Below are 56833 nucleotides of genomic sequence, written 5' to 3' on the forward strand. Positions count from 1 at the left end.
ATCTCGATGGTGACGTCCAACTCCATGGTGTTTCTCCTCGTGCTGGGAAGGCCTGTAAGGGCCGGGAAGGGCTGACAGCGGCCGAGCACGGCCGCACCACCCGGTGGGGTGGGGCAGATCCGACACCCACGATAGCGGCGGCCCCGCGGGCGGCGGTAACCGTCCGGGCCGGGGCCGCGCCGGTCCGGGACCCGCGCAGGAGCCTCCGCGGGGCGGCGGCGCGGGCCACAATGGGGGCATGAGCAGACCCCGACGCCACGGTCCCCCCGCCGGGCAGCGGCGGCCGCGGGCCCGCGGCGGCCGTGGTCACCGCGCCCTGACGGCGCTGCTCGCCACCGGCTGCCTGGGCGTGGCGGGCTGGCTGCACCCCCACTGGGCCCCCGCGCTGGGCCTCGGCGGCGACGACCTCCCGGCCGCCCGCGTCCTCCCGGCGCAGGCACCCGTCCCGGACGGGGCCGTTCCGCCCGACCCGGACGCCCCCGTCCCCGGTGCCGGGGAAGTGGCCGCGGCGGTGGACCCCGCGCTCGCCGGCGCTCCCGCGGGGCGGCGATCCGTCCTCGTGGCCGACGCCCTCACCGGGGCCGCGCTGCTCGAGCGGGAACCGGACGTGCCGCTGGTCCCCGCCTCCAACCAGAAGCTCGTCACCGCGCTGTCCCTGTTCACCCACGCCGATCCCCGTCAGCGGCTGCGCACCGCGGTGGTCCAGGGGCAGGAGCCGGGAACGGTCGTGCTGGTGGCCGGCGGGGACACCCTGCTGAGCCCGGGCCGGTCCGACCCGGACGCCGTGCTGGGCCGCGCCGGGGTCCGGACCCTGGCGGAGGCGACGGCCCGGGCCCTCGCCGGGCGCGGGTCCGCCGGGCCCACCACCGTGCGGTGGGACACGAGCCTGTTCACCGGACCGGCCGTCAACGAGACCTGGGCCGCGGGCGACGTCGCGGCGGGGCAGATCGGGCCGGTCTCGCCCATGGCGTTCTGGTCCCACCGCGTGCCCGCGGGCGAGGGGCCGTCGGCCGAGCGGCCCGAGGACGCGGCACGGGACGTCGCCGAGGTCTTCGCGACCGAGCTCGCGGCACGGCTCGCCGCGCACGGGGTGCCCGGGCCCGTTCCCGAGGTCGCGCCCGGCCGGGCGCCGCAGGGGGCGGCCGAGCTGGCCGCCGTCGAGTCCGCGACCCTCGCGGAGCAGGCCGAGCTCATGCTGGAGGACTCCGACAACCACCTCGCCGAGGTCCTCTCGCGGCTCGCGGCCCGGGCGGCGGACCGGCCCGCGAGCATCGCCGGCGGCCGCGCCGCCGCGGCCGAGGCACTCGAGGCGCAGGACGTCGGCGCGGCCGGCGTGGAGCTCGCCGACGCGTCCGGGATGTCCCTGGCCAACCGGCTCCCGGCCCGCGCGCTCGAGGGCGTCGTGCGGGCCATGGTCACCGACCCCACGGGAGCGCTGACCCCGGGCGCCCGGGCCCTGCCGGTGGCCGGCGGCAGCGGGACCCTCGCCTGCCGGTTCGACGACGACGCCGAGCGCCCCGGGCGCGGCCTGGCGCGGGCGAAGACGGGCACGCTGAACTCCGTGGTCTCCCTCAGCGGCCACGTCACCACGGGCGGGGGGCGGCTGCTGACGTTCTCCGTGGTGCTCAACGAGGTCACCGACCCGGCCGCGGCCCGGGACGCCGTGGACCGGGCGGTGGCTGCCCTGGCCCGACTGTGACGGGCGGCACCGTGTGCTCCCAGGCGCGTGTGGTTGCATGAGGCCATGAGCGCAGCACAACGACCGCCGGAGACGGAGGCGCCCGGGATCGTCCGGTGGGACCTCGCGGCCTCCGCCGCCGCCCGGCTCACCCCGCCGGGGCCGAGGATGTCCGCCCGGGCCATGCAGGCGGCCGTGGCCTCCATGCGCCGCCACGCCGAGGCGTCGGTGGACCACGTCCACCGCATCACCGGTCTGGAGGCCGCGCGGGACCTGCGGGACTCCACCGTGCTGGTCGTGGACCGGGCCGGGTGGTCGAAGGCCAACGCCCAGGCCTTCCAGGTGCTCATGGAGCCGGCGGTGGAGGCCCTGCGCCGGCGCCGCCCGGAGCAGTTCGGCGCGGCCGCCACCGCGCTCGGCGGCACGGCCACCGCCATGGAGATGGCGGCGGTGCTCGGGTTCCTCTCGGCCAAGGTCCTCGGCCAGTACGACCCGTACGCCGGGCTGGTCTCCGCCGTGGCCGCGCAGCGGCACCCCGGCGGGCGGCTGATGCTCGTCGCGCCCAACATCCTCACGATCGAGCGGGAGCTCAACGTCGAGCCGGAGGACTTCCGGCTGTGGGTCTGCCTGCACGAGCAGACGCACCGCGTCCAGTTCGCGGCGGCCCCGTGGCTGCGGGAGCACATGATCGAGCAGATCAACGAGCTCGCGGACTCCCTCATGGGCCACGCCGAGACCCTCGGGGCGCGGCTCACGGAAGCGGTCCGGTCCCTGCCCGGGCGCGGCTCGGGGACCGAGGAGCCCAAGGCCTCACTCGGCGTGGTGGGCCTGCTCATGGGGAAGCGGGAGCGGGAGGTGCTCTCCCACCTCACCGCGGTGATGAGCCTGCTCGAGGGGCACGCGAACTTCGTGATGGACGGGGTGGACGCCTCCGTGGTGCCCTCCGTGAGGACGATCCGGCGGCGCTTCGAGCGCCGCTCCGAGCTGCAGGGCAGCCTCGACCGCTTCGTCCGGCGCCTGCTCGGGATGGACGCGAAGATGCGCCAGTACAGCGACGGCCAGCGGTTCGTCTCGACCGTGGTGGAGACCGTGGGGCTGGAGCGGTTCAACCGCATCTGGGAGGCCCCGGGGCACCTGCCCACGGAGGCCGAGATCCACGCCCCCGAGCGCTGGATCGAGCGCGTGCTGGGGCCGGCCGCCCCGCTCCGCCCGGCCGTCCGTGCGCCGGAACCGCCGAAAATGTGGTAGAGAACACGCACCCCCGTTTGACATGCAGATTCATAGACATGACGACCGGGGGATCCGGTCGATGAGTTCTCGGTCACAGCGCGACACGCGGTAGGTCGGATCACCATTGTGTGACAAGATTTTTACGTGAGCACAGAGAATATCGAACAGCAGGTCAAGCTGTACGGCCAGCCCCTGTCGGAGCGCTTCGGCACGGTCGTGCAGGCCTACGGCATCACGCAGCGGCGGTTGGCCGAGGTCCTCGGCCTCTCCGCTCCCATGCTGTCGCAGCTCAACAGCGGCCGCCGGATCAAGATCGGCAACCCGGCGGTCTACGAACGCCTGGTCATGCTGGAGCAGCGCATCGGCGCCCCGGAGATCGAGGAGACCCTCGCGGCGGTCGAGGCGTCCCAGCCGGTGCTGTCCACCACGCAGATCCAGGCGGGCATCCACAGCGAGACCAACGCCGTGGCGGCCCTGGCGCACGTGGTCCCGCGGCACGAGCTGGAGGCCGCCCTGGACCTGCTCGGCGAGACCGCCCCGACCCTCGCCAAGGTCGTGCGCCTGGCCGTGCGGGAGTCGCAGAACCAGCAGGCCGCGAGCGACCGCGAGGACGCCCGCCGGTGACCCAGTTCGCCCGCCGCGGCCGACTGTCCCCGGACGTCGCCGCGGGGCGGCGCCGTGTGCTCGACTCCGTCCGGCAGCACGTCCCCCGGGCGCCCGGGGATCTCCCGCTCGTGCTGGTCGCGTGCAGCGGCGGCCCCGACTCCCTCGCGCTGGCCGCCGTGGCGGCCCACTTCGCCCGGCGCGGCACGCTGCGCGTGGGCGCGGTGGTGGTCGACCACGGCCTGCAGGAGGACTCCGCGGCGGTCGCGGCCCGCACCGCCCGCACGCTCGAGCAGACCGGGCTGGCCCCCGTCGTCGTCACCGCCGTGACCGTGCGCCGGGACGCGGGCGGACCCGAGATGGCGGCCCGCACCGCCCGCTACGCGGGCATCGCGGAGGTCGTGGGCCGCACGGGCGCCGCCGCCGTGCTGCTCGGGCACACCCTGGACGACCAGGCGGAGTCCGTCCTGCTGGGCCTCGCCCGCGGCTCCGGCACCCGCTCGCTGGCCGGGATGCCGCCCGTGCGCGAGCTCGACGGCGTCACCTACCTGCGCCCGTTCCTCGACCTCTCCCGCGCCCGGACCCTGCAGATCTGCGCGGCCGAGCAGCTCGAGCCGTGGCACGACCCCACGAACCGGGACACCACCCTGATGCGCTCCCGGGTCCGCCACCGCGTGCTGCCGCTGCTGGAGGAGGAGCTCGGCCCCGGCCTGGCCCGCGCCCTGGCCCGGTCCGCGGCGATCCTCGGCCCGGACGCGGACTACCTCGAGAGCGCGGCGGGCGAGCTGCTCGAGCGCGCCCGCGCCGCGGCCCCGGAGGTGCCCGGCTCCCTGGTCCTCGACCTCGCGACGCTGCGGGCGTCGCACCCCGCGCTGCGCCGCCGCGCCCTGTCGGCCGCCGTGGTCGCCGCCGGCGGGCAGACCCCGGCCTACGAGCGGCTCGGCGCGCTGGACGAGTTCGCCGCCGGGCACGGCGCCGCGGGGCCCGTGCAGATGGCGGGTAAGGTGTCCGTGTGGCGCCGCCGCCCGACGGCGGGCACCCGTGGTCCGGGACACCTGGAGCTCGTCCGCCCGCGGCCCGCGGTCCCCGCGAGCGCCACCCGACCCGCATCCGCATCGTACGAGGAGCGCCGTGAAGGCTGAGGACGTCCAGGGGGATCTCACCGAGGTCCTGTACACCAAGGAAGAGATCGACACGAGGATCGCCGAGCTGGCGGCGGCCGTGGACGCCGACTACCGGGGCCGCGACGTCCTGCTCGTGGGCGTGCTCAAGGGTGCCGTGATGGTCATGGCCGACCTGTGCCGGGCGCTCCAGGGGCAGTACCCCATGGACTGGATGGCCGTGTCCTCCTACGGCTCCGGGACCAAGTCCTCGGGCGTGGTCCGCATCCTGAAGGACCTCGACACGGACCTCACCGGACGGGACGTGCTCATCGTCGAGGACATCATCGACTCCGGCCTGACGCTGTCCTGGCTGCGCGCCAACCTGGAGTCCCGCGGCACCGCCTCGGTGGAGATCTGCGCGCTGCTGCGCAAGCCCGAGGCGGCGAAGACCTCGATCGACGTCAAGTACGTGGGCTGGGACATCCCCAACGAGTTCGTCGTGGGCTACGGCCTCGACTACGCCGAGAAGTACCGCAACCTCGACTGCATCGCGACCCTGGCCCCCCACGTCTACGAGTGAGCCGGGGCTCCGGCGGTCGCGCCCCGGGCAGTTCCCGGACGGCTGTCCGCTGACAGGGAACTCCCGGCCCGTCCGGGGCGGGACCCGGAGTCCGGGCTGTACATTGTAGGTCTGCGTCCCCTGGACCCCCGGCCCTGGGCGGGCCCCGGCTCGAGGGGGCCGGACAACCATCCACGGGAGGATCAGCGGCTTGGCCACGGCGAAAAAACCCAACAACTTCTTCAGAGGACCCTGGTTCTGGGTCCTCCTGGCCGCTCTGATCCTGTTCCCCCTGGTGGGCACGCTCACCACGGGCTCCTCCGGGCGCGTCGACACCAATGTCGGGCTGCAGCTGCTCCGGGACGGCCAGGTCTCCGAGGCCAAGATCTACGACGGCCAGCAGAAGGTCGAGCTCCAGCTCGAGGAGGACCTCTCCCTCGACGGCCGGGACCTCGGGCGCAGCGTGGAGTTCTACTACGTCACCCCCCGCGGGGAAGAGGTCGTCGACGCGATGAACGCGGCGGACCTCGAGGGGTTCACGGACCAGCCCGTCGAGTCGAACTGGTTCACGAGCCTCCTCGGCTTCATGCTCCCGTTCCTGATCATCCTGGCCATCTTCTGGTTCGTGTTCTCCCGGATGCAGGGCGGCGGGTCCCAGGTCATGCGCTTCGGCCGCTCGAAGGCCAAGATGTTCGACAAGGACAACCCCACGGTGACCTTCGCGGACGTCGCCGGTGCCGACGAGGCCGTGCAGGAGCTCGACGAGATCAAGCAGTTCCTGGTGGAGCGCGAGCGCTTCACCGCCCTCGGCGCGAAGGTGCCCAAGGGCGTGCTGCTCTACGGCCCGCCCGGCACCGGCAAGACCCTGCTCGCGCGGGCGGTGGCCGGTGAGGCCGGCGTCCCGTTCTTCTCGATCTCCGGCTCCGACTTCGTGGAGATGTTCGTGGGCGTGGGCGCCTCGCGGGTGCGCGACCTGTTCCAGCAGGCCAAGGAGAACGCGCCCGCCATCATCTTCGTGGACGAGATCGACGCCGTGGGCCGCCAGCGCGGCGCGGGCATGGGCGGGGGCAACGACGAGCGCGAGCAGACCCTCAACCAGCTGCTCGTCGAGATGGACGGCTTCGACGCCACGACCAACGTCATCCTGATCGCCGCGACCAACCGCCCGGACGTGCTCGACCCGGCCCTGCTGCGCCCGGGGCGCTTCGACCGGCAGATCGGCGTGGACGCCCCGGACATGAAGGGCCGGCTGCAGATCCTCCGGGTGCACTCCCAGGGCAAGCCGCTCGCGGACAACGTGGACCTCGCCGCCGTGGCCAAGCGCACGCCCGGCTTCACGGGCGCGGAGCTCGCCAACGTGATGAACGAGGCGGCGCTGCTGACCGCCCGCTCCCACGCCCAGCTCATCGACGACCGCGCCGTGGACGAGGCCATCGACCGCGTGATCGCCGGCCCGCAGAAGCGCAGCCGGATCATGAAGGAGCTCGAGCGCAAGGTCACCGCCTACCACGAGGGCGGGCACGCGCTCGTGGCCGCGGCGCTGCGCAACACGGACCCGGTCACGAAGATCACGATCCTGCCCCGCGGCCGGGCCCTGGGCTACACCATGGTCATGCCCATGGACGACAAGTACTCGACCACCCGCAACGAGCTGCTCGACCAGATGGCCTACGCCATGGGCGGGCGCGCGGCGGAGGAGATCGTGTTCCGGGACCCCTCCACCGGCGCGTCCAACGACATCCAGAAGGCCACCGACACGGCCCGCAAGATGGTCACCCAGTACGGCATGAGCGCCCGCGTGGGCTCGATCAAGCTCGGCGGGGACAGCTCCGAGCCGTTCCTCGGCCGGGACGCCGCCGGCTCCGGCCGGGAGTACTCCGAGCGCACCGCCGGGATCGTGGACGAGGAGGTGCGGGCCCTGCTGGAGCAGGCCCACGACGAGGCGCACGCGATCCTGATGGACAACCGTCCCGTCCTCGACCGGCTCGCCCTCGAGCTGCTCGAGAAGGAGACGCTCAACGAGGCGCAGATCGCCGACATCTTCCACGACATCCGCAAGCGGGACCTGCGGCCCGTGTGGCTGTCCAAGGACACCCGCCCGCTCTCCGAGGACCCGCCCGTGGTCACGCAGGCCGAGCGGGAGGAGGCCCGCCGGATCCACGCCCAGGACCCCGCCACGCTGGCCCCGCAGGACCAGGCGGCCGCCGCCAACCCGGAGCACCCCCTCGAGGTCCCCGAGCGCGGGCACTCGGTGCCGCCGGAGGAGGGCGCGGGCTCCTCGAGCACCGCAGGAAACACCGCCAGGAACACCGCCGGGAACACCGCCGGGAACACCGCGGGGACCGACCCGGGGAGCACCCCGGGGTCCGGCACGGACTGAGCCGGGCCTAGGATGGAGCGACAGCCGGTCGCGTCCGCCGACTCCCGTTCCGCCCGGCAGACCCGGCCGATCCCGAAGGAGGGCGCGTTGCCCCACGAGGCCCGCACGAAGCAGACGACCGCGCACGACCCCCGCGCGGAGGCGTTCGAGCCGCCGTACCCCGACCCGGCCCCCGCGCTGGAGGCCGGTGCCGGGGCGGTGGACCAGCCGCGTGTCGCGGCGGCCGTGCGGGAGCTGCTGCTGGCCATCGGCGAGGACCCCGACCGGGACGGCCTCCAGGGCACCCCGGGGCGCGTGGCGCGGGCCTACGCGGAGATGTTCGCGGGGCTGCACCAGGACCCCGCCGAGGTGCTCGGGACCACCTTCGACATCGGCCACTCCGAGATGGTCCTCGTGAAGGACATCGCCTTCTACTCGACCTGCGAGCACCACCTCGTCCCGTTCCACGGGCACGCGCACGTGGGCTACATCCCCGGCCACGACGGGATGGTCACCGGTCTGAGCAAGCTGGCCCGCCTCGTGGACCTCTACGCGCGCCGGCCCCAGGTCCAGGAGCGGCTGACCACCCAGATCGTCGAGGCGATCGTGGAGCACCTCCAGCCGGCCGGCGTGATCGTGGTGATCGAGTGCGAGCACCTGTGCATGTCGATGCGCGGGGTGCGGAAGCCGGGCGCGAAGACCGTCACCTCGGCCGTGCGCGGTCAGCTCCGCGAGACCGCCACCCGCGCCGAGGCCATGAGCCTCATCCTGGGGCGCTGAGCGCGTGACCGGCCCCCACCGCACCGACTCCGCGCACCGGCCCTCCGGCTGGGGCGCCTTCGAGGGCCTGCCCACCGGACGCACCCTGGTCATGGGCATCCTCAACGTCACCCCCGACTCCTTCAGCGACGGCGGGGAGCACGCCGGGCACGAGGCCGCGATCGCCCACGGGCTGCGCATGATGGCCGAGGGCGCCGACATCGTGGACGTCGGGGGCGAGTCCACCCGGCCCGGCTCCGAACGGATCGCCCCCGCCGAGGAGAGGCGCCGGATCCTGCCCGTGGTCGAGGCCCTCGCCGCCGCGGGGGCGGTGCTCAGCGTCGACACGCTCCACGCCGGGACCGCCGAGGCCGTCCTGGACGCCGGGGCGCACATCGTCAACGACGTCTCGGGGCTGGCCGTCACCCAGGACATGATCGACCTGGTCGCCGAGCGGCAGGCGCCCTACGTCCTCATGCACGCCCGGGGCCTGCCCGACGTGCAGGACTCCCGGGCCGTCTACGACGACGTCGCCGGGGAGGTGCTCGGGGAGCTCGAGGCGCTGGCGGGGCGCTGCCTGGCCGCCGGCCTGGCCCCCGGGAAGCTGATCCTGGACCCCGGGCTGGGCTTCGACAAGCGGGGGCCGCAGAACTGGGAGCTGCTCCGGGCGCTGCCGCGCTTCGCGGCCACCGGCCACAAGGTGCTCGTGGCCGCGTCCCGCAAGCGCTTCCTCGGAGCCATGCTCGAGCAGGACGGGGTCCCGCGCCCGGCCGCCGGGCGGGACGCGGCGACGGCCGCGATCAGCGCGCTGTCCGCCCACGCCGGCGCGTGGTGCGTGCGCGTCCACGACGTGCGCCCGAGCGCCGACGCCGTGGCCGCCGCGCACGCCTGGCGCGGCGTGGAGCCGGCCCTGCTGCGTCCCGGCGCGGACGCCGCCGTGCTGCCGGCGGGATCCCCCGGAGCGGACCGGTGAACCGGGTGCCGCACGAGGGCGCGGACGCCGCCCGCATGCGCGCCGGGGAACGGGCGGGCCGCCAGCACGTCCCGGCGTCCTCCACACGGTCCCCCGACCGCCGCGACCGGATCAACCTCCTGGGCGTCGGCGCGGTGGGCTACCACGGGGTCTTCGACCAGGAGAAGCGCAGCGGGCAGCCCTTCTTCGTGGACCTGGTCATGTACCTGGACCTGGCCGCGGCGGGGGCCTCCGACGACGTCACCCTGACCGCCCACTACGGCGAGGTCGCCGAGGAGGTGCGGGACATCGTCATCGGCCCCAGCGTCAACCTGCTCGAGACCCTCGCCGACCGCATCGCCCGGCGGCTGCTCCACCGCTTCCCGCTCGAGGCGATCGAGGTCACCGTGCACAAGCCCAAGGCGCCCATCGAGGTGACGTTCTCCGACGTGTCCGTCACGATCTACCGGGAGCGCTGACGTGGGCACCCTGGCCGTCCTCGCCCTCGGCGCCAATCTCGGCGACCGGGAGGCCACCCTGCGCCGGGCCGCCCACGACCTGGCCGCGCACCCGCGGATCACGCTGACCCGCGCCTCGCCCATAGTGCGCTCCAAGCCGGTCGGCGGCCCGGCCGGACAGGGGGACTACCTCAACGCCGTCGTCGAGGTGGACACCGACCTGAGCCCATTCGGGCTGCTCCGGGCGTGCCAGGAGGTGGAGGAGCGCCACCACCGGACCCGCACCCAGCGGTGGGGGCCGCGCACCCTCGACGTCGACATCGTCGTCTACGGTGACCTCCACCTGGACGAGCCGGAGCTCACCGTGCCCCACCTGCGCGCCGCCACCCGCGCGTTCGTGCTCGTGCCCTGGGCCCTCATGGACCCCGGCGCGACGCTCGAGGGGCGCAGCGTCGCCGAGCTGGCCCGCCGGGCGGGCGACCTCGGCGGCCTCGGGCCCGACACGACCCCCCTGCTCGGCGAGGTCCCCGCCCCCGGCGGGGACGGGGACTGAGGAGGAGCCGCCGTGCACGTGCTCACGGTCCCGGCGCTGCTGATGTGCGCCGCCGCCGCCGGCGCCGTCGGCTGGACCGCCAACCGGCTGTCCACGGGGGCGGGCGGCCCGCTGCTGATCCTCCCGTGGGCCTCGCTCGCGGCCCTCGCCGCCGTGGCCGCCGCGCTGCTGGTGCTCGGCGTGCGGGTCAAGCGCCACCAGGAGGGTGCGCATCCCGAGCGCTTCGACCCGCTGATCGCGGCCCGCACCGCGGCCGGCGCGCAGGCGGTGGCCTGGGCGGGGGCGATGCTGACGGGCTGGCACGCCGCCGTCGCCGTCGAGCAGCTCGCCCTCGTGTCCGTGCGCTCCGAGCAGGGTCCGCTGTGGGCCAGCCTGGTCCACGCCGGGGCCGGGCTCGTGCTCGTCGTGGTGGGCTGGATCGTGGAGGGCTTCTGCAAACTGCCGCCGGATGATCCCGACGCGGAGGAGGGCGCCGAGTACCGTAGGGGACGGCAGAAGGAGCTCCCCGAGGGAGAAGGTGGTTATGCCCGAGAGATCCGCCCACGGGCCCGTCGGCGGCCCCGGGGCCGGGACGCCCGGTGACCGGGTGCCCCTGAGCAACCCCGCGATCGACCCCGAGGGCCTCGCCTGGACCAGGGTCTCGCCCCGGCACCTCACCGTGGTGGTCCTCTCCACCCTCCTCTCGACCCTGTTCTGGCTCGCGGCCCTGGGCTGGCCGGCGGTGCTGGCGGCCACGGGCGTCTGGGCCGGCGCCCCCCTGGGTCTGCTGCTGCTCCCGCCCGCGGCCGCCCTGGCGGCGGGCCTGCTCTCCGTGCTCCTGGCCCCGCGGCGGGTCCGGGCGATCGGCTACGCCGAGCGCGGCGAGGACCTGCTCGTGCGGCGGGGCCTGCTCTACCAGCGGGTCACGGTCATCCCCTACGGGCGGATGCAGTACGTGGACGTGTCGGTCTCCCCGCTGCAGCGCAGCTTCGGTCTGGCCACCGTGAAGCTGCACACCGCGGCCGTGGGCAGCCACGCCGAGATCCCCGGCGTGGAGCACGCCGAGGCGTCCCGGCTGCGCGAGCGGCTCACCGCGCGCGGCGAGGCCCTCCTGGCGGGCCTGTGAGCGCTCTGCCCGCCCCCGCGGCGGCTCCGCAGTGGCACCGTGTCCACCCGCTGACGCCGGTGGTCAAGGGGTGGCTCGCGATGCTGGTGATCGCCGGGGCCGTCGTCAACATCCTCCTCGACGACTTCCTCAACGCCTTCCTCGGGCGCGGGGACGCCGTGCCGCCCCAGGACTTCGACCCCGCCCGGATGGGTGCCATCTTCTGGTGGGCGCTGGCCGGGATCGTGGTGGTCGTGCTCCTCGTGTTCGCGGCGGCCGTGCTGGTCTCGTGGTGGTTCACCCGCTACCAGGTGACCCCTGAGCACGTGCGGATCCGCTCCGGGGTGCTCTTCCGGCAGGAGCGCCAGGCCCGGCTGGACCGGGTGCAGGCCATCGACATCCACCGCCCGTTCCTGCCCCGGCTGCTGGGGCTGGCCGAGCTGAAGTTCGAGGTGGCGGACGCCGGGCAGTCCGCGGTGTCCCTGTCCTACCTCACCCACCCCCAGGCCCGCGCGCTGCGCGGGGAGCTGCTGGGCCGGCTCGGCCTGGCCGGCCCGGGGCCGGGCCCCTCCGCCCCGCCGCCCGGTGCACCCGTGCGCCGGCCGGCGCCCTGGGCGGTGACCGGGGACCAGGAGCGTCCGGTGCTCGCGGTGCCGGTGCCGCGGCTGATCGGGTCCGTGCTCGCCTCGGGTTCCGCCGTCGCCCTGGCCGTGCTGCTGGCCGCCGCGCCGGTCGCCCTCCTGGTCGACCCCCGCACCGGGCCGGCGATGCTGGCGGCCTGGCTGCCCGGTCTGGTCAGCTTCGGGGCCATCTCCTACCGCCGGGTGGAGCAGGGCCACCACTTCCGGCTGCTGCGCGTCCCCGAGGGCATGCGCGTGCGCTACGGCCTGTTCGACGTCCGGTCCCAGACCGTCCCCGCGGGGCGGATCCAGGCGGTGGGCGTGGACCAGCCGCTGCTCTGGCGGCCCTTCGGCTGGTACCGGGTGCGGGTCAACGTGGCCGGCTACGGGCCTGCGGCGGGGGAGAGCGACGCGATGCGCTCCACCCTGCTGCCCGTCGGCACCCTGCCCCAGGTGCACCAGGTCCTCCACCTGGCGCTGCCCGGCGCCCGGGACGGGGACCTCGCGGCGCTGCTGCGGGAGGGACTGCACGGGCTGGGCGGGCAGGGCCGGTTCACCACCTCCCCGCGCCGGGCCCGGTGGCTCGACCCCCTCGTGCACCGCCGGACCGGCTTCGCCGCGACCGGCGACGTCCTCGCGGTGCGGTCCGGGCGGCTGAGCCGGCGCACCGCGGTGCTGCCCCACGAGAAGACCCAGTCGGTGGCCGTGAGCCAGGGGCCGCTCGAGCGGGCCCTGCGGCTGGCCGACGTCCACCTGCACTCCACGCCGGGCCCCGTGACCGTGGCGGTCCCGCACCTCGACGCCGGGGACGCCCGGGCGCTCGCCGCCGCCCAGGCGGTGCACGCGGCCGGGGCCCGTAGACTGGCCGACGGCCCGAGCCACGCCCAGACCCCCCGGCAGGAGACAGCATGACCCACCCGTCCGACCGCCCCGGACGCCTCGGGGTCGGGGTCGTCAGCGCCGGGAAGGTGGGCGCGGTCCTCGGCGCCGCGCTGCGCGCCGCCGGCCACGCCGTCGTCGGCGTCAACGCCGTCTCCGAGGCCAGCCGGGACCGGGCCGAGGCCCTCCTGCCCGGCGTGCCCGTCCTCGACGTCCCGTCCGTGCTCGAGCGCGCCGAGCTCGTGCTGCTCGCCGTGCCCGACGACGAGCTGCCCGGGCTCGTGCAGGGCCTCGCCGACGCCGGGCTGTGGCAGGCCGGCCAGCTCGTGGTGCACACCGCGGGCCGCTGGGGGACAGGTGTCCTGGAACCGGCCCGCCGGCTCGGGGCGATCCCGCTGGCCATCCACCCGGCGATGACCTTCACGGGCATGAGCCTGGACCTGGCCCGGTTGAGCGACTGTTCGTTCGGGATCACGGCCCCGGGCCCGGTGCTGCCCATCGCCCAGGCCCTGGTGGTCGAGATGGGCGCCGAGCCCGTGGTGGTCGCGGAGGCGGACCGCCCGCTGTACCACGCGGCCCTCGCCCACGGCGCCAACCACCTGATGACCGTCGCCGGGCAGTCCATGCAGGTGCTCCGGGACATCGGGGTGGAGCGCGCCGACCGCATGGTCGGGCCCCTGCTGCGGGCGACCCTGGACAACGCCCTGGCCGCGGGGGAGTCGGCGCTGACCGGACCGGTGGCCCGCGGTGACGCGGGGACCGTGGCCGCCCACCGGGACGCCCTCGACGAGTACGCGCACGGCCACGGCGGCGACGACGTCCTGCTGGCCTACCTGGACCTCGCCCGCGTCACCGCCCGCCGCGCCCTGGACCGGGGACTGCTGGACCGCCCGCGCTACGACGCCGTGCTCGCCGCCCTCGAGCTCACCCACGGAGCCGACGGAACCGACGGAGAGGACACCGCGTGAGCGCCCCCACCACCGCCCCCCGCGTCTGCCGCGGCATCGACGAGTTCCGGGCGGCCCTCGCCGAGCGGCTCGGCGCCGCCCAGGAGCAGTCGACCCAGGAGCAGTCGGCACCCGAGCAGGCGGCGCAGGGACCGACCTCCCAGGAGCAGGCCTCGCTGGGCCTCGTGCCCACCATGGGGGCCCTGCACGAGGGGCACGGCCACCTGGTGCGCCTCGCCCGGCAGGAGAACTCCGTGGTCGCGGTCTCGGTCTTCGTCAACCCCCTGCAGTTCGGCCCGGACGAGGACTTCGAGCGCTATCCGCGCACCCTCGAGGCCGACGTCGAGCTGCTCGCCCGCTTCGGGGCCGACCTCGTGTTCGCCCCGTCCGTGGCGGAGATGTACCCGGACGGTGAGCCCCTCGTGCGCGTCACCTCCGGCCGGCTCGGCTCCGTGCTGGACGGCGCGAGCCGCCCCGGCCACTTCGACGGCGCCCTCACGGTGGTCAACAAGCTCCTCAACATCACCGCCCCGCCCGTGCCGGCAGCGTTCCGTGCGTACTTCGGGGAGAAGGACGCCCAGCAGCTGCTCCTCGTGCGCCGGATGGTCGCCGACTTCGACCTGCCCGTGACCGTCCGGGCCGTGCCCATCGCACGCGACGACGACGGGCTGGCCCTGTCCTCCCGCAACCGCTACCTCGACGCCGCGCAGCGCCGGTCCGCGCTCGTGCTCCCGCGCACCCTGCGGGCGCTCGCCGCCGGGGAGCTGGACCTCGACGCCGCCCGGCGTCGGATCGACACGGAGCGCATCGACACGGAGCACCTCGACACCGAGCGCCTCGACACCGGGCGCACCGACACCGAGGGCACCGGCACCGGGGACCTGGACGCCGAGGACCGCGTCCGGCTCGACTACCTCGTCGTCGTCGACCCCCGCACCCTGGAGCCGGTCGAGCCGGCGCCCGGCGCCCTCGCCCTCGCGGCGGCCCACGTGGGCAGCACCCGGCTGATCGACAACCTCATGCTCTGAGCGCCCCGGCCGGGATTTGACCCCTCCCGTTATCCTGGACAACTGTGACCAACGCGCAGAACACCTCCCCGACCGCCCAGGACGAGGCCGAGCAGGCCGAGCTCTCGGACCAGATGCAGTTCCGGCTCGCCAAGCGCGCCCGGCTCCTCGACTCGGGCCGGGAGGCCTACCCGGTGGGCGTGGAGCGCACGCACACCCTCGCCGAGGTGCGGGCGGCCCACGGCCACCTGGAGCCCGGCGAGGAGACCGGTCGGTTCGTCGGCGTGGCCGGGCGCGTGGTCTTCGTGCGCAACACCGGCAAGCTGTGCTTCGCCACCCTCCAGGAGGGGGACGGCACCCGGCTGCAGGTCATGCTCTCCCTGGCGAAGGTGGGGGAGGAGTCCCTGGGCGAGTGGAAGTCCCTCGTGGACCTCGGCGACTTCGTGGCCGTGCACGGCGAGGTGATCGCCTCCCGCCGCGGCGAGCTCTCCGTCATGGCCGACGCCTGGTCCATGGCGTCGAAGGCGATCCGGCCCCTGCCCACGCTGCACAACGAGCTCAGCGAGGAGACCCGGGTGCGCCGGCGCTACCTCGACCTCATCGTCCGGCCCGAGGCCCGCGACGTCGTCGTGCAGCGGGCGCGGATCATCCAGACGGTGCGCAACGTCCTGGTGGACCGGGGCTACGTGGAGATCGAGACACCGATCCTGCAGCTCGTGCACGGCGGGGCCACCGCCCGGCCGTTCGAGACCCACCTCAACGCGTTCGACCAGGACATGACCCTGCGCATCGCCACGGAGCTCTACCTCAAGCGCGCCGTGGTCGGCGGGATCGAGCGGGTCTTCGAGATCGGCCGGGTCTTCCGCAACGAGGGCGTCGACTCCTCGCACAGCCCCGAGTTCACCACCCTGGAGGCCTACGAGGCCTACGCCGACCAGTTCACGATGGCCGAGCGGATCAAGGAGATCATCCTCGCGTGCGCCGACGCCCTGGGCGTCGACACCATCGAGACGGAGAAGGGCACGATCGACCTGCGCGGGGAGTGGCGCTGGCTGTCCGTCTACCCCGCCCTGTCCGAGGCCGTGGGACGGACGATCACCCCGGAGACCCCCGTGGAGACCCTGCACCGGATCGCCGAGGAGCACGAGGTGCCCGTCGGCCCGATGTGGGACGCGGAGAAGTACGTGCTGGAGCTGTTCGGCGAGATCGTGGAGCCCACCCTGGTCCAGCCGACCTTCGTGTGCGACTACCCGCCCTCGGCGCAGCCCCTCGCCCGCCAGCACCGCTCCGAGCACGGCCTGATCGAGGCGTGGGACCTGATCATCGGCGGGATGGAGCGCGGCACGGCGTTCTCCGAGCTCATCGACCCCGTGGTCCAGCGCGAGCGGCTCACCGAGCAGTCCCACCGGGCCGCGGCCGGCGACGACGAGGCCATGCGGCTCGACGAGGACTTCCTGCGCGCCCTCGAGCACGGCGCCCCGCCCATGGGCGGCCTGGGCCTCGGCCTGGACCGGCTCATCATGCTCTTCACCGACCTGGGGATCCGGGAGACCATCCTGTTCCCCCTCATGAAGCCGGAGCAGGACTGAGCCCGGGCCGCGGCCGTGCCGCGGCCCTCCGCCGTCCTCAGCCACCGCCCAGATCTCCCCGGGAGAATCGCCCCATGGAATACATCGCTGTCCTGCTGCCCTCGATCAGCATCGGCATCATCTTCTGGTTCGTCCTCCGCTGGATCTTCCGCGGCGACCGCACCGAGCGCGCCGTCGAGTCCCGCTCGCAGGAGGACGCGCAGCGCTGGTACGAGGAGCTCAAGCGGCGCGACGGCGAGGACCTGCCGTTCGGCCGCGCCCCGCGCCGGGGTCGCAACGAGGAACGCTGAGCACCCGTCCCGGCGTTCCCCGGGTCTTTCCGATGAATTCGAATTTGCGCCCGGTTTGTCCGCCTTTTCGTGCTGTTGAATTCCGTGCCGGAATTGTAGGATAAACTCGACGACGTCGGGAGATTCGCCTTCCGGAGGTCGCCGGAATTCACGATCCGGATCAACCGGTCCGACACGGGGGAATCAGCACCGCCTCAGGACGCGCCGTCCCTCTGCGCGTCCGGGGAAAGACGAGCGCCGAGAGGCGGAGGAGAGTTTCAGTTATGGCACAGACCGTGAAGATCATTCTCGAGGACGACCTCGACGGCGGGCCCGCCGAGGAGACCGTGCGCTTCGGACTCGACGGCGCGCAGTACGAGATCGATCTCTCCGAGGAGAACGCGGCCAAGCTGCGCGACGCCGTGCGGCCCTTCATCACCAAGGCGCGGCGCGCCCAGAGCAAGCAGACGCCGAAGCAGGCCCGCCCCACCGGGAAGTCGAATCCGGACACCGCGGCCATCCGGCAGTGGGCCCGGGAGAACGGCCACCAGGTCTCCGACCGCGGCCGCATTCACCAGGACGTCCAGAAGGCGTACTACGACGCGCACCAATAGGAGCGCGCGCTCGGCGCTCCAGAAGAATAGGAGGGACCGGTCCGCCGGTCCCTCCTTTCCTCTTTCCGGGGCGGGAGATGCGCCTATTGGGGGCACGCGGCTCCCGGGAGCAATTCTCTCCCCATTCTTTTGGTGACCTGCGATTTTGTCGGTGCGGAAGCGAACGGCAGCAATTGTCGTGGCCCGTTCCGGTGCCGTCCGGGCCCCGGCCCACCGGTCTTCTCGCCGGTGGCGAACAGCCACCCGTTCGCCCGCACGGGTGCGTAGCATCGGGTGCAGACATCGACTGAGGAGTATCCATGTTCGAACGCTTCACCGACCGCGCCCGCCGGGTCGTGGTGCTGGCCCAGGAAGAGGCCAGGATGCTCAACCACAACTACATCGGCACCGAGCACCTGCTGCTGGGGCTGATCCACGAGGGCGAGGGAGTGGCCGCGAAGGCGCTCGACTCGATGGGCATCACCCTCACCGGCGCCCGCGAGCAGGTCCAGGACATCATCGGACCGGGCCAGCAGGCCCCGTCCGGGCACATCCCCTTCACCCCCCGGGCCAAGAAGGTCCTCGAGCTGTCGCTGCGCGAGGCACTCCAGCTCGGGCACAACTACATCGGCACCGAGCACATCCTCCTGGGCATCATCCGCGCGGGCGAGGGCGTGGCGGCGCAGGTGCTGACCAAGCTCGGCGCGGAGCCCCAGAAGGTGCGCTCCACCGTGCTGGAGCTGATCTCCGGCTACCAGGGCGGGGGCACCCCCGAGAAGGAGGGCGCCGGCGTGCGCTCGGCCGGCCAGTCCGAGGGCACGCCCGCGGGCTCGGCCGTGCTGGACCAGTTCGGCCGCAACCTCACCGCGGCGGCCCGCGAGGGCAAGCTGGACCCCGTCATCGGGCGGTTCAAGGAGATGGAGCGGGTCATGCAGATCCTCTCCCGGCGCACCAAGAACAACCCGGTACTGATCGGTGAGCCCGGCGTCGGCAAGACCGCGGTGGTCGAGGGCCTGGCGCAGCAGATCGTGCGCGGGGACGTCCCGGAGACCCTCAAGGACAAGCACCTCTACACCCTGGACCTCGGGTCCCTCGTGGCGGGCTCCCGCTACCGCGGCGACTTCGAGGAGCGGCTCAAGAAGGTGCTCAAGGAGATCCGCACCCGCGGGGACATCATCCTGTTCATCGACGAGATCCACACCCTCGTGGGCGCCGGCGCGGCCGAGGGCGCGATCGACGCCGCCTCCATCCTGAAGCCCATGCTGGCCCGCGGCGAGCTGCAGACCATCGGCGCCACGACCCTCGACGAGTACCGCAAGCACATCGAGAAGGACGCCGCGCTGGAGCGACGCTTCCAGCCGATCCAGGTGGACGAGCCCTCCGAGGCGCACGCCGTGGAGATCCTCAAGGGCCTGCGCGACAAGTACGAGGCGCACCACCGCGTCACCATCTCGGACGAGGCACTCGAGGCGGCCGTGCACATGTCGGCCCGCTACGTCTCGGACCGCTTCCTGCCGGACAAGGCGATCGACCTGATCGACGAGGCCGGGGCGCGCCTGCGGATCAAGCGGATGACCGCCCCGCCGGAGATCAAGGAGCTCGACGACCGCATCACCGAGGTGAAGCGGCTCAAGGAGGCCGCGATCGACGGCCAGGACTACGAGAAGGCCGCCTCGCTGCGCGACACGGAGCAGAAGCTCATCGCCGAGCGCGAGGAGAAGGACCGCGCCTGGCGCGACGGCGGCGACGAGCTCGCCGAGGTGACCCCCGAGGTCATCTCCGACGTCCTCTCCGCCTCCACGGGTGTGCCCGTCTACAAGCTCACCGAGGAGGAGACGGGCCGTCTCCTGCACATGGAGGACGAGCTGCACAAGCGCATCATCGGCCAGGACGACGCGATCAAGGCGCTCTCCCGGTCCATGCGGCGCACGCGTGCGGGTCTGAAGGATCCCAAGCGCCCGGGCGGGTCGTTCATCTTCGCCGGGCCCACGGGCGTGGGCAAGACCGAGCTCGCGAAGGCGCTGGCGGAGTTCCTGTTCGGTGACGAGGACGCCCTCATCACCCTGGACATGTCCGAGTACCAGGAGAAGCACACCGTCTCCCGGCTCTTCGGTGCCCCTCCGGGGTACGTGGGCTACGAGGAGGGCGGCCAGCTCACCGAGAAGGTGCGCCGCAAGCCGTTCTCGGTGGTGCTCTTCGACGAGGTCGAGAAGGCGCACCAGGACCTGTTCAACTCGCTGCTGCAGATCCTCGAGGACGGTCGCCTGACCGACTCGCAGGGCCGCGTGGTGGACTTCAAGAACACCGTGATCATCATGACCACGAACCTGGGCACCAAGGACATCTCCCGTGCCGTCCCCGTCGGGTTCCAGACCGGCGTGGACCCCGCCTCCAACTACGAGCGGATGCAGGCGAAGGTGCAGGACGAGCTCAAGGAGCACTTCCGGCCCGAGTTCCTCAACCGCGTGGACGAGATCATCGTGTTCCCGCAGCTCACCGAGAACGAGATCGTGCAGATCGTGGACCTGTTCGTGGCCCGGCTGCAGGAGCGGCTGCGCGACCAGGGGATGTCGATCGAGCTCTCCGACTCCGCGAAGCGGTGGGTCAGCCGCAAGGGCTACGACCCGTCCATGGGCGCCCGTCCGCTGCGCCGCACCATGCAGCGGGAGATCGAGGACCAGCTCTCCGAGAAGATCCTCTTCGGGGAGATCAGCACCGGGGAGAAGATCTTCGTGAACACCGAGGGGGAGGGGGACGAGCAGAAGCTGGTCTTCTCCTCCACCCCGATGTCCGACCTCACGGGCGACGGCATGGTCGACCCGATGACCGGCCTGGAGGACGTCGACGTCTCCCGCGGTGACGGCGAGAACCGCCCCGAGGGCTGAGTCCGGCCGATGCTCCACCAGGGCCCGCCGCGCACCCGCGCGGCGGGCCCTCGGCGTCCCCCCATGTGGGGACGGTCGCGGGGGGTCATGTCCCCAGGGCGTCGGCGTTCGCAAGCGTACACTTGCGGCGTGACCGACCTGCGCCTGCGACCAGCCCGCACCTCCGACGTCCCCGCCATCAAGGACCTCGTGGCCCCGCTGGCGCGCGCCGGGGTGCTGATCAACAAGGACACGGTCGCCTACTACGAGGGCATCCAGGAGTTCCTGGTGGTGGAGGCGGTCGGCGACGAGCAGGCCGGTCTCATCGGCTGCGGCGCGCTGCACGTGATGTGGGAGGACCTGGGCGAGGTCCGCACGCTGGCCACCTCCGACGAGTGGCGGGGCCGCGGGGTGGGCCGCACGCTGCTGGCCGGGCTGATCGAGCGGGCCCGCGCCGTGGGGGTCTCGCGCGTGTTCTGCCTGACCTTCGAGGTCGACTTCTTCAGCCGGCACGGCTTCGAGGTCATGCCCAACCAGAACCAGGTCCACCCCGACGTCTTCGCCGAGCTGCTGCGCTCGCACGACGAGGGCGTGGCCGAGTACCTCGACCTGGCCCGCGTGAAGCCCAACACCCTCGGCAACACCCGGATGCTGCTCGAGCTCAGCCCGGAAGGCTGACCCCGGCGGGTCCGGCGACGGCCAGCCCGTCCCGCACCAGCCCGTCCAGGGCGCGCAGGCGCTGCTCCTCCGGGGCGCCGAGCCCGTGCAGGGCGTCGAGGGCCCGCAGGGCCTCCGGCGGCAGGCCCGCGCCCGTCGCGGCGTCCACGGGACCCGTGAGGTGGCGCGCCGGCACCGGCGCGGACCCGGCCCGCAGCACCGCCATGACAGCTCCGCGGACCTGGCGGTCCGTGCCGTGCCAGCGCTGGCCCCGGGGGGCCTCGGCGGGCTCGGGCCGGCCCGCCGCGACCCACGCGCACGCGTCCCGCACCGGGCACTGCTCGCACCGGGGGGAGCGGGCCGTGCAGACGAGGGCGCCGAGCTCCATGACCGCCTGGTTCCAGCGCACGGCCAGGGCGTCGTCGGCCGGCATCAGCTCCTCCGCGAGCCGGAGCTCCGCGGCCGTCAGCGACCGTGCCGGCAGGGCCCGGCCCGAGACGACCCGGGCGTGCACACGCCGGATGTTCGTGTCCACCACGGTCTGCCGGTCCCCGAAGGCGAAGACCGCGATCGCGGCGGCCGTGTAGGCGCCCACGCCGGGCAGGGCCAGCAGCAGCTCGTGCGCGGCCGGCACCCGGCCCCCGTGCTGCTCGGTGATCTCGACCGCGGCCGCGTGCAGGCGCAGGGCCCGCCGCGGATAGCCGAGCCGGCCCCACGCCCGCACGGCCTCCCCGGTGCTCTCGGCGGCGAGGTCGGCGGGCCGCGGCCAGCGCTGCATCCACGCCCGCCACACGGGCAGCACGCGCACCACGGGGGTCTGCTGGAGCATGAACTCGCTGACCATGACCCCCCACGGGGTGCAGGACGGGTCCCGCCACGGGAGGTCGCGGGCGGCGTCGTCGAACCAGGCGGTGACGGCCCGGTGCAGGTCCGGCCGGCTGGGAGCCGCGGCGGGGGTCGGGGCAGCGTGCGGGGAGCTCATCGGAGTCCACTGTAGCCTGGGAGCATGGCGCAGAAGGGTTCCGGGAGCACCCCCCACGGACGGTCGGGGAACGGTCACGACGACGACGCACGAGCTCCCCGCCACCCCGGATCCCGGCGCGAGAGCCCCGAGGTGTACCGGCGCCGCCGGCTCGTGGCGGCCCTCGCGGCGAGCGTGCTGCTCGTGCTCGTGGCCGTGGGGCTGGTCTCGGCCGTCGCGGGCATGCTGGGCCCCGAGGACACGGGGGACGCCCCGGCCCCGGACGCGGCCACGGCGTCCGCCGCCGCGGCCTCGGAGGAGCCCTTCGCGGACTTCACGCCGCGACCGGACGAGAGCGCGTCGGCCTCTGCCTCGGCGTCCGCCACGGAGGGCCCGGTCGAGGAGTGCGGCCCCGACCTCGCCGTGCGGGCGTCCACGGACCGGGAGAGCTACCCCGAGGACGTGGATCCGGTCCTCGTGCTGACCCTGGAGAACACGGGGGAGGACCCCTGCCGCGTCAACGCGGGCACCTCCCGGATGGTCTACGAGGTGACCTCGGGATCGGACACCGTCTTCGACAGCAGGCACTGCCAGGCCGGCTCCGAGGACGCGGAGGTGACGCTGGAGCCCGGGGAGGAGGCGAGCGCCCGGCTGACGTGGGACCGGGTGCGCACCGCCGAGGACTGCGCGGAGGCGGGGGGCGAGGCCCAGCCCGGCTACTACCGCCTCGTGACCTCCCTCGGGGAGCGCACCGCGGACCCGGCGCCGTTCGTCCTGGAGTGAGCGCGCCGCGCGCGGCTCACATGAAGCGTTCGAGCAGGCTGGTCTCGGCCATCCGGGAGAGGGACTCGCGCACCGTGCGGGCCCGCTGCTCGCCGATGCCCTCGACCGCCTTGAGGTCCTCGAGGTTGGCGGCCATCAGGGACTGCAGGCCGTCGAACTGGCGCACCAGCCGGTTGGCCACCGCCCGCGGCATCGACTTGATGCCCTCCAGCAGCCGGTAGCCGTGCGGGTGCAGGTCCGTCTCGAGGCTGCCCTGCGGCTCGACCAGGCCCACCGACACCGCGATCCGCTGCAGGTCGATGAGCTCCGTGGGGGTGAGCTCGGCGAGGCGCCCCAGCCCCTCCTCGATGCCCTCCACGGGGGTGCCGTCGGGCAGGTAGTCGCGCAGCACCACGTCCGGCCCCGGTCCGGTGCCCGCGGTGAGCTCCTCGAGCTGCAGGGCGATGAGCCGCCCGTCCACGCCGAGCTCGAGGACGTACCAGCCGATCTCGGAGGAGATCCGCCGGACCATCTCCATGCGCTGGAGGGTCAGGGCCACGTCCCGCACGGTCACGGACGCCTCGATCTCGAGCGAGGAGAGGTTGCCCAGCACCTGCTCCATCCGGTGGCTGTAGTGCTCGAGGGTCTGCAGGGCCTGGTTGGCCCGGGCCATGATCGACTGGGAGCCCTCGATGGCGTAGCGGGTCTCGCCCACGTAGATCGTGATGACGCTCATGGACTGGCTCACCGAGATCACCGGCACCCCGGTCTCCTTGGCGGTGCGCTCCGCGGACCGGTGACGGGTGCCGGACTCCGTGGTGCCGATCGAGGGGTCGGGCACCAGCTGGACCCCGGCCTTGAGGATGCGGGTGGCGTCCCGGTCGCAGATGATGGCCCCGTCCATCTTGGCCAGTTCCCTCAGCTTGGGCGCGGAGCAGTCGGTGTCGATGTCGAAGCCGCCGGAGCAGATGGCCTCGACGGAGCGATCGAAGCCGAGGACGATGAGCCCGCCGGTGCGCCCGCGCAGGATCCGCTCGAGACCGGTGCGCAGCTCGGTGCCGGGCGCGATCCGGGCCAGCGTCTTGCGCAGTGCGTTCTCAGGGGTCTTCGCCACGCTCACATCATACGGCCGCGGCGGTCTGCCGCCTCCGGGCGGGCGCGGCGGCGGAGGGCGGGAAGAGCAGCTCCATGGCGTCGCTGATCGTGGTCACCTCCCGGACGGTGAAACCCGCCGGGATCGCCCCCGGTCCCGTGGGGCTCGCGGGCACGACCGCGTGGGTGAAGCCCAGCCGGGCGACCTCCTGGATGCGGCGCCCGATGCCCGGGACGGGCCGCACCTCGCCCGCCAGGCCCACCTCACCGAAGCACACCAGGCGCTGCGGCAGGGGCCGGTCCTGCGCGGCCGAGGCCAGCGCCATGGCCACGGCGAGGTCCGTGGAGGGCTCGGTGAGCTTCACGCCGCCGACCGTGGAGACGTAGCAGTCCAGCCCGGCCAGGTTCACACCGGCCCGCCGCTGCAGGACGGCGAGCAGCATGGCCACCCTCGAGGAGTCGAGGCCGGCGGTGGCCCGCCGGGGCTGGGCGGTGGAGGAGCGGTCCAGCAGCGCCTGCACCTCGGCGAGCAGGGGGCGGCGGCCCTCGAGGGTCACCGTGAGGCAGGTGCCGGACACCGGCATGGCCGTGCGGGAGACGAACAGGCCCGAGGGGTCCTCCACGCTCGTGATCCCGGTCTCGGTGAGGTCGAAGCAGCCGACCTCGTCCGTGGGGCCGTAGCGGTTCTTGACCGCCCGGAGCAACCGGATCCGGGAGTGCTTCTCGCCCTCGAACTGGCACACGACGTCGACCAGGTGCTCGAGCAGCCGCGGTCCGGCGATCGAGCCGTCCTTGGTCACGTGGCCCACCAGCAGCGTGGTCATGTTCCGTTTCTTGGCCGCGGCGATCAGGGAGGCCGCGACCTCGCGGACCTGCGTCACCCCGCCCGCCGAGCCCTCGACCTCGGCGCTGGCCAGCGTCTGCACGGAGTCGACCACGAGCAGGCGGGGGGAGATCGTCTCGATGTGGCCCAGCGCCGTGGCCAGGTCCGTCTCGGCGGTGAGGTACAGGGTGGGCGCCACGGCGTCGATCCGGTCCGCGCGCAGCTTCACCTGCGCGGCGGACTCCTCGCCCGTGACGTAGAGGACGTCGCGGGTGCCCTCGCCCGTGCCCTCCGCGAAGCGCGCGGCGACGTCGAGCAGCAGCGTCGACTTCCCGACCCCGGGCTCGCCCGCCATCAGCACGACCGCGCCGGGGACGAGTCCGCCGCCGAGGACGCGGTCCAGCTCGGGCACCCCGGTGGGCGCCGAGGTCGCCACGGTGGCGTCCACCTGGGCGATGGGGCGGGCGGGCTCGGCGATCGACCGGGCGGCCGTGGTGCGGGCCTTGTGCTCGCCGATCTCCTCGACCGTGCCCCACGCCTGGCACTCCCCGCACCGGCCCACCCACTTGGCCGTGCTCCAGCCGCACTCGGTGCAGCGGTAGGCGGGGGAGTTGCGGCGGGTGCGGGTGCTCATGGCGTCCAGGCTAGCCGTCGCGTCGGACGGCCCAAGCGCCGCGGCCGGCTCAGCGCAGGTCGAGGAAGGCGCGCAGCTCCGCGAACGCCTCGGGCACCACGGAGTAGTGCGCCCACTTGCCCCGCTGCTCCCGGGTGAGCAGCCCGGCGTCGACGAGCTTCTTCATGTGGTGGCTGACCGTGGGCTGGCTGATCCCGAGGTCGTCGGTGAGGCTGCACACGCACACGGTCTCGCAGCCCTGCGCGGCCACGTGGGAGAGCAGGCGCAGCCGGGTGGGGTCGGCGAGGGCCTTGAGCAGGCCCGCCACGCGCTGGGCGTCGTCGGGACCCATGGGCCCGCCCGAGAGCGAGCAGCACTCCGTGGCCGGTGCGCCGGGGGCGCACCGGTCGGCGGTCCGGGCGGTGACCGTGCTGTCGAGGTCCGGCGCGATAGTCATGGCCCCATCCTACATTGACGACTGTCGATGCGACACGTACTGTGCGGAATAGATGTCCGTCGATACGAAGAGGTCTCCCCGCCCATGAGCAGCACCACCACCGCCCCCGCCGCCCATCAGGGGGTGATGAAGGACCTGTCCTTCCTCGACCGCTGGCTGCCCGTCTGGATCATCGCGGCCATGGTCGCCGGTCTCCTGCTGGGTCGCTTCGTCCCGGGCCTGGACACCGCCCTGGAGGCCGTGCGGATCGGGGAGGTGTCCCTGCCGATCGCGATCGGGCTGCTGGTGATGATGTACCCGGTGCTGGCCAAGGTGCGCTACGACGAGACCCGCCGGATCACCGCCGACCGGCGGCTCATGGGCGCCTCCCTGGCGCTGAACTGGATCGTGGGCCCCGCCCTGATGTTCGCCCTGGCCTGGATCTTCCTGCCCGACCTCCCGGAGTACCGGACCGGGCTCATCATCGTGGGCCTCGCCCGCTGCATCGCGATGGTCCTGATCTGGAACGACCTCGCCTGCGGGGACCGGGAGGCGGCGGCCGTCCTGGTCGCGATCAACTCCGTCTTCCAGGTCATCGCCTTCGGCGCCCTGGGCTGGTTCTACCTCCAGGTCCTGCCCGCCTGGCTGGGCCTGCCGACCACCTCGGCCGAGTTCTCGGTCTGGTCGATCGTGCTGAGCGTCCTGGTGTTCCTGGGCATCCCGCTGGCGGCCGGGTTCCTCACCCGCACCCTGGGCGAGAAGGCCAAGGGGCGGGAGTGGTACGAGGGCACGTTCCTGCCGAAGCTGGGCCCCTGGGCGCTCTACGGCCTGCTGTTCACCATCGTGCTGCTCTTCGCCCTGCAGGGCGACGCCATCACCTCGAACCCGTGGGACGTCGCCCGGATTGCGCTGCCCCTCGTCGTCTACTTCTTCCTCATGTTCGGCGTGGCGCTGCTGGCCTCCAGGGCGCTGGGGCTGAACTACGCGAAGTCCACCACCGTGGCGTTCACCGCCGCCGGCAACAACTTCGAGCTCGCCATCGCCGTGGCCATCGGCACCTTCGGGGTCACCTCCGGCCAGGCCCTGGCCGGCGTCGTCGGCCCGCTCATCGAGGTCCCGGTCCTGGTCGGCCTGGTCTACGTGTCCCTGTGGGCCGGGCGCGCGCTCTTCCCCGGCGACCGCACCGTCCCGACCCACTGACCCGACCCCGTCCCCGGACCACCCACCCGTCCCAGGAGCCCCGATGACCAGCACCCAGCCCTCCGTCCTGTTCGTGTGCGCCAAGAACGGCGGCAAGTCCCAGATGGCCGCCGCCCTCATGGACCACCACGCCCGCGGGGCCGTGGCGGTCCACTCCGCCGGCACCCGGCCCGGAACCAAGATCAACGCCCTGTCCGCCGAGGTCGTCGCCGAGCTCGGCGCCGACATGTCCTCCGGTCACCCGAAGCCCATCGACCCCGAGCTGCTGCGCACCGTGGACCGCGTCGTGGTCCTGGGGGACGAGGCGCAGGTCGAGCCGGTCGAGGGGATGACCGGGAGCATCGAGACCTGGCACACCGACGAGCCCTCCACCCGGGGCATCGAGGGCGCCGAGCGGATGCGCCTGGTCCGCGACGACATCGACACCCGGGTCCGGCGGCTGCTGCACGAGCTGACGGAGACCGCCGGGCCCCGGATCGAGGTGTTCGAACCAGCGCTGTGCTGCAGCACCGGCGTGTGCGGCCCCGACGTGGACCAGGCCCTCGTCGAGTTCACCGCCGACCTCGAGCACCTGCGCTCCCGCGGCGTGGACATCACCCGGCACAACCTCGCCCACGACCCCCAGGCGTTCGCCGGAACGCCGGTGGTCAGCGACTTCCTGCGCGTGGCCGGCTCCGCCGGGCTGCCCCTGGTGCTGGTGGACGGGGTCACCGTGGCCACCGGCGCCTACCCGGACCGGGCCCGCCTGGCATTCCTGGCCGGCCTGAGCGCCCCGGTGCCGGCGGCCGGGGCGCGCCCGGACCTGGGACTGAGCGCCGCGGCCGGTGCGGACCCCACCGAGGACTCCGCCGGGTGCTGCGGCTCCACCGGCTGCTGCTGAGCGCACGATGACCGACCACGCCGTCCTGCGGAGAGCGAGCACCGTGCAGTTCCTCGACCACGCCCCCCGTTTCCTGTTCTTCACCGGGAAGGGCGGCGTGGGCAAGACCTCCATCGCCTGTGCCGCCGCCGTGCACCTGGCCGGCGCGGGCCGGCGGGTGCTGCTGGTGAGCACCGATCCGGCCTCCAACGTGGGGCAGGTCTTCGGGGTGCGCATCGGCAACACGATCACCGCGATCCCTGCGGTCCCCGGCCTCGAGGCGCTGGAGATCGACCCGGAGCAGGCCGCCGAGGCCTACCGGGAGAAGATCGTCGCCCCGGTCCGCGGCCTGCTGCCCGAGGCGGAGATCGCCTCGATCACCGAGCAGCTCTCCGGGGCGTGCACCACCGAGATCGCGTCCTTCGACGAGTTCACCGGGATCCTGGCCGACGGGACGATCGGCGAGCGCTACGACCACGTCCTGTTCGACACCGCCCCCACCGGGCACACCGTCCGGCTCCTGCAGCTGCCCGGGGACTGGACGTCCTTCCTCGACGCCGGCAAGGGCGACGCCTCCTGCCTGGGACCGCTCTCGGGCCTCGAGAAGCAGCGCAGCACGTATGCCGCCGCGGTGGCAGCCCTCGCCGATCCGGCCCGCACCCGGCTGGTGCTGGTGGCCCGCGCCCAGGAGTCCGGCCTGGCCGAGGTCGCGCGCACGCACGAGGAGCTGGCGCGGATCGGGATGACCCGGCAGCACCTCGTGGTCAACGGCCTGATGCCCGCCGGGGAGGACCCTCTCGTCGTCGCGGTGCGCGCCCGCGAGCAGGCCGCCCTCGCCGGGCTGCCCGAGGTCCTCGCCGGCCTGCCGCGGGACGAGGTGGCCCTGCGCCCGCAGAACATGGTGGGACTGGACGCCCTGCGGTCCCTGCTGGCCGACGACGGCGCCCCGGAGCCGGCGGCGTCCACCCCGCCCGCGGAGCTCGACCTGCCGGGGCTGGAGAGCCTGGTCGACGAGCTCGCCGCTCAGGACCACGGGCTGGTGATGTGCATGGGCAAGGGCGGGGTCGGCAAGACCACCGTGGCCGCGGCCGTCGCCGTGGCCCTGGCCCACCGCGGCCACGACGTCCTCCTGACGACCACCGATCCGGCGGCCCACCTCTCCGAGACCCTGGCCGGGGAGGTCGAGCACCTCACCGTCTCGCGGATCGACCCCGAGCAGGCCGTCGCCGCCTACCGCAGCCGGGTGCTGGCGTCCACGGGGAGGAACCTGGACGAGACCGGCCGCGCGCAGCTGGCCGAGGACCTGCTGTCCCCGTGCACCGAGGAGGTTGCGGTCTTCCACGAGTTCTCCCGGGCGGTCAACGAGTCCCGCCGCCGCTTCGTGGTCATGGACACCGCCCCCACCGGGCACACCCTCCTGCTGCTGGACGCCACCGGCTCCTACCACCGGGAGGTCGCCCGCAGCATGGGCGAGGGGCTCTCCTACGCCACCCCGCTGATGCGCCTGCAGGACCCGGAGCTGACCAAGCTGGTGCTCGTCACCCTGGCGGAGACCACGCCCGTGCTGGAGGCGACCCGGCTGCAGGAGGACCTGGAACGGGCCGACCTGCACCCCTGGGCGTGGGTGGTCAACCACTCCGTGGCCGCCACCGCCCCCGGCTCCGCGTTCCTGCGCGCCCGCGCCCATGCCGAGCTCGAGCAGATCCGCGCCGTCCAGGACCTGGCCCCGCGGATCGCCGTGATCCCGCTGCTGGCCGAGGAGCCGGTGGGCGAGACCGCCCTGGCCGAGCTCGCCGACCCCGCGCGGGTCCGGTCCTGAAACACCGGTCCACCATCCTCCCTCCCACAGAACGGACACCCGATCCATGAGCACCGAGACCACCCGGCCCAGCGTCCTGTTCGTGTGCGTGCACAACGCCGGGCGCTCGCAGATGGCCGCCGCCTATCTGACCCACCTCTCCCGCGGGCGCATCGAGGTGCGCTCGGCCGGCTCCGCCCCCGCTGACGCGGTGAACCCGGCCGCCGTCGAGGCGATGGCCGAGGAGGGCATCGACATGAGCGCCGAGATCCCCAAGGTCCTCACCGACGAGGCGGTGCAGGACTCCGACGTGGTCATCACGATGGGCTGCGGCGACGCCTGCCCGTTCTACCCGGGCAAACGGTACGAGGACTGGGAGCTCGCGGACCCGGCCGGGAAGGGCGTGGCGTCCGTGCGCCCCATCCGGGACGAGATCAAGGCCCGGATCCAGCAGCTGATCGGGGAGCTGCTGCCCGGCGAGAACCTCCAGCAGGAAGGCCGGTCATGACTCGGTCCGCCGAGAACCTGGACACCCACGTCCTCCAGCGCACCGCCGCGCACCTGGCCGAGCGCTACGAGGGGATCTTCTCCCCGGAGACGGTCGAGCGCTACGTGTTCGAGTCGTACACGACGCTCTCGCGCACCGCGCGGCTCCGCACCCACCTGGCCACCCTGGCCGGGCACTTCGCCGACGACCGGCTCCGGGCCCTCGCCCAGTCCCAGGGCAGGATCGACTCCCCGGTCCCGCAGGTGCTGTTCGTGTGCGTGCACAACGTCGGCCGCTCCCAGATCGCCGCGGCCCTGCTGGGGCACTACGCCGGGGACGGCGTGGAGGTCCGCTCGGCCGGCTCCCTGCCGGGCTCCGAGATCCACCCCCTCGTGGTGGCGGAGCTCGCGGAGCGCGGGATCGACCTGTCCGGGGCGTATCCGAAGCCGTTGACGGACGACGTGGTGCGGGCGGCCGACTACGTGATCACCATGGGCTGCGGGGACGCCTGCCCGGTGTACCCGGGCAAGCGGTACCTGGACTGGGGCATCGCCGACCCCTCGCAGGAGAGCCCGGAAGGGGTCCGGGAGATCGTCGACGCCGTCGACGCGCGCGTGCGGGCTCTCTGGGACGAGCTCCGTCCGTGACCCGCTTGCCCTGCAGGGCCGGCCGGGACGGCCCTCAGGCGCGGTCCCAGCCCTCGAGCCGGGGCAGCTGGTCGCGGGCCTCGTCGTGCGTCATCCCGGCGGCCTCCAGCAGGTCCACGACCATCGGGCGCATGTCCAGCACCAGGGTCTCGCCCTCCATGGTGCGCACCCCCATCGGTCCGGGGTGCAGGCGCCCGGCCACGTTCGCCAGCTCGTTGCGCGCCTGGCGCAGATAGCTCTCCCGGGACCCGGGGGAGGCCACCGCGAGCGCGTTGCCCAGGGTGGTGACGGCGTCCGCGAGGTCCTCGAGGGCTTCGCTCATGGCGGCCACGGCCTCGTCCGAGAGCGTCACGTGGTTGAGCACGGAGGCCAGCCGGCGGGCGAGGACCCGGGCGTTGCGCACGGCGAGGTCCAGGTAGCGGATGGAGTGGGCGATCCCCTCGATCTCCGCGCGGCGGCCGCGGTACAGCGGCGAGGCCGTGGCGATCTCGAGGGCGGACTTCAGACCCGAGGTCACCGAGTCCACGAGCGGCTGGGTCTGGCGGGCCCGCACGAGGGCGTGCCACGCGGCGGTGGCGTCGTACTCCTCCATGGCCCGGCTCGCCTCCCGGAGCACCCCGGAGAACTCGTCGACGAGCGCGCGCAGCCCCTGGCGCGGCTGGCTCCGCGGGTCCGTGGGCACGAAGTAGGCCATGGCCAGGGCGCAGAGACCGCCCACGACCGCGTCCGTGGAGCGGGCGAAGACCCCGTCCTGGGACGGTGGCAGCAGGACCACGAGCACGGACTGCAGCCCCATCTGGGTGGTGAACAGCGTGCCGTTGTCCAGGAAGCGGGCGAGCAGGATCGAGGTCATGAGGACCACGCCGGCCTGCCACACGCCCGTGCCCAGGACGTGGATCAGGGTGTCCCCCACGGCGATGCCGAGGGTGCAGCCGATCGAGACCTCGAGGACCCGCCGGTAGCGCAGCCCGTCCTTCGCGAAGCCCAGGGCCACGAGGGCCGCCGTGGCCGCGAAGATGGGCCCGGAGTGGCCCAGCAGCTGCTCGGCGATCAGGTAGGCCCCGACACTGGCCACCGTGATCTGGAAGCTCTGGAGCACGCCCGTGCGGACCCGCGTGAGGCCGACCCGGGTGCGGCTGCGCACCGCGCGGGTCGCGGCTCGCGCACGGTTGCCTGGCTGCATGGGGCCATCCTAGGCGAGCGGCACGGGGCCGCCGGCGCGGGGAGCGGCCCCCGCCGCGCCGGCCCGGAAACCTGCCGGTCGCCGTGTGAGATGCGTGACGCCGCCGGGGTTCCGAGGCGCCTGTTCACCCTCCGTTCACTTTCACGGGTCAATCTGGCCACCTGAGTTCCCTAGCGTCTCTGGGTGAGAGGTCAGCGGTCGAACCGCGGATCCACCTCTTGCACCGGCCCGGAACTCTTCCGGCGCCACCTCGAACGACGGCCCCTTCGACGGGGCACCACTGTGATCTGAAGGGGCTATCAAGTGAAGGTTTCCCACCTCGGCCGTTCCGCGGCCGTTCTGGCCATCGGCTCGCTCGCACTGACCGCGTGCGGTTCGGACAACGCCACGGGAGGGGGCTCCGGATCGGAGGACACCTCCGGCTCGAGCCTGTCCGGAACCCTGACCGGCAGCGGGTCCTCGGCGCAGAACGCCGCCATGACCGCCTGGCAGAACGGTTTCCAGGAAGCGAACCCGGACGTGACGGTGCAGTACTCCCCGGACGGCTCCGGCGCGGGCCGCGAGGCCTTCGTCGCCGGCGGTACGGACTTCGCCGGCTCCGACGCCTACCTCGACGAGGAGGAGTACGAGGCGTCCAAGGAGATCTGCGGCCCCGAGGGCGCGTTCCACGTCCCCGCCTACATCTCCCCGATCGCCGTGGCCTTCAACCTGCCCGGCGTGGACACCCTCAACATGGACGGCGAGACCATCGCGCAGGTCTTCACCGGTGAGATCACCGAGTGGAACGACCCCGCCATCGCCGAGCTCAACCCGGACGCCGACCTGCCGGACACCCGGATCACCGTGGTGCACCGCAACGACGAGTCCGGCACCACCGAGAACTTCCAGGAGTACCTGGCCGCGGCCGCCCCCGAGGTGTGGACGGAGGAGGTCTCCGGCAACTGGCCGTCCCAGTGGGCCGCCGAGAACAACAAGGGCAACGCCGGCGTCGTGCAGTCGACGACCTCGACCGAGGGCGCCATCACCTACGCCGACGCTTCGGTGGTCGGGGATCTCGGCACCGTGGCGGTGCGCGTGGGCGAGGAGTTCGTGGACTACTCCCCGGAGGCTGCCGCCGCCGCGGTGGAGGCCTCCACCCCCATCGAGGGTCGCGCCGAGTACGACATGGCGATGGACCTCGCCCGGGACACCACCGCGTCCGGCTCCTACCCGATCGTGCTCGTGTCCTACGAGATCTTCTGCCCGCAGTACGACTCCCAGGAAACCGCGGACCTCGTCAAGGCCTTCGGCGAGTACGTCATCAGCGAGGAGGGCCAGCAGGCTGCGGCCGACGCCGCCGGCTCCGCTCCCATGTCGGAGAACCTGCGCACCCAGGCGCAGGAAGCCATCGACCAGATCACGGCCGCCGGCTGATCTCGTTCCTCTGATCCCGTTCGGTACGGGGCCGGGCCCGCGTGCCCGGCCCCGCACCGAACGGGACCTTTCTGTGTGGGGCGTCTCCGACGTGAGACGCATCACCGGATCCCGGCGCCGGCACCGATCCCGTCCGGCGCAGCTCGTTCCAGGCCATCGAAGGGGCGCACGACATGTCCACCACCCTCACCACCCAGGAGTCCTCCGCGCTCGCCGAGGACGCCGCGGCCGGCGGCCGGGCGGGTGACTCGGTCTTCGCGGGGTTCAGCCTCGGCGCGGGCATCCTGATCCTCGCCTCGCTGGCGGCCGTCGCGCTGTTCCTGTTCCTGGAGGCGCTGCCCACCTTCCAGGCGTCCGCCGAGGAGATCACGGGCGGGGCCGGCTTCTGGTCCTACATCTGGCCGATGGTCATCGGCACGGTGATCGCCGCGCTCATCGCGATCGTGATCGCCACCCCGATCGGTGTGCTGGTGGCCCTGTACATCTCCCACTACGCACCTCCCCGGATCGCGAAGCCGGTCGGCTACGTCATCGACCTCCTCGCGGCGATCCCCTCCGTGATCTACGGGGCCTGGGGCACGACGGTCCTCGCGGCCGCGCTCGTGCCGTTCTACGCCTGGCTCACCGCGAACCTCGGCTTCATCCCCCTGTTCTCCGGTCCTGCCTCGCAGACGGGCAAGACCATGCTCACGGTCGGCATCGTCCTGGCCATCATGATCCTGCCGATCATCACGGCGATGTCCCGGGAGATCTTCATCCAGACGCCCAAGCTGCACGAGGAGGCGGCACTGGCGCTCGGCGCCACCCGGTGGGAAATGATCCGGATGACGGTGCTGCCGTTCGCCCGGCCCGGCATCATCTCCTCGGTGATGCTGGCCCTCGGCCGAGCGCTCGGCGAGACCATGGCCGTGGCGCTGGTGCTCTCGGGCGGTCCGCTGACGGCCTCGCTCGTCCAGTCCGGCAACCAGACCATCGCGGCCGAGATCGCGCTCAACTTCCCGGAGGCCTACGGGCTGCGGCTGTCCGAGCTCATCGCCGCGGGTCTGATCCTGTTCCTCATCACCCTGGTCGTGAACATGATCGCCCGCGCCATCATCGCCCGCTACAAGGAATTCTCGGGAGCCAACTGATGTCGACCGCATCCCTCCGTCAGCCGACCTCGTCGCCGAGCCCGGCGGGCCGTCGGCCCACCCTGACCCGCAACCAGAAGCCGAAGTGGCTCGTTCCCGTGATCGCGGTCGCCGCCGTCGTGGTGGGAGCTGCTCTGGCCGCGCTGGTGGGCTTCTCCACGGCTCTGTGGGCGGTCCTCGCCGCCGTGGTCTTCCTGGTGGCCGCCCCGGTCGCCGTCTCCGCCGTCGAGGGCAGGCGCAAGGGAGCCGACTCCCTGATGACCTACCTCGTCTACGCGGCGTTCGTCCTGGCGGTGATCCCGCTGATCTCCGTGATCTGGACGGTCCTCGCCAACGGTGTTCCGGGCCTGAACTCGAACCTGCTGCTGACGTCCATGAACGGTGTCACCGGCGCCACCGACAACGCCGCGGCCGCGGGGGACGGCCCGGTGCTCGGCGGCGCGTACCACGCGATCGTGGGCACCGTGTCCATCACCTTCTGGGCCACCCTCATGTCCGTGCCGATCGGCCTCCTCACGGCCATCTACCTCGTGGAGTACTCGAAGGGGGGCTGGCTCGGGAAGTCGATCACGTTCTTCGTGGACGTCATGACGGGGATCCCCTCGATCGTGGCGGGCCTGTTCGCGGCAGCCCTCTTCGGCCTGCTGCTCGGCCCCTCGGCGCGCTTCGGCTTCGTGGCCGCGGTCGCGCTGACCGTGCTGATGATCCCCACGGTCGTGAAGAACACCGAGGAGATGCTGAAGATCGTTCCCAACGAGCTGCGCGAGGCGGCCTACGCCCTGGGCGTGCGCAAGTGGCGGACGATCCTCAAGGTGGTGATCCCCACCGCGATCTCCGGCATCGCCTCCGGCGTGACCCTCGCGATCGCCCGGGTGATCGGGGAGACCGCTCCTCTGCTCGTGACCGCCGGCTTCGCGACCGCGATCAACTGGAACTCGTTCTCCGGGTGGATGACCACGCTGCCCACGTTCATCTACTACCAGATCCTCACGCCCACCTCGCCCACCAATCCGGATCCCTCGCAGCAGCGCGCGTGGGCGGCGGCGCTGATCCTGATCCTGATCGTGATGCTGCTCAACCTCCTCGCACGGCTCGTCGCGAGGGCCTTCGCGCCCAAGGCCGCCGGCCGCTGAGGCGCGCCGCGCCCTCCTCCCACCGGACCTCCTGCACGGTCCTCCTGCACGCACTTCCGCGAGAAAGAAGCAAGGAACACACATGTCCAAGCGAATCGACGTCGAGAACCTCAATGTCTACTACGGCGACTTCCTGGCCGTCGAGGACGTCAGCATGGGGATCGACGCCCGGTCGGTGACCGCGTTCATCGGCCCGTCCGGCTGCGGCAAGTCGACCCTCCTGCGCACTCTCAACCGGATGCACGAGGTGATTCCCGGGGCCCGGGCCGAGGGCAAGGTCCTCCTGGACGGCGAGAACCTCTACGGTCCTGGCGTGGATCCCGTCCTGGTGCGCTCGATGATCGGGATGGTCTTCCAGCGGCCCAACCCGTTCCCCACCATGTCCATCCGCGACAACGTGCTCGCGGGCGTGAAGCTCAACAGCAAGCGGATCTCCCGCTCCGACGCCGACGACCTCGTGGAGGGCTCCCTGCAGGGCGCCAATCTGTGGAACGAGGTGAAGGACCGCCTGGACAAGCCGGGCTCGGGCCTCTCCGGCGGCCAGCAGCAGCGTCTGTGCATAGCCCGGGCGATCGCGGTGAAGCCCGAGGTCATCCTCATGGACGAGCCCTGCTCCGCCCTCGACCCGATCTCCACGCTGGCGATCGAGGACCTGATCAGCGAGCTCAAGGAGGAGTACACCGTGGTCATCGTGACCCACAACATGCAGCAGGCCTCCCGGGTGTCGGACCGGACCGCGTTCTTCAACATCCAGGGCACCGGCAAGCCGGGCAAGCTCATCGAGTACGGTCCCACCGCGGAGATCTTCAGCAATCCCACGGAGAAGCAGACGGAGGACTACGTCTCCGGCCGTTTCGGCTGAGCCGTCCAGCCCCCGACGACGACGGGCGCCGGCCACCTTCGCAGGGTGGCCGGCGCCCGTCGTCGTCGGGGCTCCGGCCGCTGGTGCCGGGCCCCCGGCACGGTCCTAGAGCAGGGGCGAGAGGGCGAGCAGGAACGTGCCGGAGATCGCCGCGCACGCCGGGACGGTGAGGACCCACACGAGGAGGACCCGCCGCACCACCCGGATGTTGACCGTGTGGAAGCGCTGCTGCTTCCCCGCGCCCAGGATCGCGGCGGCCGTGGTCTGGGACGTGGACATCGGCACGGGAATCAGGGTCCCGCCCAGGAACAGCAGGGATCCCGCCACCCCTTGGGCCACGGCGCCGCGGAACGGGTCGATCGTGATCATCCGGGAGGACAGGGTGTAGGCGATCCGCCAGGCCCCGAACAGGGTGCCCGCGGCCAGCCCGGCCGCGATGACCAGGAACAGCCACGGCGCGGACCCCCCGAGCGGATCCGACACGCCGGCGCACAGCAGCAGCGTCGCGAAGATCCACGCGGCCCGGCGGCCGTGGTGGATGCCGTGCCCGAAGGAGACGGCCGCCGCGCCGCTGGCGAGAACCAGCCGGGACCGGAACGTGGTGGCGTCCGGCTCGGAGTTCCGCAGCAGGTGCAGCAGGGGGACCACCAGGGTCCACGCCGCGGCGTAGGCGGCCAGCGGCGCCAGCACGAGGGGAATGAGGACCTGGTACAGGGCGGTGACCGTCAACGGGTTCTCTCCGACGAGATCCACGGCGTGGGCGCCCAGGAGGGCGCCCAGCAGTCCCCCCGACAGCGCGGTGGTCGAGGAGCTGGGCATGCCCCACCACCAGGTGAGCAGGTTCCAGCCGATCGTGGTCACCAGGGCGCAGACGATCGTCGCGGAGCCCACCACGTCGTGCGGCACGGGCACGCCCGTGATGATCCAGTCCGCGAGCAGGTACGCGGCGGCCCACACGCCGGCGGCGTTGACGAGCGCGGTGAACACCAGGCCCACCCGGGGCGTGAGGGCACGGAAGCGCACGGGCAGGGCCAGGGCGTTGGGGGCGTCGTGGAAACCGTTGACGACGATGTGGGTCACGGTCAGGACGATCCCGAGGACTGTCAGGGCCGTCAGCACGGGGTCAGGACTCCGCCACGACGATGCGGCCCACCTCGGTGGAGACCCGCACCAGGGCCCGGGCGGCCCCGGCGAAGCGCCGGACGGCGCGCTCCCGCCGCATCGCGGGGATCGCCTTGTGGTTCTCGAGCAGGTGCGTCATGTGCAGCTGGTAGATGCGCTCGGACTGCTTGCCCAGCCGCAGCATCTCGTACCAGTAGTCGTCCAGGCCCTGGAGGCTGCCCAGATCGCGCATCGCCCGGGTGGTCAGCTCGGACATCCGCTCGATCACCCCGAGCTGGTCCGTGGCGTACGAGGGCGGCCGGGTGAGGGCGTAGGCGACGTGCGCCTCCCCGACGGCCAGCAGCTCCTCCGCGGCCTTGTTGAGCCAGTGCCCCAGGATGTAGACGTCCTGCCGGGGGATGGGGATCACGAACGTGGAGCGCACCGTGGTCATCACGGAGAAGTACAGGTCCGTCGACCGGGCCTCGCACTCCCGGATCGCGTCGAGGGTCGCGACGTCGATCTCGGGGGAGCCCAGCAGCTCGGAGAGGAGCCGGACGCTCTCCGTCACCTGTCCCGACATGTCGGCCAGCAGGTCCAGGACCAGCTCGTCCTCCGGGAAGATGCGAAGCGCCATGTGTTGACCGTCCTGGGCGTCGGGACCTGCGCCGCGGAGCACGGCGGATCCCACTGTACATGGGGCCGTCGAACGGCCCGGGGGCGCCCAGCGGTCCCGGGAGGAGGGGGAGGGCGGTGCCGGACCGGGAGCGCCTCTCGGCGGAAGGCCGCTCGTGGCGGCTATGTGATGGAGCCCGGGGCTGCCGCGGCCCGGCACCTGGCTCCCATGGTAGTCGACGTGTCCGTGACGCCAAGTCCTGCGGCTGTGGGCTCCCGCACGACCGGGCTCGCGGGAGCCGGCGCCGCGGGCCTCAGTCGAGGTGCCCGCGGCGCCACTGGTTCGCCGCCGCCTCGAGCTCCTCCGCGGTCCGTTCGAGCCGCTGGGTGAGGGCCACGGTGCTCGGGACCCGCGCCGCCCCGGGGTCCACGACCGGCATCTGCCCGGGGTCGGCCAGCCGGATCCGGCCGAGCGCGATCACGCGGCAGAAGGCCGCGAACCGGTCGAGGGCGATGTCGAACTCCCCGTTGAACGCCCCGGAGAGGATCGCGTCCGCCATCGACGTGATCTCCTCCGCCCCGGGGGGCTCCGCGACACCGGCCACCACGTGCGAGACCTGCGCGGTGCTCCGTCCCGCCGCGAAGTAGCGACCCATCCGCACCGGGTCCTTCCGGACCCCTGCCCGCAGGGCGTAGAGCCGCCACAGCGCCCCGGGCAGGGACACCGCCGGGGCCTCCGCCCACATCTCGGCGATCCCCTCCAGGCCCTGCTCGTCGGTGAGCTCGATGAGCCGCCGGCTGATCTCGGGGTCGTCGCTGGCACGCCCGCGGGAGACCAGGGCGTGGGCGGCGAGGTGGGCCGCCTCGGAGACGCGGGCCGGGTCGGGGCCGCCCTCGTGCGCGTCGAACTGCTCCGGGGAGAACTTCACCGGCTTGTGGTGGCGGGGCGCTTCGCTCATGCGTCCAGCGTACGACCGCGGCCCGCGGCGGGCCACGGAGCGCTCACCAGTCGCTCGAGGAAGCGTGCACCGCCGCGTCCCGCCACTGCTGGTCGGCCCGCTCGAAGCCGTCCCGGGCCAGGGCCTTCCACAGCCGCAGCCCCAGCGCGGGGTCCTCCTGCTCGAGCTCCGCGAGCGCCTGCGGGGGCAGCACCCGCGCGGTGACGTCGGTGACGGCGCTGAGCGTCACGTGCTGCTTGTCCCCGGAGCCGAGGGCCAGCTCCCCGAAGCTCATGCCGGGCCCGAGGACCTGCAGCTCGACGCGCTCGCCGACCGGTGTGCGCAGGGACATCGACACGCTGCCGGTGACGATGAGGTGGATGCCGGCGAAGTTCTGCCCCGTGCGCAGGATGTTCTCCCCGGCCGCCCACGTCCGCTCGACGGTCCGCGCGCGCAGGGCGCGGGCGTCCTCGGGGTCCAGCCGCGAGAACAGCTCGGACTCGACGGGCCGCACCCGGGACGGGGTGCACTCCGGTCCGCCGTGCTCCTCGAGCAGCGCGTCCTCGACCCACTTGATGGCCGCGGCCCGGCTGGGGAACACCTCCAGCGGGGGCTCGCCCCGGAAGGAGCCGGCGAAGCCCGGGTCGCTGGCCACCGCCACCACGGTGCGGCCCGCCGCCTGCAGCTCGGCCCGGGTCTTGGCCAGGAGCGGCATGGCGTACTCGGCGATCACGTCCACCCGGCGCAGGTCCACCACCACATACTGGGCGTCGTAGGCGACGTCGCGGACCGTGCGGATCGCCGTCTCGGTGCCCGTGAACAGCAGGTCGCCCTGGAGCTCCACGACGACGGCGTCCTTGCCGTGCTCGGCCAGCACCGCCTCGGCCTCGGCGTTGCGGCGCACCAGTGACGGGGACTGGTCGATCGGGTAGCTGGCGCGCACCGTGGAGCGGGCCACCCGGGCGGTGTGCGTGAAGTGCAGGTCGAGGTCCTGGGAGAGCCGCTCGCAGGCGAGCACCCCGCGCACGCTGTTGCCGTGCCGGTCCAGGGGCGGGGAGAAGGTGGCCACCGCCAGCTCCCCGGGCAGGACGGCGATGATGCCGCCGCCCACCCCGGACTTCGCGGGCAGGCCCACCCGGACCATCCACTCGCCGGCGTCGTCGTACATCCCGCAGGAGCTCATCACGGACAGCACCCGGGAGACCGTCCCGACGTCGAACACCTCGTCCCCGGTCAGCGGGTTCGTGCCCGCGTTGGCGAGGGTCGCGCCCATCAGGGCGAGGTCGCGGCACGTGATGAGCACCGAGCACTGGGCGAAGTAGTCCTCGAGGGCCTGGGTCGGGTCCCCGTCGATGATCCCCGCGGAGGCCAGGAGATAGCCGAGGGCGCGGTTGCGGTCCCCGGCGTCGTGCTCCTGGGAGAGGACCTCGGGGCTGATCGCCAGCTCCCGGCCCGCGCACCGCGAGTAGGCCTCGCGGATCCGGTCCCGGCGCAGGTCGCGGTCGCTGTCGGGGACGAGCCACGTCGAGGCGATCGCGCCGGCGTTGATCATGGGGTTGGCGGGCCGCCCGGTGCCGGGCTGCAGGGAGATCTCGTTGTAGGCGTCCCCGCTCGGCTCCACGTCCATCTTCGCGTGCACCGCCTCCGCCCCGAGGTCGGAGAGCGCGAGGGCGTAGGTGAACGCCTTGGAGATCGACTGGATGCTGAACTCGTCCCGCGTGCTGCCGGCCTCGTACACGTGGCCGTCCGCGGTGGCGATGACGATGCCGAAGCGCTCGGTGTCGGCCTGCGCCAGCGCGGGGATGGAGGGGCTGGGCTCGCCGCCGCGGACGTCCCGCAGCTGCTCCACCACCTGCTCGAGGTACTCGGTGACGGCCGACGGGCCGAAGAGCCCCGTCTCGGCGCGTCCTTCTTCCTCGGTGCTCGGGTGCGGCACGGTCGGTCCTCCGGTCGGGTCGGCGTGGGTGGCTGGGGCCTGCCCACCACTCTAACCGTCAGGCGGCTGTGCAAATCCGGGGGCGAGTCCCGCGGGTGGCGGGGACCGGTTCCCGGCGGGGACCGTGCGGTAGAGTGGTGCCCGCTCCGGACCGGCCGCGTCCGCCGATGGGGCACGGGCCTCTAGCTCAGTTGGCAGAGCAGTGGACTTTTAATCCATGGGTCGTGGGTTCGAGCCCCACGGGGCCCACGCACCGCAAGGGCCTCGGTCCCCGGCCACCACCGGGGGCCGGGGCCCTTCGCCGTGGCCGGGACGCGGCCCCTGCGCCCGGCCGCACCCGTCCCGGGAGCGGCGTGGTCCGGGCCTGCGGGCTCACATCTTCTGCACGCGCCGGGGCCAGGACCGGTCCCGGCGCCGTCGGGACCGGACCATGAGCCCGGTGGAGAGCGCCGCGACGGCGGTCAGGAGCCAGTAGAAGGCCGGTGGGGCCCCGCCGTCCAGGACGACGAAGACCGTGACGACGGTCCAGCCGCCCCACACCAGCACGGCGGAGGACCGGTTCATCGCGTCCTCCGGACGGAAGCTGTCGTCGGACGGCCGGTCCGCGATGCCGTCCAGGTGCGTGCGTTCCGTGGCGGCGCCGGTGAGGCAGCGGGCCGAGTCGACGAGGTGGGCGTTGCGTTCGGCCGCCCACTGCGGGATCCAGGAGTGCATCCTGGCGTACCACCCCAGGTTGTCGCGGCACCGCGCTCTGAGGGTGGAACCGGCGCCGGTGTCGGTCGCCGTCACGGTGAGGGTGGAGGGGAAGCGGCGCCGGCCCCTGGCGGACTCGATGCCGGTGAAGCGGAACGCGAAGTCCGATCCGACGTCGACGACGGCCTCCTTGCCCCTCTGCCGGACCGTGGCTCCCTCCGCACGGAAGTGCTCCGTGATGCGGTCCAGGGCCTGGGCGGCGGGCAGGCCCGAGGTCCACTCGTCCTGGAGGCTGAACCGTTCGTGGCGTGCCGCACGGCGGGCCCACCAGCCGAACAGGAGGCAGGCGGCGCCGACGATCCCCAGCCAGAGCATCGTCGCCCAGAGCGGAAGCTCCAGCCGGCGCAGCACCCAGAACGGCACCAGGAACAGGACCACCCCGAGTGCCACCAGGCCCTTCGACGTTCCCCGCCTCTCGGTCATGGTCGCCCTCCCCTCCTTCGCGCGGCGGGCCCGGCCCGTCAGCCCATTCCCTTCCTACGGGAGCGGATTTGCAGTGGCAAGACACGCAAGAAGGGACAGGGAGCGGCATCCGGGCGGAGGACGTGGCGCTCTGCCGGCGGTCCGGGTCTGCCGTCGGTCCGGATCCGCGGCCGGGCCGATCGCTGGGAAGCCCGGGCGCCGGGAAGCCCGAGCGCCGGCGCTCGGGCGGGGGCTACTGGTCGAGCAGGGCGAGGGCCTCGCCGATGCGGTCGCGCAGGGCCCGGGCCTGCTCCACGGTCCACGCCTCGTGGCCGATGTGGAGGACCGTGCCGTCGGGATGGGCATAGGAACCGTCCGGGGTGCTGATGACCTCCCAGGTCTCCAGGAGCGCGACCGGTGACGGGCCGGCGAGGGACCGGGCGGGCAGCTCCCGCGAGTTGGTGACCGTCTCGGGGTCGGTCAGCTCCTGACGGGTGGCCCAGCGGGGGCGGGGGACGAGAGCGGTGTTCTCGTACATGGGGGTGCCTTCCAGGAAGTGGGGGTATGTCCATGTTTATGCATGTGAGGGCTCGGATGTGCTCCCGGCTCGCCCGTGTCGCCGGAGGGATCGAGGTGTAGACCTCTGTCGGCGCCGCCTGCACTTTTGTCCTGTCGGACGCCGTGGTCGCCTCTCCGTCGTCGCCCCGCCGGGGCCGCCCTACTGTCCGTCGAGCTGCCCGGAGGGGGTGGGGACCGACTCGGGGCCGGGCGGGTCCGGCGCGGGAGCCGCGGAACCGGTCCCGGAGTCCGTCGGAAGTCCGTCGGGGGTGGGCGTCGGTGTCGCCGTGACCGGGGGAGGAGGGCTGAACGAGGTGGGGGAGGCGCCGGGGGTGCTCTCCGCCTCCTCCGGCCGGTCGTCGCACCCGGTCAGCGTCAGCGCGAGCAGGACCGCGGCGGGAATCGTGCGGCGCATCGGGGCAGCCTCTCTGTCGGGGACGACTCCACGGTAGCGGGGCGGGCCGCCGTTGCGCAGGAGCGACGGGTCCGGGCCCGGCTGCCGAGAGGACGCCCGCGCCCGGGTGTGCGAGGATCCTTCGGACCAGGACGCCGACCGGCAGGAGCCGCCATGTCCGAGCGAAGCAGTGAGCGCACCGCCCTCGTCCTCCTGTCCGCGACCGCGGTGCTGCTGCTCGCGGGTCAGCTCCTCACATGGTCCTCGGAGGACGGGGTGTTCAGCGCCTTCGTGTTCGTGCTGCTGCTGCTCTGGGCCGCGGTCATCGCCGTCCGGGTGGTCCGCTTCGTCCGGCGGGACCGGCGCCCGGGCGATCCCGGGCCCGACGATCCCGCGTAGGGCGCCGCCGCCGGCCGCCGGCAGTCAGCCGCCGGCAAGCCGTCTCCGCACCGCCGCGACCGTGTCCCGTGCCGAGCGGCCGACGCCGACGAGGGTCGCCGACCCCGGACCCGTCCAGTCCCCGTAGCCCACGAGGTACAGACCGGGCGCCCGGGTCGAGGCGGTGCCGTCGGTGCGGATCCGCCCGTCGTCCTCCCGCAGGTGCAGGGGACGGAGGTGCCGCAGGGCCGGGCGGAACCCGGTGCACCAGACGACGGCGTCGACCGGCTGCTCCCGGCCGTCCGCCCGGACCACGCCGTGCGCCGTGAAGCGGGTGACCATCGGCTGGGGATCGAGCAGCCCGGCCTCGCGGGCCCGGCGCACGGAGGGAACGGCCACCACGTCGCCGAGGCTCGCCACCCCACCGGGATCCGGCCGACCCTCGGCGAGGGCCTGGGCGCGCACCGTGGCGACGCGGAACAGCTCGCGTCCGTCCACGTCGTCGGGCAGGTAGCGGGGCGGGGCGTTGGTGCACCACGTCAGGTCGCTCACCTCGGCGAGCTCGGCGGCGATCTGGGCCCCGGAGTTCGCTCCGCCCACCACGAGCACGCGGCGTCCGCGGTAGCGTGCCGGGCCGTCGTAGTGGGCGCTGTGCACCTGCTCGCCGCGGTACTCCCGCTGACCGGGGAGGGCGGGCCAGAACGGTTGCGACCACGTGCCGGTGGCGCTCACGACGGCGCGCGCCCTCAGCTCGCCGTCGTCCGTCACCAGGAGGAAGCCCGTCCCGTCGCGGTGCACGGCCCGCACACGGACCGGCCGCCGGACGGGCAGCCGGTAGCGCTCCTCGTACTCGGACAGGTAGTCGACGACGTGCTCGGCGGCCGGTGCGGCGCCGTCCGTGTCCGGCATCGGGCGCCCGGGCAGGGACGAGTACCCGGCGGGGGAGAAGAGCCGCAGCGACGGCCAGACATGCCGCCACGCCCCGCCCGGGGCCTCCTGCTCGTCGAGGAGCACGAACGACAGGCCGGTGCGCCGGAGGTAGTAGCCCACGGCCAGTCCCGCCTGCCCCGCGCCCACCACCGCGACGTCCAGGACCTCGCCCACGTCCGAGCCCCCGTCCCGGCCGGTCAGCGGAGGCCGACGGAGTGGAGGGCCGCGTGCGTCCCGACGTTCCGTCGGGGCGGTCGTGACGTGGTGAGCACGGGGAGGTCTCCTCGGAGCGGTCAGGGTGGGGCGTCAGGGAGGCGGCGCGCCCGCAGGTGCGCGGGTCCGGGCGCCCAGCCTACCGCCACCGGGGCGGAGGGCCGGTCTAGGGTGAGCCCATGGAAAAGCTCTCCTCCTCCTGGGGCCGGGTGTTCAACAAGTTCTGGTTCGTGCCCGCTGTGTGCGTGCTCGCCGCCGTCGTCCTGGCCCAGTCCGCCGTGGCCGTGGACCGGTGGCTGCCCGAGGACATGGACTCCCCGTGGGTCGTCTGGATCTACGCCGTCGGCATCGACGGGTCCCGGGCGATGCTCTCCGCGATCGGCGGGTCGATGCTCGGGGTGGCCGCGACCGCCTTCTCCATCACCATCTCGGTGATCGCCACGGCCAGCTCCACGTACGGTCCCCGCCTGGTGCACAACTTCATGGCGGACCGCGGCAACCAGGTCGTGCTGGGCGTGCTGGTCTCCACCTTCATCTACACCCTGCTGGTCCTGCGCACGATCCGCTCGGCCTCCGACGACCTCGCGCAGCCGTTCGTCCCGCACCTGGCCGTCAACCTCGGGGTGCTGATGGCGGTCGCGGACGTCGCCCTCGTCGTCTACTTCATCCACCACATCGCGGACTCCGTGCAGGTCGACACCCTCGTCCACGGCGCGCGCCGGCGCCTGCTGGCCGTGATCGAGCGCTGGCACCCGGAGGAGACACCGGAGGAGCTGGTCCGCACCGCGGGCGGCCGCAGCGGCGGGGGAGAGGTCCGGGCGGGCGCCGTGGGCTACGTCACCGGAGTCGACTACGAGCGGCTCCGGGACCACGCGGAGACCGGGGACGTCGTCGTCGAGCTCGTCCCGCGGGTGGGCGACCACGTCCTGGCCGAGGAGCCGCTGGTCCGGGTCTGGCCCGAGCACCGGGCCGAGGAGCTGGAGGACCGGCTGCGGCGCTGCGTGCAGGTGGGCGACTCGCGCTCGGCCCACCAGGACGTGCGCTTCGCGGAGCAGCAGGTGGTGGAGCTCGCCGTGCGCGCCCTCTCCCCGAGCACCAACGACCCCTACACCGCGGTCAACGCCATCGAGCAGGTCGCGTCCGGGATCGTCACGGCCGTCTCCCGCCCGCTGCCGGGGAACACGGTCGTGGTGGACGGCGTGCACCGCCTGCGCTACGGGACGGTCGGGATCGACGAGATCGTGGACATGCCGTTCGACCAGATCCGCCCGCACGCCACCGGGCACGTGAGCGTCCTGCTCGCCCTCGTGGACCTCGCCGCCCGCGTCGAGGCGGCGAGCATCCACCCGTCCGTGCAGCGGCAGGCGCGCGAGCACGTCGACGTGCTGCTCGACCAGTTCCGGGACAGCGCACCGCACCCCCGGGACCTCGCCCGGGTGGAGCAGCACGTCAGGTCGCGGTCGGCCGACTGAGCGGGTCCGCTAGCGGCGCCGCAGCCGCGGCACCCGGCGCAGCAGGAGGCCCACGACCACGGCGGTCCCGGCCAGCAGGGCGGCGCCGATCCCGGCGGACAGGTGCACGCCGGCCTCGAAGGCGGCGACGGCCGAGGCCAGGAGCTCCCCGGACGCCTCCGGGTCGAGGGCCGCGGCGACGTCGACCGCCCCGCCGAGGGTCTCGGACGCGGTGGCGGCCTGCTCCGCGTCCAGCCCGGGCGGCACAGTGGTGCGGCGGGCGTAGGTCGCGGTGACGGCCGTGCCCAGGACGGCCACGCCGAGTGCGGCGCCCAGCTCGTAGGCGGTCTCCGAGATCGCCGAGGCGGCGCCGGCCTGCTGGGGCGGCACCTCGGTGAGGACGAGGTCCCCCGCGATCGTCTGGGCGGCGCCCGAGCCCAGCCCGATGACCATGAGGGCGATCACGAGCACGAGCCCGCCGGAGAGGTCGCCGAGCAGGACGAGCAGGAAGCCCGAGGCCATGATCAGCAGCCCGCCGCCGAGCACGAGCGCCGGGGGCACGAAGGCGACCACGTGCACCACCAGCAGCCCCGAGGCGATGGTGACGGCGGCGCCCGGCAGGAGGGCCAGGCCCGCCTCCAGGGGCGGCATGCCCTCCACGAGCTGCAGGTACTGGGAGACGAAGAACAGGAAGCCGATGAAGGTCGTCGAGGCCACCAGGTTGTTGAGCAGCCCGCCGGTGAACGGGGCGTGGCGGAACAGCCGCAGGTCCAGCATCGGCACCGGGCTGCGCAGCTGGCGGCGCACGAACAGCACCCCGGCGGCCGCGGCCAGCACCGCGGCGGACAGCACGCCGGCGGAGGGCCCGTGCGAGCCGAGGTCCTTGATGCCGTAGACCAGCGCGACCATGGCCACCATGATCAGCGCGGCGCTGGGCGCGTCCACCGGGCCCGGGGCGGGGTTGCGGGACTCGGGCACCAGCACGGGCGCCAGGACGAGCAGCGGCAGCAGCACCGGGACCGCCAGGAGGAACACGGACCCCCACCAGAAGTGCTGGAGCAGGAACCCGCCGACGACCGGCCCCAGGACCCCGCCCGCCGAGAAGCCCGTGGCCCACACCGCGATGGCCGCCCGCCGCTGCGTCGCGTCGTGGAAGATGTTGCGCAGCAGGGACAGGGTGGCGGGCATCAGCATCGACCCGAAGAGGCCCAGCAGCGCCCGGGCGGCGACGAGCACCTCCCCGGTCGGGGCGAACGCGGCGAGCGCGGACACGGCCGCGAAGCCCGTGCTGCCCACCAGCAGGAGCCGGCGGCGGCCCACCCGGTCCCCGAGGGAACCCATGGGCACGAGCAGCCCGGCGAGCACCAGCGGATAGGCGTCCACCATCCACAGCAGCTGCGTCCCGGTGGGGCGCAGCTCCCGGGAGATCTCCGGCAGCGCGAAGTTCAGCACCGTGTTGTCCACGGAGATCAGCAGCACCGGCAGCATCAGGACCACGAGGGCGGCCCACTCACGGGCGCCGGCGCGGGCCGGGACGTCGGGTGCCGGGGACAGCATGGCGGGACTGGGCTCCTTCCGGGGCGGGGTGCGGGCCCCATCCTTCCAGAGCCGGCGCCGGGGCGGCCCCGGACGAGGGCAGCGCGCCGCACTAGACTGCTCGGGATGGCCCGCCGGGCGAGCCCGCCCGGCCCACAGCGGAAAGATTGAGGTCCCCGATGGTCGAGCCGGTCCCCACGAGCGCGATGTCCGATGCCGCCCCCGGCGTGTCCGAGCAGTACGAGGCGGTCCGGGACCGTGTCCTGGAGCTGCGCGAGGACTTCGACCGGGCCCGCGAGGAGTTCCGCTGGCCGCGGATGGAGCACTTCAACTACGCCCTGGACTGGTTCGACCACGTCGCCCGGGACCCGGAGCGCGGGGCCCGGGACGCGCTGTGGATCGTCGAGGAGGACGGCACGGAGCTGCGCCGGACCTTCCGGGAGCTCGCCGAGTCCTCGGCGCGCACCGCCAACTGGCTGCGCGGGCTCGGGGTGCGGCGCGGCGACCGCGTCCTGCTCATGCTCGGCAACCAGCTCGAGCTGTGGGAGACCCAGTTGGCCGGCATGAAGCTGGGCGCGCCCCTGATCCCGACCGCCGTCATGATGCCGCCCGCGGACCTGCTGGACCGGGTGCAGCGGGGCAAGGTCTCGTGGGTCGTCACGGACACCGCCAACGCGCCCAAGTTCGCGGGCGTCGAGGGGGACTACGAGCTCGTCGTCGTCGGCGCGGGGGCCGAGGCCGTGCGCGAACAGCTGCCGGGCCGTCCCGTGCACCCCTACGCCGAGGCCGCCGCCGCGGACTCCGTCTTCGTCCCGGAGGGCGTCACGCGCTCCCGGGACCCCCTCCTGCTGTACTTCACCTCGGGCACCACGTCCCAGGCCAAGCTCGTGGAGCACACCCACTACTCGTACTCCTTCGGGCACCTGTCCACGGTCTACTGGATGGGGCTGCGCCCCGGGGACGTCCACCTGAACATCGCCTCGCCGGGATGGGGCAAGCACTCGTGGTCCAACTTCTTCGCCCCGTGGATCGCGGAGGCCACCGTGTTCATCCACAACCAGGCCCGCTTCGACGCGGTCGGCCTCATGGAGCAGATGGGCCGGGCCGGGGTCACCAGCTTCTGCGCCCCGCCCACCGTGTGGCGGATGCTCATCCAGGCCGACCTGCACCGCGTGCAGGACCCGCCGACGTCGGCCGTCTCCGCGGGCGAGCCGCTCAACCCCGAGGTCATCCGCCGGGTCCAGGACGCGTGGGGCGTGACCATCCGGGACGGCTACGGCCAGACGGAGACCACGCTGCAGATCGCCAACACCCCCGGCCAGCCGGTGGTGCCGGGGGCCATGGGCCGGCCGCTGCCGGGCTTCGTCGTCGAGCTCTTCGACCCGCAGACGGGCGCGCCGGCCGAGGAGGGGGAGATCTGCCTGAAGGTCGACGACGACCCGCCCGGGATCATGGCGGGCTACATCGACGAGCCCGGGCGCACGGCCGAGGTCGTCACCGACGGCTGGTACCACACCCGCGACATCGCCCGCCGCGACGAGCACGGCGTCTACACGTACGTGGGCCGCACCGACGACGTCTTCAAGGCCTCCGACTACCGGATCTCCCCGTTCGAGCTGGAGTCCGTGCTCATCGAGCACCCCGCGGTGGCCGAGGCCGCGGTGGTCCCGGCCCCGGACCCGGTCCGGCACGCGGTGCCGAAGGCCTACCTGGTGCTCGCCGCCGGCGCCGAGCCCACCCGGGAGCTCGCGGGGGAGATCCTGCGCTTCGCCCGGGAGAACGTCGCCCCCTACAAGCGGGTGCGCCGCGTGGAGTTCACGGACCTCCCGAAGACGATCTCGGGCAAGATCCGCCGGGTGGTGCTGCGGGAGCGCGAGGAGGCGGCGGACCGTTCGGGCGCCGCGGCTCCCGGGGACGGCGGGTACGGCGTCGAGTACACGGAGGCGGACTTCCCCGGCCTGCGCGGCTGAGGGCCCGCCGCGGGGCGGCGGCCTGGTGGCCGGCGCCCCGCGCCCCGCAATGTGACGTCACACACGGCGCGGACCGTGCGCCCAACGGGGGACACCCGCCGTGCGGGGTGTCCCCACTTCGTGCCACGCCGGCCGCCGCGCAATACCGGTCGGTAGCGAACTGCCCCGGCAGAACCCGGCATTGACTAGTGCAAATGAATGAATCTGCGTGGATGTCCACCAATGCGAATGTGACTTCACAGCCCGTGACAGGTCCCGGAAACCCTGCCACCATGGTGCCAATTGGTTCACCCGATGGGGCGGAACCAACTGATCCGCCGGGGGGCGGATCGACAGCGGTTCATCGGGGGATGGGCCGCGTGCACGCAGGCATCGGGGGGTGCCGGTGCAACCGGTTCATCGGGGGGTGAACCGAATGGGAGCACCGCTGGGGGGCGGTACTCCCGCCAGGCGAGTCTCTGCTCGCCGCCGGCCGTCAGGCCGGTCGATGCGCCCGCTGCGGGGGCCATCCGCTCGACGGATGGGCAGCGGGCGCATCGCTCTGTCCGGGCCTCGTCGTCCCTGCACGTCCCGTTGTCCGGTCGGGCGGTGTCGGGGGGCCCTGGGAGACTGGCCCCATGACGACTTCACCGGCCCACGACATCGCCGCCCACGACACCGCGCCGGACCCGGCACTGCACGAGGACGCGCTCGGCCTGCTGCGCGCGCTCACCGGCCGGGCGGACGCCGCCTTCCACCCCGGGCAGTTCGAGGCCGTCGAGGCCCTCGTGGGACGCGGCCGGCGGGCCCTGGTGGTGCAGCGGACCGGGTGGGGCAAGTCCGCGGTCTACTTCCTCTCCGCCCTGCTCCTGCGGGCCCGGGGGCGCGGGCCCACGCTGATCGTCTCCCCGCTGCTGGCCCTCATGCGGGACCAGGTCTCCGCCGCCGCCCGCGCCGGCGTGCGGGCGGCGGCCATCAACTCCGCCAACGCCACCGAGTGGGGGCAGATCGCCGCGCAGCTGGAGGCCGACGAGCTCGACGTCCTGCTGGTCTCCCCGGAGCGGCTCAACAACCCGGTGTTCCGGGAGCAGCAGCTGCCGCAGCTGGTGGCCCGGCTCGGGCTGCTCGTGGTGGACGAGGCGCACTGCATCTCCGACTGGGGCCACGACTTCCGCCCCGACTACCGGCGCATCCGCGACCTCATCGCCCGGCTGCCGGAGCAGGTCCCCGTCCTGGCCACGACCGCCACCGCGAACGAGCGCGTGGTCGCCGACGTCGAGGAGCAGCTGGGCGTGCGCCCCGGCGGCAGCAGCACGGGGGAGGTGTTCACCCTCCGCGGCCCGCTCTCCCGCGCGTCGCTGCGCCTCGGCGTGCTGGACCTGCCCTCGGCCACGGCGCGCCTGGCCTGGCTGCTCGAGCACGTCGAGTCCCTCCCGGGCAGCGGGATCATCTACGCGCTGACCGTCGGGGCCGCCGAGGACACCGCCCAGGCGCTCGCCGACGCCGGGATCCCGGTGCGCGCCTACACCGGGCGCACGGACCAGGGCGAGCGCGAGGAGCTCGAGGCGGCCCTCAAGGAGAACCGGGTCAAGGCCCTCGTGGCCACCTCCGCGCTCGGCATGGGCTTCGACAAGCCGGACCTCGGCTTCGTGGTCCACCTGGGCGCGCCGTCCTCGCCCGTGGCCTACTACCAGCAGGTGGGCCGCGCGGGCCGCGCCACCGACAACGCGGACGTCCTGCTGCTGCCGGGCACCGAGGACCGCCGGATCTGGGAGTACTTCGCCACCTCGTCGATGCCCACCGAGCAGAAGGCCGCCGCCGTGCTGGGCGAGCTGGAGACCGCGGGCGGAGCCCTGTCCGTGGCCGTGCTGGAGTCCCGCGTGGACGTCCGGCGCAGCCCGCTCGAGCTGCTCCTGAAGGTCCTCGCCGTCGAGGGCGCGGTCGAGCGCGTGCAGGGCGGGTGGCGGAGCACGGGGACGCCGTGGCGCTACGACGCCGAGCGCTACGGGCGGATCGCCGCGGCGCGGGTGGCCGAGCAGGACGCCATGCTGGAGTACGAGCGCACCACCGGGTGCCGCATGGAGTTCCTCGCCCGGCAGCTCGACGACCCCACGGCCGAGCCCTGCGGGCGCTGCGACGGCTGCGCCGGCCCCTGGTACTCCACGACCGTCGACGAGTCCGCCACCGACTCGGCCGGGGCCGCCCTGACCCGCGTGGGCGTCGTGGTGGAGCCGCGCGCCCAGTGGCCCACCGGGATGCCGCGGCTCGGGGTCGACGTCAAGGGCCGCATCCCGGAGGAGGAGCGCTGCGCCGAGGGCCGCGCGCTCGCCCGGCTCACGGACCTCGGCTGGGGCAACCGGCTGCGCGAGGTGTTCCGCACCGACGAGGAGGGCGCGCCGGTCGACGGACCCGTGGACCCCGCCCTCGGCCGGGCGTGCGTCCAGGTGCTCGCCGAGTGGCGCTGGGCGGACCGCCCCGCGGCCGTCGTCTCCGTCCCGTCCCGCACCCGGCCCCGGCTCGTGCGCTCCCTGGCGGAGGGCATGGCCGAGGTCGGGCACCTGCCCTATCTCGGGGAGCTCGACGTCCCCGGGGACTTCCCGTCCGGCGGGCACGGCGGCAACAGCGCGTACCGCCTCGCGGCCCTGTGGGAGAAGTTCCGGGTGCCCCCCGAGCTCGCGGAGGAGCTGGACCGGCTCGGCGGGCGGCCGGTGCTGCTCGTCGACGACCTCGTGGACAGCCGCTGGACGCTCGCCGTGGCCGCCCGCGCCCTGCGCCGGGCCGGCTCCGGGCCCGTGCTGCCGTTCGTCCTGGCCGCGCAGGGCTGAGCCGCGGACCGCGCCGGGAAAACCCGCCCGGCGCGGTCTTGTACGCTGTCCTGCGTGCCTCCTGCTCCCACGCCGCTCGTCGACGTCATCATCCCGGTGCACACCACCGCGCGACCGGTCGACCGTGCCGTCGGCTCCGTGGTGGCGGGCGGGCTCCCGGTCGGCGGCCGCGGCGGCGTCCGCATCACGGTGGTCTGCCACAACGTCGGGGCCGCGCTGATCCGCGACCGCCTCTCGGCGCGGCACCGGCCGCTCGTCGAGCTGGTGGAGTGCTTCGACGGCACCGGCAACCCGGCCGCGCCCCGCAACCTGGCCCTGGAGCGCTCCCGTGCCCGGTACGTGTCCTTCGTGGACAGCGACGACACCCTCGCGCCCGGGGCGCTGGCGGCCTGGACGGCGATCGCCGAGCGCCACGGCTCGGCGGCGGTGCTGCCGCGGCTGCTCCGGGGCGGCGGCGGCGTGCTCCGCACCCCCGTGCCGCGGCCCTTCCGCCGCGCGGACCTCGACCCGGTCAAGGACCGGCTGGCCTACCGCACCACGAGCCTGGGGCTGCTGCGCCGGGAGGTGCTGGCCGACCGCGGCCTGCGCTTCCAGGGCCAGTACGCCACCGGGGAGGACCTGGGCCTCACCGCCCGCGCCTGGTTCGGGGGCGGACGCATCGACCTCGCGCCGCGACGGGCGCACTACGTGGTGCACGACGACGCCGACGGGCGGATCACCACCGGAGCACGGCCTCTCGCCGAGGACCTCGCGGCGTTCACCGACCTGCTCGGCGGCTCCTGGTACGCCGGGCTGCCCGCGCAGCGCCGCACGGCCATCGCCGTCAAGGTGCTGCGGGTCCAGCTGCTCGGCGCCGTGCACGCCCGGGCGGCGGGGGCGTGGACCGCCGAGGACACCGGGACGTGCCGGGCGCTGCTGCGGCTGCTGGAGCCGGGGGCCGGACCGGCGCTCGAGGTCCTCCCGCGGGCCGACAGGGACCTGCTCGACCTCGTCGTGCGGCAGGGAGCCACCGCGGCCCAGGTGCGCGAGGCGTCCGCGCGACGGCGGCGCTTCGGCCACCCCGCCACGCTGCTCACCCGCGACCCGCGGTGGGTCCTGCACCGCGAGGCGCCGCTCAGGTTCATGGCCGCGTCTCTGCTGGTGTGACCGGACGGTGACACCGTTCGGTGGAACAATGGAGCGCAGTCAGCCGTCCGACCCCCCGCCCGACGAGAGAACTCCATGAGCCGACTCCTCCCCGCCGACCCTTCCCCCGGGGTCGCGAGCAGCACCGCGCCCCCGGTGGGCACGGCCCCGCCCGCCCACCGCTTCCGCCCCGAGGTCCAGGGGCTGCGCACCGTGGCCGTCCTCCTCGTCGCCGTCTACCACGTGTGGATCGGCGGGGTCTCGGGCGGGGTGGACGTCTTCCTGTTCATCTCCGCGTTCCTCATGACGCTCTCCTTCGTCCGGAGGATCGAGTCCGGGAGCGGGCCGCAGCTGGGCCGCTACTGGGCCAGGACGTTCTCGCGGCTGCTGCCCCCCGTCGTCGTCACGGTGCTGGGCACCCTCGTGGCGGTGCGGATGCTGTTCCCGCCCGACCGGTGGTACGCCGCGATCGAGGAGGCCGCGGCCACGGTGCTGTACTCCCAGAACTGGGTGCTCGCCTTCAACGCGGTGGACTACTACGCCGCGGACACCTCCCGGGCCAGCCCGTTCCAGCACTTCTGGTCCCTGTCCGTGCAGGGCCAGGTGTTCCTGCTCTGGCCGCTGCTGCTGGCCCTGTGCGGGCTGCTCGCCCGGCGCACCGGGTGGTCCGTCGCCCGGGTGGCCACCGGCGTGTTCGGCGCCGTCTTCCTCGCCTCCTTCGCCTTCTCGGTGGTGGCGACGAGGAACGAGCAGGCCTTCGCCTACTTCGACACCCGCGCCCGGCTGTGGGAGTTCGCCCTCGGGTCGCTGCTGGCGCTGGCCGTGCTGCGGGGCGTCACCCTGCCGGGCGCGCTCCGCCTCCTGCTGGGCTGGACCGGGCTCGTGGCGATCGCCGTGTGCGGGCTCGTCCTCGACGTCCAGGGCTCCTTCCCCGGCTGGGTGGCTCTGTGGCCGCTGACCGGGGCGGCCCTGGTGATCCTCGCCGGGCACACCGGCGACCCCCGCGGGGCCGACGCCCTGCTCAGCCGCCGGCCCCTGCTCGTCCTGGGCGAGGCGTCCTACGCCGTCTACCTGGTGCACTGGCCCGTGCTCGTGACCTATCTCGTGGTCACGGACCGCGCGAAGGCCACGCTGCTGCACGGACTGCTCATCCTCCTGGGGAGCATTGCCCTGGGCGTGCTGGTGCACCGGCTCGTCGAACGGCCCCTGCGGCCCCGCCGCGGCCCCCGCGCGAGCCTGCACCAGTTCGGGATCGTGCTGCTGTGCGTGGCGCTCGTGCTGGTCCCCGTCGCCGGGGCGCGGGCGGTCCTGGACCGGCAGGCGCAGGAGGCCTCGGAGCGGGCCGCCGTCGAGAACCCGGGAGCCGCCGTGCTGACCGGGGACCTCTCCTGGGAGCGGGACCCGGACGTGCCCACGATCCCGAACCCGCTGGTCCGCGAGGGGCAGTGGGCGGAGCTGCCGGAGTCCTGCGACGCGGCGACCGAGGAGTGGTTCGACGGTTACAAGGTGGCCTGCTCGACCCTGCCGGTCGACCCGGACGCCGAGGTCGACGCCATGGTGATCGGCAACTCCCACGCCGAGCAGTGGCTGCCGGGGATCGAGGCCGTGGCCCAGGACCGCGGCTGGAACCTGCGCTCGATCGTCCGGGGCGCCTGCCGGTACCAGCCCGTGGAGACCACCGACAACACCGAGTGCCAGGAGCTGATCCGGCTCACGGACCGGTACATCGAGGAGCAGGGCATCGACGTGGTGTTCACCACGTCCACCGTCACCGCCGACGAGGGGCCCGGCGAGCAGATCGCCCCCGGCTTCGAGCAGGTCCTCGAGGACCTCGGCTCGCGGGGCATCACGGTGGTCGGGATCCGGGACAACCCGCGGTTCCCCTTCAACATGGTCACCTGCATCGACCAGCACGGCCCGGACGCCGAGCGCTGCAACCCGCCGCGGGCGCAGAAGCTCGCCCCGCAGAACCCGGCCGAGGCGCTCACGGCGCGGCACGAGAACTTCGTGAGCATCGACATGAGCGACTGGATCTGTCCCGACGGCACGTGCCCGTCCCGGATCGGCAACCGCTGGGTCTACATGGACGACAACCACATGCCCCGCGACTACGTGGTCACGATGGTCCCGGCCTTCACCGAGCAGTTCGACCGGCGGGCCCGGCAGCTGCCCTCGGGGTGAGCGGGGGCCGGCTCAGCGACGGAGCCGGGCGCCCACGGCGCGCAGCGCCGGCCGCAGGTCCCGGAGGCTGAGCCCGGCCCAGACCGCGAGGAACACGGCGGTCGCCCCGAGCGCCGGCAGCACCCTGAAGTCGGGGCCCAGCACCCGGAGAGCACCCAGGAGCATCGCGTAGCCGGCCACGATCCGCAGCAGGACCGTGCCCCACCGCATCCGGTCGAGCCGCCAGACCACCAGCAGCGGCAGGACCGAGCTCAGCAGCGAGCCCACGAGGTAGCCGACCGCGGAGGCCATGATCCCCAGCTCCGGGCCGAGCAGGAGCATCGTGACCACGCCCAGCACCAGGCCGAGTCCGTTGGCGGCGGCCAGCACCTTGATCCCCCAGGGCTCGGTGCCGTTGAGCCGGGCGTTCGCGGCGTTGAAGCTCGTGGCGGAGACCGCGAAGAACAGCACCACCAGGAGGGACTCGGCCTCCTGGTACTCCCGGCCGAAGATCAGCAGCACGGGCTCGGCCCAGAGGATGCCCACCCCGAACACCGGGAGGAACACGGTGACCATGGTGCGCAGGATGACGTCCACCTGCCGCGTGAGCCCCGCCGTGTCACCGGCCGAGAACATCCGGGCCACGCTGGGCGACAGGGCCGTGAGCATCGCCCCGGAGAGCATGCTGGCGGGGGTGGCCAGCGCCACCGCCGAGGCGTAGAGACCGACCTCGGCCTTCGTGGCGAAGCCGTCGCCGATCACCAGGGACAGCTGCATCAGGCCGGTGGCCGCGACGATGTGGGCCGACCCCCAGGCGGTGAAGACCAGGATCTCCCGGCGCAGTCCCGGGTCGAGGCGCGCTCCGGTGCGGCGGGGCCAGGACGGCAGCGCGTAGACCGCGTAGCCGAGGATCAGGGGCAGCAGCAGACCCCAGTGCCAGCCGGCGAGCAGGACCAGCAGCAGCAGGGTGAGGGTGAGGAACGAGCTGATGGTGTCCCACGCCGTCGTCGTCACGAACTGGTTGTTGCCCGTGCGGACGCCGCGCACGAAGTTGTAGGCCGACAGGGAGAGCACGAGCAGCCCCGCCGAGACCGCGTAGCCCCAGGAGAGCTCGAGCACGAACGCGGCGTAGAGCACCGCCGAGACGGACAGCAGCGCCATGCCCGCGGACGCGCTGGTCGCCGTGAAGGAGGCCGTCGCCGCCTGACCCTCCGGGTCCTGGCGGCCGCGGGCCATCGCGATGAACTTCGAGGCGGCCGTGCCCGAGGCCTGGGGCCACAGCAGGACGAGGAACAGGGCCAGCGAGATCGTCAGGTTGACCTCGCCCAGGGTCTCCTGGCCCAGCAGGCGCCCCACCAGGACGCTGTAGCCGAAGCGGGACAGGCCCTGGACGAACACGGCCACCAC

51 protein-coding genes, 1 tRNA gene and 2 pseudogenes (2 of these 54 running past the window's edge) are annotated in these 56833 nt (G+C 73.5%); 38 read left to right on the forward strand and 16 right to left on the reverse strand.

The features are described from left to right. On the reverse strand, positions 1–26 hold the beginning of the coding sequence (locus Q0817_RS02060) for an inorganic diphosphatase (RefSeq protein ID WP_298583367.1). 502 nt of this gene lie to the left of the window's left edge; 26 of the gene's 528 nt are visible here — the first part of the coding sequence; the start codon lies at positions 24–26; its stop codon lies beyond the left edge, outside the window. Between the two features lie 212 nt (positions 27–238). On the opposite strand from Q0817_RS02060, the gene dacB reads away from it, so the two are divergent. From dacB to Q0817_RS02160, 20 genes are all read left to right on the forward strand, one after another. Beyond that, positions 239–1699, forward strand: coding sequence for a D-alanyl-D-alanine carboxypeptidase/D-alanyl-D-alanine-endopeptidase (dacB, locus tag Q0817_RS02065; RefSeq protein WP_298583369.1), 1461 nt, complete (start codon positions 239–241; stop codon positions 1697–1699). A gap of 45 nt (positions 1700–1744) precedes the next feature. Next, entirely contained in the window at positions 1745–2926 is a 1182-nt protein-coding gene (locus Q0817_RS02070; RefSeq protein WP_298583371.1) for a zinc-dependent metalloprotease, read from the forward strand. A gap of 126 nt (positions 2927–3052) precedes the next feature. Then, positions 3053–3532 carry a DNA-binding protein gene (locus Q0817_RS02075; protein ID WP_298583373.1) on the forward strand — a complete coding sequence of 160 codons (480 nt, stop codon included), beginning with the start codon at positions 3053–3055 and terminating at the stop codon, positions 3530–3532. Beyond that, positions 3529–4653 carry a tRNA lysidine(34) synthetase TilS gene (tilS, locus tag Q0817_RS02080; protein ID WP_298583375.1) on the forward strand — a complete coding sequence of 375 codons (1125 nt, stop codon included), beginning with the start codon at positions 3529–3531 and terminating at the stop codon, positions 4651–4653. Before Q0817_RS02075 ends, tilS begins: the two co-directional genes overlap by 4 nt. Next, positions 4643–5194, forward strand: coding sequence for a hypoxanthine phosphoribosyltransferase (gene hpt, locus Q0817_RS02085; RefSeq protein WP_058875281.1), 552 nt, complete (start codon positions 4643–4645; stop codon positions 5192–5194). The genes tilS and hpt overlap by 11 nt, the downstream gene beginning before the upstream one ends. Before the next feature lie 190 nt (positions 5195–5384). Continuing rightward, the gene (ftsH, locus tag Q0817_RS02090) at positions 5385–7553 is read left to right on the forward strand and encodes an ATP-dependent zinc metalloprotease FtsH (protein ID WP_298583380.1); all 2169 of its coding nucleotides are present in this window, start codon (positions 5385–5387) and stop codon (positions 7551–7553) included. Between the two features lie 12 nt (positions 7554–7565). Further along, the gene (folE, locus tag Q0817_RS02095) at positions 7566–8312 is read left to right on the forward strand and encodes a GTP cyclohydrolase I FolE (protein ID WP_366139850.1); all 747 of its coding nucleotides are present in this window, start codon (positions 7566–7568) and stop codon (positions 8310–8312) included. Positions 8313–8316: 4 nt separating this feature from the next. Then, positions 8317–9264 (forward strand): dihydropteroate synthase, encoded by a 948-nt coding sequence (gene folP / locus Q0817_RS02100; RefSeq protein WP_298583382.1) that lies wholly within the window; start codon positions 8317–8319, stop codon positions 9262–9264. After that, positions 9261–9722: a dihydroneopterin aldolase gene (folB, locus tag Q0817_RS02105; RefSeq protein WP_298583384.1), complete on the forward strand. Its 462-nt coding sequence runs from the start codon at positions 9261–9263 to the stop codon at positions 9720–9722. Before folP ends, folB begins: the two co-directional genes overlap by 4 nt. Position 9723: 1 nt before the next feature. Continuing rightward, positions 9724–10254, forward strand: a complete 531-nt coding sequence (gene folK / locus Q0817_RS02110; protein ID WP_298583386.1) for a 2-amino-4-hydroxy-6-hydroxymethyldihydropteridine diphosphokinase — start codon at positions 9724–9726, stop codon at positions 10252–10254. 12 nt (positions 10255–10266) lie between these two features. After that, positions 10267–10836, forward strand: coding sequence for a DUF3180 domain-containing protein (locus tag Q0817_RS02115; RefSeq protein WP_298583387.1), 570 nt, complete (start codon positions 10267–10269; stop codon positions 10834–10836). A gap of 10 nt (positions 10837–10846) precedes the next feature. After that, positions 10847–11359 carry a PH domain-containing protein gene (locus tag Q0817_RS02120; protein ID WP_298583548.1) on the forward strand — a complete coding sequence of 171 codons (513 nt, stop codon included), beginning with the start codon at positions 10847–10849 and terminating at the stop codon, positions 11357–11359. Further along, positions 11356–12870, forward strand: coding sequence for a PH domain-containing protein (locus Q0817_RS02125; protein WP_298583389.1), 1515 nt, complete (start codon positions 11356–11358; stop codon positions 12868–12870). Before Q0817_RS02120 ends, Q0817_RS02125 begins: the two co-directional genes overlap by 4 nt. Continuing rightward, a complete protein-coding gene (locus tag Q0817_RS02130; protein ID WP_298583391.1) occupies positions 12867–13805 on the forward strand; it encodes a Rossmann-like and DUF2520 domain-containing protein in 939 nt (312 codons plus the stop codon). The genes Q0817_RS02125 and Q0817_RS02130 overlap by 4 nt, the downstream gene beginning before the upstream one ends. Beyond that, the gene (panC, locus tag Q0817_RS02135) at positions 13802–14812 is read left to right on the forward strand and encodes a pantoate--beta-alanine ligase (RefSeq protein ID WP_298583392.1); all 1011 of its coding nucleotides are present in this window, start codon (positions 13802–13804) and stop codon (positions 14810–14812) included. Before Q0817_RS02130 ends, panC begins: the two co-directional genes overlap by 4 nt. Before the next feature lie 44 nt (positions 14813–14856). Next, positions 14857–16380, forward strand: a complete 1524-nt coding sequence (gene lysS, locus Q0817_RS02140; RefSeq protein ID WP_298583394.1) for a lysine--tRNA ligase — start codon at positions 14857–14859, stop codon at positions 16378–16380. A gap of 74 nt (positions 16381–16454) precedes the next feature. Beyond that, complete coding sequence (locus Q0817_RS02145) at positions 16455–16670, forward strand: hypothetical protein (RefSeq protein ID WP_298583396.1); 216 nt, start codon at positions 16455–16457, stop codon at positions 16668–16670. A gap of 263 nt (positions 16671–16933) precedes the next feature. Then, positions 16934–17263: an Lsr2 family protein gene (locus tag Q0817_RS02150; protein WP_298583398.1), complete on the forward strand. Its 330-nt coding sequence runs from the start codon at positions 16934–16936 to the stop codon at positions 17261–17263. 299 nt (positions 17264–17562) lie between these two features. Continuing rightward, complete coding sequence (locus Q0817_RS02155; protein WP_298583400.1) at positions 17563–20127, forward strand: ATP-dependent Clp protease ATP-binding subunit; 2565 nt, start codon at positions 17563–17565, stop codon at positions 20125–20127. A 129-nt stretch (positions 20128–20256) separates the two neighbouring features. Then, entirely contained in the window at positions 20257–20784 is a 528-nt protein-coding gene (locus tag Q0817_RS02160; protein WP_298583402.1) for an amino-acid N-acetyltransferase, read from the forward strand. Here Q0817_RS02160 and Q0817_RS02165 read toward each other — a convergent pair. Beyond that, entirely contained in the window at positions 20768–21745 is a 978-nt protein-coding gene (locus tag Q0817_RS02165) for an A/G-specific adenine glycosylase (RefSeq protein ID WP_298583404.1), read from the reverse strand. The genes Q0817_RS02160 and Q0817_RS02165 overlap by 17 nt on opposite strands. Before the next feature lie 24 nt (positions 21746–21769). On the opposite strand from Q0817_RS02165, the gene Q0817_RS02170 reads away from it, so the two are divergent. After that, positions 21770–22507 carry a DUF4232 domain-containing protein gene (locus Q0817_RS02170; RefSeq protein WP_298583406.1) on the forward strand — a complete coding sequence of 246 codons (738 nt, stop codon included), beginning with the start codon at positions 21770–21772 and terminating at the stop codon, positions 22505–22507. Positions 22508–22523: 16 nt separating this feature from the next. On the opposite strand, the gene disA is transcribed toward Q0817_RS02170, so the two are convergent. Genes disA through Q0817_RS02185 form a run of 3 tightly spaced genes read right to left on the reverse strand, consistent with a single transcriptional unit; the run spans position 22524 to position 25471 of the window. After that, positions 22524–23600, reverse strand: coding sequence for a DNA integrity scanning diadenylate cyclase DisA (gene disA / locus Q0817_RS02175; RefSeq protein ID WP_298583408.1), 1077 nt, complete (start codon positions 23598–23600; stop codon positions 22524–22526). A 7-nt stretch (positions 23601–23607) separates the two neighbouring features. Continuing rightward, entirely contained in the window at positions 23608–25035 is a 1428-nt protein-coding gene (gene radA / locus Q0817_RS02180; RefSeq protein ID WP_298583410.1) for a DNA repair protein RadA, read from the reverse strand. 49 nt (positions 25036–25084) lie between these two features. Next, a complete protein-coding gene (locus tag Q0817_RS02185) occupies positions 25085–25471 on the reverse strand; it encodes a helix-turn-helix transcriptional regulator (RefSeq protein ID WP_298583412.1) in 387 nt (128 codons plus the stop codon). An 84-nt stretch (positions 25472–25555) separates the two neighbouring features. Here Q0817_RS02185 and arsB point away from each other — a divergent pair, with 84 nt between their 5' ends. The 6 genes and pseudogenes from arsB (at position 25556) to Q0817_RS02215 (ending at position 30441) form a co-directional block, all read left to right on the forward strand. After that, positions 25556–26650: an ACR3 family arsenite efflux transporter gene (gene arsB, locus Q0817_RS02190; protein WP_298583414.1), complete on the forward strand. Its 1095-nt coding sequence runs from the start codon at positions 25556–25558 to the stop codon at positions 26648–26650. 43 nt (positions 26651–26693) lie between these two features. Continuing rightward, positions 26694–27116: pseudogene (locus tag Q0817_RS02195) on the forward strand (low molecular weight phosphatase family protein); the annotation flags it as partial. Positions 27117–27134: 18 nt separating this feature from the next. Next, a pseudogene (gene arsD / locus Q0817_RS02200) lies at positions 27135–27530 on the forward strand (arsenite efflux transporter metallochaperone ArsD); the annotation flags it as partial. Positions 27531–27537: 7 nt separating this feature from the next. Further along, a complete protein-coding gene (gene arsA, locus Q0817_RS02205) occupies positions 27538–29328 on the forward strand; it encodes an arsenical pump-driving ATPase (RefSeq protein WP_298583416.1) in 1791 nt (596 codons plus the stop codon). A gap of 46 nt (positions 29329–29374) precedes the next feature. Further along, a complete protein-coding gene (locus Q0817_RS02210; protein ID WP_298583418.1) occupies positions 29375–29815 on the forward strand; it encodes an arsenate reductase ArsC in 441 nt (146 codons plus the stop codon). Continuing rightward, positions 29812–30441 (forward strand): arsenate reductase ArsC, encoded by a 630-nt coding sequence (locus Q0817_RS02215; RefSeq protein WP_298583420.1) that lies wholly within the window; start codon positions 29812–29814, stop codon positions 30439–30441. The genes Q0817_RS02210 and Q0817_RS02215 overlap by 4 nt, the downstream gene beginning before the upstream one ends. Before the next feature lie 34 nt (positions 30442–30475). Here the strand turns inward: Q0817_RS02215 and Q0817_RS02220 are convergent, their stop codons facing one another. Then, entirely contained in the window at positions 30476–31624 is a 1149-nt protein-coding gene (locus Q0817_RS02220) for an aromatic acid exporter family protein (RefSeq protein ID WP_298583422.1), read from the reverse strand. Positions 31625–31927: 303 nt separating this feature from the next. On the opposite strand from Q0817_RS02220, the gene pstS reads away from it, so the two are divergent. From pstS to pstB, 4 genes are all read left to right on the forward strand, one after another. Continuing rightward, positions 31928–33037 carry a phosphate ABC transporter substrate-binding protein PstS gene (pstS, locus tag Q0817_RS02225; protein WP_298583424.1) on the forward strand — a complete coding sequence of 370 codons (1110 nt, stop codon included), beginning with the start codon at positions 31928–31930 and terminating at the stop codon, positions 33035–33037. 173 nt (positions 33038–33210) lie between these two features. Beyond that, positions 33211–34167: a phosphate ABC transporter permease subunit PstC gene (gene pstC, locus Q0817_RS02230; protein ID WP_298583426.1), complete on the forward strand. Its 957-nt coding sequence runs from the start codon at positions 33211–33213 to the stop codon at positions 34165–34167. Then, entirely contained in the window at positions 34167–35300 is a 1134-nt protein-coding gene (gene pstA, locus Q0817_RS02235; RefSeq protein WP_298583428.1) for a phosphate ABC transporter permease PstA, read from the forward strand. The genes pstC and pstA overlap by 1 nt, the downstream gene beginning before the upstream one ends. Positions 35301–35382: 82 nt before the next feature. Then, positions 35383–36162: a phosphate ABC transporter ATP-binding protein PstB gene (gene pstB, locus Q0817_RS02240; RefSeq protein WP_298583430.1), complete on the forward strand. Its 780-nt coding sequence runs from the start codon at positions 35383–35385 to the stop codon at positions 36160–36162. A gap of 105 nt (positions 36163–36267) precedes the next feature. Here the strand turns inward: pstB and Q0817_RS02245 are convergent, their stop codons facing one another. The 4 genes from Q0817_RS02245 to glsA all read right to left on the reverse strand — a co-directional run bounded on the left by Q0817_RS02245 (position 36268) and on the right by glsA (position 40752). Continuing rightward, the gene (locus Q0817_RS02245) at positions 36268–37281 is read right to left on the reverse strand and encodes an inorganic phosphate transporter (protein WP_298583432.1); all 1014 of its coding nucleotides are present in this window, start codon (positions 37279–37281) and stop codon (positions 36268–36270) included. A gap of 4 nt (positions 37282–37285) precedes the next feature. Next, positions 37286–37900: a DUF47 domain-containing protein gene (locus Q0817_RS02250; RefSeq protein ID WP_298583435.1), complete on the reverse strand. Its 615-nt coding sequence runs from the start codon at positions 37898–37900 to the stop codon at positions 37286–37288. Positions 37901–38192: 292 nt separating this feature from the next. Further along, entirely contained in the window at positions 38193–38837 is a 645-nt protein-coding gene (locus Q0817_RS02255; protein ID WP_298583437.1) for a hypothetical protein, read from the reverse strand. A gap of 43 nt (positions 38838–38880) precedes the next feature. Next, complete coding sequence (gene glsA / locus Q0817_RS02260) at positions 38881–40752, reverse strand: glutaminase A (protein ID WP_298583440.1); 1872 nt, start codon at positions 40750–40752, stop codon at positions 38881–38883. Between the two features lie 176 nt (positions 40753–40928). On the opposite strand from glsA, the gene Q0817_RS02265 reads away from it, so the two are divergent. Then, a tRNA-Lys gene (locus tag Q0817_RS02265) sits at positions 40929–41001 on the forward strand. 123 nt (positions 41002–41124) lie between these two features. On the opposite strand, the gene Q0817_RS02270 is transcribed toward Q0817_RS02265, so the two are convergent. The 3 genes from Q0817_RS02270 to Q0817_RS02280 form a co-directional block, all read right to left on the reverse strand. Beyond that, the gene (locus Q0817_RS02270; RefSeq protein ID WP_298583442.1) at positions 41125–41928 is read right to left on the reverse strand and encodes a hypothetical protein; all 804 of its coding nucleotides are present in this window, start codon (positions 41926–41928) and stop codon (positions 41125–41127) included. A 232-nt stretch (positions 41929–42160) separates the two neighbouring features. Beyond that, entirely contained in the window at positions 42161–42445 is a 285-nt protein-coding gene (locus tag Q0817_RS02275) for a hypothetical protein (protein ID WP_298583444.1), read from the reverse strand. 180 nt (positions 42446–42625) lie between these two features. After that, positions 42626–42880, reverse strand: coding sequence for a hypothetical protein (locus Q0817_RS02280; RefSeq protein WP_298583446.1), 255 nt, complete (start codon positions 42878–42880; stop codon positions 42626–42628). Between the two features lie 153 nt (positions 42881–43033). Between Q0817_RS02280 and Q0817_RS02285 the strand changes: the two genes are divergently transcribed. Then, positions 43034–43258: a hypothetical protein gene (locus tag Q0817_RS02285; protein WP_298583448.1), complete on the forward strand. Its 225-nt coding sequence runs from the start codon at positions 43034–43036 to the stop codon at positions 43256–43258. Between the two features lie 24 nt (positions 43259–43282). On the opposite strand, the gene Q0817_RS02290 is transcribed toward Q0817_RS02285, so the two are convergent. Then, positions 43283–44341 (reverse strand): ArsO family NAD(P)H-dependent flavin-containing monooxygenase, encoded by a 1059-nt coding sequence (locus Q0817_RS02290; RefSeq protein ID WP_298583449.1) that lies wholly within the window; start codon positions 44339–44341, stop codon positions 43283–43285. Positions 44342–44559: 218 nt separating this feature from the next. Between Q0817_RS02290 and Q0817_RS02295 the strand changes: the two genes are divergently transcribed. After that, positions 44560–45852: a DUF2254 domain-containing protein gene (locus tag Q0817_RS02295; RefSeq protein ID WP_298583451.1), complete on the forward strand. Its 1293-nt coding sequence runs from the start codon at positions 44560–44562 to the stop codon at positions 45850–45852. A 9-nt stretch (positions 45853–45861) separates the two neighbouring features. Here Q0817_RS02295 and Q0817_RS02300 read toward each other — a convergent pair whose 3' ends face one another. Further along, on the reverse strand, positions 45862–47388 hold the full coding sequence (locus Q0817_RS02300; RefSeq protein WP_298583452.1) for an MFS transporter: 1527 nt from the start codon (positions 47386–47388) through the stop codon (positions 45862–45864). Between the two features lie 158 nt (positions 47389–47546). Between Q0817_RS02300 and Q0817_RS02305 the strand changes: the two genes are divergently transcribed. The 4 genes from Q0817_RS02305 to Q0817_RS02320 all read left to right on the forward strand — a co-directional run bounded on the left by Q0817_RS02305 (position 47547) and on the right by Q0817_RS02320 (position 55447). Further along, on the forward strand, positions 47547–49337 hold the full coding sequence (locus Q0817_RS02305; protein WP_298583454.1) for an AMP-binding protein: 1791 nt from the start codon (positions 47547–47549) through the stop codon (positions 49335–49337). Between the two features lie 617 nt (positions 49338–49954). Continuing rightward, positions 49955–52141, forward strand: coding sequence for an ATP-dependent DNA helicase RecQ (locus tag Q0817_RS02310; protein ID WP_298583456.1), 2187 nt, complete (start codon positions 49955–49957; stop codon positions 52139–52141). Positions 52142–52195: 54 nt separating this feature from the next. Further along, positions 52196–53287 carry a glycosyltransferase family A protein gene (locus Q0817_RS02315; protein WP_298583458.1) on the forward strand — a complete coding sequence of 364 codons (1092 nt, stop codon included), beginning with the start codon at positions 52196–52198 and terminating at the stop codon, positions 53285–53287. Positions 53288–53362: 75 nt separating this feature from the next. Beyond that, positions 53363–55447 carry an acyltransferase family protein gene (locus tag Q0817_RS02320; protein ID WP_298583459.1) on the forward strand — a complete coding sequence of 695 codons (2085 nt, stop codon included), beginning with the start codon at positions 53363–53365 and terminating at the stop codon, positions 55445–55447. A gap of 12 nt (positions 55448–55459) precedes the next feature. Here the strand turns inward: Q0817_RS02320 and Q0817_RS02325 are convergent, their stop codons facing one another. Then, on the reverse strand, positions 55460–56833 hold the 3' portion of the coding sequence (locus tag Q0817_RS02325) for a lipopolysaccharide biosynthesis protein (protein WP_298583461.1). Its footprint extends 84 nt past the window's final position; only the last 1374 of its 1458 coding nucleotides appear in the window; its start codon lies beyond the right edge, outside the window; the stop codon is at positions 55460–55462.

Source organism: uncultured Kocuria sp. (genome assembly GCF_947500125.1).
In the GTDB taxonomy this organism is placed as follows: Bacteria; Actinomycetota; Actinomycetes; order Actinomycetales; family Micrococcaceae; genus Kocuria.

Excerpts from the sequence above, each read along its gene's own strand:
- dacB (WP_298583369.1), top strand. The coding sequence starts at position 239 with ATGAGCAGACCCCGACGCCACGGTCCCCCCGCCGGGCAGCGGCGGCCG.
- Q0817_RS02070 (WP_298583371.1), top strand. The coding sequence starts at position 1,745 with ATGAGCGCAGCACAACGACCGCCGGAGACGGAGGCGCCCGGGATCGTC.
- folE (WP_366139850.1), top strand. The coding sequence starts at position 7,566 with ATGGAGCGACAGCCGGTCGCGTCCGCCGACTCCCGTTCCGCCCGGCAG.
- Q0817_RS02130 (WP_298583391.1), top strand. The coding sequence starts at position 12,867 with ATGACCCACCCGTCCGACCGCCCCGGACGCCTCGGGGTCGGGGTCGTC.
- Q0817_RS02145 (WP_298583396.1), top strand. The coding sequence starts at position 16,455 with ATGGAATACATCGCTGTCCTGCTGCCCTCGATCAGCATCGGCATCATC.
- Q0817_RS02150 (WP_298583398.1), top strand. The coding sequence starts at position 16,934 with ATGGCACAGACCGTGAAGATCATTCTCGAGGACGACCTCGACGGCGGG.
- Q0817_RS02155 (WP_298583400.1), top strand. The coding sequence starts at position 17,563 with ATGTTCGAACGCTTCACCGACCGCGCCCGCCGGGTCGTGGTGCTGGCC.
- Q0817_RS02165 (WP_298583404.1), bottom strand. The coding sequence starts at position 21,745 with ATGAGCTCCCCGCACGCTGCCCCGACCCCCGCCGCGGCTCCCAGCCGG.
- Q0817_RS02170 (WP_298583406.1), top strand. The coding sequence starts at position 21,770 with ATGGCGCAGAAGGGTTCCGGGAGCACCCCCCACGGACGGTCGGGGAAC.
- radA (WP_298583410.1), bottom strand. The coding sequence starts at position 25,035 with ATGAGCACCCGCACCCGCCGCAACTCCCCCGCCTACCGCTGCACCGAG.
- Q0817_RS02185 (WP_298583412.1), bottom strand. The coding sequence starts at position 25,471 with ATGACTATCGCGCCGGACCTCGACAGCACGGTCACCGCCCGGACCGCC.
- arsB (WP_298583414.1), top strand. The coding sequence starts at position 25,556 with ATGAGCAGCACCACCACCGCCCCCGCCGCCCATCAGGGGGTGATGAAG.
- arsA (WP_298583416.1), top strand. The coding sequence starts at position 27,538 with ATGACCGACCACGCCGTCCTGCGGAGAGCGAGCACCGTGCAGTTCCTC.
- Q0817_RS02210 (WP_298583418.1), top strand. The coding sequence starts at position 29,375 with ATGAGCACCGAGACCACCCGGCCCAGCGTCCTGTTCGTGTGCGTGCAC.
- Q0817_RS02215 (WP_298583420.1), top strand. The coding sequence starts at position 29,812 with ATGACTCGGTCCGCCGAGAACCTGGACACCCACGTCCTCCAGCGCACC.
- Q0817_RS02220 (WP_298583422.1), bottom strand. The coding sequence starts at position 31,624 with ATGCAGCCAGGCAACCGTGCGCGAGCCGCGACCCGCGCGGTGCGCAGC.
- pstC (WP_298583426.1), top strand. The coding sequence starts at position 33,211 with ATGTCCACCACCCTCACCACCCAGGAGTCCTCCGCGCTCGCCGAGGAC.
- pstA (WP_298583428.1), top strand. The coding sequence starts at position 34,167 with ATGTCGACCGCATCCCTCCGTCAGCCGACCTCGTCGCCGAGCCCGGCG.
- pstB (WP_298583430.1), top strand. The coding sequence starts at position 35,383 with ATGTCCAAGCGAATCGACGTCGAGAACCTCAATGTCTACTACGGCGAC.
- Q0817_RS02250 (WP_298583435.1), bottom strand. The coding sequence starts at position 37,900 with ATGGCGCTTCGCATCTTCCCGGAGGACGAGCTGGTCCTGGACCTGCTG.
- Q0817_RS02255 (WP_298583437.1), bottom strand. The coding sequence starts at position 38,837 with ATGAGCGAAGCGCCCCGCCACCACAAGCCGGTGAAGTTCTCCCCGGAG.
- Q0817_RS02270 (WP_298583442.1), bottom strand. The coding sequence starts at position 41,928 with ATGACCGAGAGGCGGGGAACGTCGAAGGGCCTGGTGGCACTCGGGGTG.
- Q0817_RS02275 (WP_298583444.1), bottom strand. The coding sequence starts at position 42,445 with ATGTACGAGAACACCGCTCTCGTCCCCCGCCCCCGCTGGGCCACCCGT.
- Q0817_RS02280 (WP_298583446.1), bottom strand. The coding sequence starts at position 42,880 with ATGCGCCGCACGATTCCCGCCGCGGTCCTGCTCGCGCTGACGCTGACC.
- Q0817_RS02285 (WP_298583448.1), top strand. The coding sequence starts at position 43,034 with ATGTCCGAGCGAAGCAGTGAGCGCACCGCCCTCGTCCTCCTGTCCGCG.
- Q0817_RS02295 (WP_298583451.1), top strand. The coding sequence starts at position 44,560 with ATGGAAAAGCTCTCCTCCTCCTGGGGCCGGGTGTTCAACAAGTTCTGG.
- Q0817_RS02300 (WP_298583452.1), bottom strand. The coding sequence starts at position 47,388 with ATGCTGTCCCCGGCACCCGACGTCCCGGCCCGCGCCGGCGCCCGTGAG.
- Q0817_RS02305 (WP_298583454.1), top strand. The coding sequence starts at position 47,547 with ATGGTCGAGCCGGTCCCCACGAGCGCGATGTCCGATGCCGCCCCCGGC.
- Q0817_RS02310 (WP_298583456.1), top strand. The coding sequence starts at position 49,955 with ATGACGACTTCACCGGCCCACGACATCGCCGCCCACGACACCGCGCCG.
- Q0817_RS02320 (WP_298583459.1), top strand. The coding sequence starts at position 53,363 with ATGAGCCGACTCCTCCCCGCCGACCCTTCCCCCGGGGTCGCGAGCAGC.